Annotated in this window: 47 protein-coding genes, 1 tRNA gene and 1 riboswitch (1 of these 49 only partly in view); of the genes, 27 read left to right on the forward strand and 21 right to left on the reverse strand. The window is 53.3% G+C overall.

The window, feature by feature from the left end; genetic code table 11:
* The 3 genes from AACZ64_RS11810 to nhaA all read left to right on the forward strand — a co-directional run.
* A protein-coding gene (locus AACZ64_RS11810) for a transglutaminase family protein (RefSeq protein ID WP_293615444.1) crosses the window boundary here: on the forward strand, positions 1 to 335 show its end. The gene continues 523 nt to the left of window position 1, outside the view; only the last 335 of its 858 coding nucleotides appear in the window; its start codon lies beyond the left edge, outside the window; its stop codon occupies positions 333 to 335.
* A 33-nt stretch (positions 336 to 368) separates the two neighbouring features.
* Positions 369 to 914 (forward strand): lipocalin family protein, encoded by a 546-nt coding sequence (locus tag AACZ64_RS11815; RefSeq protein WP_293615491.1) that lies wholly within the window; start codon positions 369 to 371, stop codon positions 912 to 914.
* A gap of 137 nt (positions 915 to 1,051) precedes the next feature.
* On the forward strand, positions 1,052 to 2,266 hold the full coding sequence (gene nhaA / locus AACZ64_RS11820; RefSeq protein ID WP_293615443.1) for a Na+/H+ antiporter NhaA: 1,215 nt from the start codon (positions 1,052 to 1,054) through the stop codon (positions 2,264 to 2,266).
* Here the strand turns inward: nhaA and rlmJ are convergent.
* The 3 genes from rlmJ to AACZ64_RS11835 all read right to left on the reverse strand — a co-directional run bounded on the left by rlmJ (position 2,194) and on the right by AACZ64_RS11835 (position 5,460).
* Positions 2,194 to 3,081 (reverse strand): 23S rRNA (adenine(2030)-N(6))-methyltransferase RlmJ, encoded by an 888-nt coding sequence (gene rlmJ, locus AACZ64_RS11825; protein ID WP_293615442.1) that lies wholly within the window; start codon positions 3,079 to 3,081, stop codon positions 2,194 to 2,196. The genes nhaA and rlmJ overlap by 73 nt on opposite strands.
* Before the next feature lie 75 nt (positions 3,082 to 3,156).
* A complete protein-coding gene (locus AACZ64_RS11830; RefSeq protein WP_293615441.1) occupies positions 3,157 to 3,936 on the reverse strand; it encodes an alpha/beta fold hydrolase in 780 nt (259 codons plus the stop codon).
* 66 nt (positions 3,937 to 4,002) lie between these two features.
* Positions 4,003 to 5,460, reverse strand: coding sequence for an NAD-dependent succinate-semialdehyde dehydrogenase (locus AACZ64_RS11835; protein WP_293615440.1), 1,458 nt, complete (start codon positions 5,458 to 5,460; stop codon positions 4,003 to 4,005).
* 207 nt (positions 5,461 to 5,667) lie between these two features.
* On the opposite strand from AACZ64_RS11835, the gene AACZ64_RS11840 reads away from it, so the two are divergent.
* Positions 5,668 to 6,492 carry an SDR family NAD(P)-dependent oxidoreductase gene (locus AACZ64_RS11840; protein WP_293615439.1) on the forward strand — a complete coding sequence of 275 codons (825 nt, stop codon included), beginning with the start codon at positions 5,668 to 5,670 and terminating at the stop codon, positions 6,490 to 6,492.
* On the opposite strand, the gene AACZ64_RS11845 is transcribed toward AACZ64_RS11840, so the two are convergent.
* Complete coding sequence (locus tag AACZ64_RS11845; protein ID WP_293615438.1) at positions 6,489 to 7,481, reverse strand: AraC family transcriptional regulator; 993 nt, start codon at positions 7,479 to 7,481, stop codon at positions 6,489 to 6,491. The two genes, AACZ64_RS11840 and AACZ64_RS11845, sit on opposite strands and share 4 nt — an antisense overlap.
* Before the next feature lie 310 nt (positions 7,482 to 7,791).
* Here AACZ64_RS11845 and scpA point away from each other — a divergent pair, with 310 nt between their 5' ends.
* The 5 genes from scpA (at position 7,792) to mce (ending at position 15,171) form a co-directional block, all read left to right on the forward strand.
* A complete protein-coding gene (gene scpA, locus AACZ64_RS11850; RefSeq protein WP_293615437.1) occupies positions 7,792 to 9,933 on the forward strand; it encodes a methylmalonyl-CoA mutase in 2,142 nt (713 codons plus the stop codon).
* 120 nt (positions 9,934 to 10,053) lie between these two features.
* The gene (locus AACZ64_RS11855) at positions 10,054 to 11,586 is read left to right on the forward strand and encodes an acyl-CoA carboxylase subunit beta (protein ID WP_293615436.1); all 1,533 of its coding nucleotides are present in this window, start codon (positions 10,054 to 10,056) and stop codon (positions 11,584 to 11,586) included.
* 82 nt (positions 11,587 to 11,668) lie between these two features.
* On the forward strand, positions 11,669 to 13,657 hold the full coding sequence (locus AACZ64_RS11860) for an acetyl/propionyl/methylcrotonyl-CoA carboxylase subunit alpha (protein ID WP_293615435.1): 1,989 nt from the start codon (positions 11,669 to 11,671) through the stop codon (positions 13,655 to 13,657).
* A gap of 85 nt (positions 13,658 to 13,742) precedes the next feature.
* Positions 13,743 to 14,720 (forward strand): methylmalonyl Co-A mutase-associated GTPase MeaB, encoded by a 978-nt coding sequence (gene meaB, locus AACZ64_RS11865; protein WP_293615434.1) that lies wholly within the window; start codon positions 13,743 to 13,745, stop codon positions 14,718 to 14,720.
* 46 nt (positions 14,721 to 14,766) lie between these two features.
* Positions 14,767 to 15,171 (forward strand): methylmalonyl-CoA epimerase, encoded by a 405-nt coding sequence (gene mce, locus AACZ64_RS11870; protein WP_293615433.1) that lies wholly within the window; start codon positions 14,767 to 14,769, stop codon positions 15,169 to 15,171.
* 78 nt (positions 15,172 to 15,249) lie between these two features.
* Here the strand turns inward: mce and AACZ64_RS11875 are convergent, their stop codons facing one another.
* The 6 genes from AACZ64_RS11875 to AACZ64_RS11900 form a co-directional block, all read right to left on the reverse strand.
* A complete protein-coding gene (locus AACZ64_RS11875; RefSeq protein WP_293615432.1) occupies positions 15,250 to 16,728 on the reverse strand; it encodes a potassium/proton antiporter in 1,479 nt (492 codons plus the stop codon).
* A 126-nt stretch (positions 16,729 to 16,854) separates the two neighbouring features.
* A complete protein-coding gene (locus AACZ64_RS11880) occupies positions 16,855 to 17,817 on the reverse strand; it encodes a DHH family phosphoesterase (protein WP_293615431.1) in 963 nt (320 codons plus the stop codon).
* Between the two features lie 70 nt (positions 17,818 to 17,887).
* Positions 17,888 to 19,078, reverse strand: coding sequence for a sulfate adenylyltransferase (gene sat / locus AACZ64_RS11885; protein WP_293615430.1), 1,191 nt, complete (start codon positions 19,076 to 19,078; stop codon positions 17,888 to 17,890).
* A 69-nt stretch (positions 19,079 to 19,147) separates the two neighbouring features.
* Positions 19,148 to 19,768 carry an adenylyl-sulfate kinase gene (gene cysC, locus AACZ64_RS11890; protein ID WP_293615429.1) on the reverse strand — a complete coding sequence of 207 codons (621 nt, stop codon included), beginning with the start codon at positions 19,766 to 19,768 and terminating at the stop codon, positions 19,148 to 19,150.
* A gap of 10 nt (positions 19,769 to 19,778) precedes the next feature.
* Positions 19,779 to 20,429: a TetR/AcrR family transcriptional regulator gene (locus tag AACZ64_RS11895; protein ID WP_293615428.1), complete on the reverse strand. Its 651-nt coding sequence runs from the start codon at positions 20,427 to 20,429 to the stop codon at positions 19,779 to 19,781.
* A 443-nt stretch (positions 20,430 to 20,872) separates the two neighbouring features.
* A tRNA-Arg gene (locus AACZ64_RS11900) sits at positions 20,873 to 20,949 on the reverse strand.
* Between the two features lie 243 nt (positions 20,950 to 21,192).
* Between AACZ64_RS11900 and AACZ64_RS11905 the strand changes: the two genes are divergently transcribed.
* The 8 genes from AACZ64_RS11905 to AACZ64_RS11940 all read left to right on the forward strand — a co-directional run bounded on the left by AACZ64_RS11905 (position 21,193) and on the right by AACZ64_RS11940 (position 28,208).
* Positions 21,193 to 21,855: an ATP-dependent zinc protease gene (locus AACZ64_RS11905; protein WP_293615427.1), complete on the forward strand. Its 663-nt coding sequence runs from the start codon at positions 21,193 to 21,195 to the stop codon at positions 21,853 to 21,855.
* A 4-nt stretch (positions 21,856 to 21,859) separates the two neighbouring features.
* Positions 21,860 to 23,386, forward strand: a complete 1,527-nt coding sequence (locus tag AACZ64_RS11910) for an inactive transglutaminase family protein (protein WP_293615426.1) — start codon at positions 21,860 to 21,862, stop codon at positions 23,384 to 23,386.
* Positions 23,383 to 24,342 carry an alpha-L-glutamate ligase-like protein gene (locus AACZ64_RS11915; RefSeq protein ID WP_293615425.1) on the forward strand — a complete coding sequence of 320 codons (960 nt, stop codon included), beginning with the start codon at positions 23,383 to 23,385 and terminating at the stop codon, positions 24,340 to 24,342. Before AACZ64_RS11910 ends, AACZ64_RS11915 begins: the two co-directional genes overlap by 4 nt.
* Before the next feature lie 107 nt (positions 24,343 to 24,449).
* Positions 24,450 to 24,890: a c-type cytochrome gene (locus AACZ64_RS11920; protein ID WP_293615424.1), complete on the forward strand. Its 441-nt coding sequence runs from the start codon at positions 24,450 to 24,452 to the stop codon at positions 24,888 to 24,890.
* A 127-nt stretch (positions 24,891 to 25,017) separates the two neighbouring features.
* A complete protein-coding gene (locus AACZ64_RS11925) occupies positions 25,018 to 25,572 on the forward strand; it encodes a molybdenum cofactor guanylyltransferase (RefSeq protein WP_293615423.1) in 555 nt (184 codons plus the stop codon).
* A gap of 190 nt (positions 25,573 to 25,762) precedes the next feature.
* Entirely contained in the window at positions 25,763 to 26,776 is a 1,014-nt protein-coding gene (gene moaA / locus AACZ64_RS11930) for a GTP 3',8-cyclase MoaA (RefSeq protein WP_293615422.1), read from the forward strand.
* Positions 26,777 to 26,843: 67 nt separating this feature from the next.
* Positions 26,844 to 27,431: a TetR/AcrR family transcriptional regulator gene (locus tag AACZ64_RS11935; RefSeq protein WP_293615421.1), complete on the forward strand. Its 588-nt coding sequence runs from the start codon at positions 26,844 to 26,846 to the stop codon at positions 27,429 to 27,431.
* Between the two features lie 207 nt (positions 27,432 to 27,638).
* Positions 27,639 to 28,208 (forward strand): carboxymuconolactone decarboxylase family protein, encoded by a 570-nt coding sequence (locus AACZ64_RS11940; RefSeq protein WP_293615420.1) that lies wholly within the window; start codon positions 27,639 to 27,641, stop codon positions 28,206 to 28,208.
* Positions 28,209 to 28,353: 145 nt separating this feature from the next.
* On the opposite strand, the gene AACZ64_RS11945 is transcribed toward AACZ64_RS11940, so the two are convergent.
* Positions 28,354 to 29,040 (reverse strand): S24 family peptidase, encoded by a 687-nt coding sequence (locus AACZ64_RS11945; protein WP_293615419.1) that lies wholly within the window; start codon positions 29,038 to 29,040, stop codon positions 28,354 to 28,356.
* A gap of 180 nt (positions 29,041 to 29,220) precedes the next feature.
* Between AACZ64_RS11945 and AACZ64_RS11950 the strand changes: the two genes are divergently transcribed.
* The 7 genes from AACZ64_RS11950 to AACZ64_RS11980 all read left to right on the forward strand — a co-directional run bounded on the left by AACZ64_RS11950 (position 29,221) and on the right by AACZ64_RS11980 (position 36,940).
* Positions 29,221 to 29,487 (forward strand): hypothetical protein, encoded by a 267-nt coding sequence (locus tag AACZ64_RS11950; RefSeq protein WP_293615418.1) that lies wholly within the window; start codon positions 29,221 to 29,223, stop codon positions 29,485 to 29,487.
* 36 nt (positions 29,488 to 29,523) lie between these two features.
* Positions 29,524 to 30,879, forward strand: a complete 1,356-nt coding sequence (locus AACZ64_RS11955) for a porin (protein ID WP_293615417.1) — start codon at positions 29,524 to 29,526, stop codon at positions 30,877 to 30,879.
* Between the two features lie 57 nt (positions 30,880 to 30,936).
* Positions 30,937 to 33,093: a PQQ-dependent dehydrogenase, methanol/ethanol family gene (locus AACZ64_RS11960; RefSeq protein WP_293615416.1), complete on the forward strand. Its 2,157-nt coding sequence runs from the start codon at positions 30,937 to 30,939 to the stop codon at positions 33,091 to 33,093.
* Between the two features lie 154 nt (positions 33,094 to 33,247).
* Positions 33,248 to 33,541, forward strand: coding sequence for a nickel-binding protein (locus tag AACZ64_RS11965; RefSeq protein WP_339640192.1), 294 nt, complete (start codon positions 33,248 to 33,250; stop codon positions 33,539 to 33,541).
* 49 nt (positions 33,542 to 33,590) lie between these two features.
* Positions 33,591 to 35,693 carry a TonB-dependent receptor gene (locus AACZ64_RS11970; protein ID WP_293615414.1) on the forward strand — a complete coding sequence of 701 codons (2,103 nt, stop codon included), beginning with the start codon at positions 33,591 to 33,593 and terminating at the stop codon, positions 35,691 to 35,693.
* Between the two features lie 34 nt (positions 35,694 to 35,727).
* On the forward strand, positions 35,728 to 36,024 hold the full coding sequence (locus AACZ64_RS11975) for a hypothetical protein (protein ID WP_293615413.1): 297 nt from the start codon (positions 35,728 to 35,730) through the stop codon (positions 36,022 to 36,024).
* 46 nt (positions 36,025 to 36,070) lie between these two features.
* Positions 36,071 to 36,940 (forward strand): hypothetical protein, encoded by an 870-nt coding sequence (locus AACZ64_RS11980; protein ID WP_339640179.1) that lies wholly within the window; start codon positions 36,071 to 36,073, stop codon positions 36,938 to 36,940.
* Positions 36,941 to 37,014: 74 nt separating this feature from the next.
* On the opposite strand, the gene AACZ64_RS11985 is transcribed toward AACZ64_RS11980, so the two are convergent.
* The 7 genes from AACZ64_RS11985 to AACZ64_RS12015 all read right to left on the reverse strand — a co-directional run bounded on the left by AACZ64_RS11985 (position 37,015) and on the right by AACZ64_RS12015 (position 45,316).
* A complete protein-coding gene (locus tag AACZ64_RS11985) occupies positions 37,015 to 38,151 on the reverse strand; it encodes a HesA/MoeB/ThiF family protein (RefSeq protein WP_293615411.1) in 1,137 nt (378 codons plus the stop codon).
* Positions 38,152 to 38,159: 8 nt separating this feature from the next.
* Positions 38,160 to 39,644, reverse strand: a complete 1,485-nt coding sequence (gene thiE / locus AACZ64_RS11990; RefSeq protein ID WP_293615410.1) for a thiamine phosphate synthase — start codon at positions 39,642 to 39,644, stop codon at positions 38,160 to 38,162.
* Between the two features lie 2 nt (positions 39,645 to 39,646).
* Positions 39,647 to 40,423: a thiazole synthase gene (locus AACZ64_RS11995; RefSeq protein WP_293615409.1), complete on the reverse strand. Its 777-nt coding sequence runs from the start codon at positions 40,421 to 40,423 to the stop codon at positions 39,647 to 39,649.
* A gap of 3 nt (positions 40,424 to 40,426) precedes the next feature.
* Positions 40,427 to 40,630 (reverse strand): sulfur carrier protein ThiS, encoded by a 204-nt coding sequence (gene thiS, locus AACZ64_RS12000; protein ID WP_293615408.1) that lies wholly within the window; start codon positions 40,628 to 40,630, stop codon positions 40,427 to 40,429.
* 27 nt (positions 40,631 to 40,657) lie between these two features.
* A complete protein-coding gene (thiO, locus tag AACZ64_RS12005) occupies positions 40,658 to 41,812 on the reverse strand; it encodes a glycine oxidase ThiO (protein WP_293615407.1) in 1,155 nt (384 codons plus the stop codon).
* A gap of 52 nt (positions 41,813 to 41,864) precedes the next feature.
* A complete protein-coding gene (gene thiC / locus AACZ64_RS12010; protein ID WP_293615406.1) occupies positions 41,865 to 43,706 on the reverse strand; it encodes a phosphomethylpyrimidine synthase ThiC in 1,842 nt (613 codons plus the stop codon).
* A 53-nt stretch (positions 43,707 to 43,759) separates the two neighbouring features.
* A riboswitch (TPP riboswitch) is annotated at positions 43,760 to 43,874 on the reverse strand.
* A gap of 197 nt (positions 43,875 to 44,071) precedes the next feature.
* A complete protein-coding gene (locus tag AACZ64_RS12015; RefSeq protein WP_293615405.1) occupies positions 44,072 to 45,316 on the reverse strand; it encodes an alginate export family protein in 1,245 nt (414 codons plus the stop codon).
* Between the two features lie 237 nt (positions 45,317 to 45,553).
* Here AACZ64_RS12015 and moaA (AACZ64_RS12020) point away from each other — a divergent pair, with 237 nt between their 5' ends.
* Both moaA (AACZ64_RS12020) and AACZ64_RS12025 read left to right on the forward strand, forming a co-directional pair.
* On the forward strand, positions 45,554 to 46,558 hold the full coding sequence (moaA, locus tag AACZ64_RS12020) for a GTP 3',8-cyclase MoaA (protein WP_293615404.1): 1,005 nt from the start codon (positions 45,554 to 45,556) through the stop codon (positions 46,556 to 46,558).
* Between the two features lie 11 nt (positions 46,559 to 46,569).
* Positions 46,570 to 47,766, forward strand: a complete 1,197-nt coding sequence (locus AACZ64_RS12025; RefSeq protein WP_293615403.1) for an NnrS family protein — start codon at positions 46,570 to 46,572, stop codon at positions 47,764 to 47,766.
* Positions 47,767 to 47,983: 217 nt separating this feature from the next.
* Here the strand turns inward: AACZ64_RS12025 and AACZ64_RS12030 are convergent, their stop codons facing one another.
* A complete protein-coding gene (locus AACZ64_RS12030; RefSeq protein WP_293615402.1) occupies positions 47,984 to 48,508 on the reverse strand; it encodes a cytochrome b in 525 nt (174 codons plus the stop codon).
* A gap of 384 nt (positions 48,509 to 48,892) precedes the next feature.
* On the opposite strand from AACZ64_RS12030, the gene AACZ64_RS12035 reads away from it, so the two are divergent.
* Complete coding sequence (locus AACZ64_RS12035; protein WP_339640184.1) at positions 48,893 to 49,099, forward strand: hypothetical protein; 207 nt, start codon at positions 48,893 to 48,895, stop codon at positions 49,097 to 49,099.
* 31 nt (positions 49,100 to 49,130) lie between these two features.
* Here AACZ64_RS12035 and AACZ64_RS12040 read toward each other — a convergent pair whose 3' ends face one another.
* Together AACZ64_RS12040 and AACZ64_RS12045 are read right to left on the reverse strand one after the other, a co-directional pair.
* Positions 49,131 to 49,541, reverse strand: a complete 411-nt coding sequence (locus AACZ64_RS12040) for a hypothetical protein (RefSeq protein ID WP_293615400.1) — start codon at positions 49,539 to 49,541, stop codon at positions 49,131 to 49,133.
* Between the two features lie 99 nt (positions 49,542 to 49,640).
* Positions 49,641 to 50,093, reverse strand: a 453-nt coding sequence (locus AACZ64_RS12045; RefSeq protein WP_339640186.1) for an Imm26 family immunity protein, incomplete at its 5' end; no start/stop codon positions are given.

Genomic DNA, 50,093 nt, shown 5'->3' on the forward strand with positions numbered 1-50,093 from the left:
TCGCTCTAAAGGCCGGTTCCTGCCGTGATTTTGCGCAACTGTTCATGTCAGCGGCCCGTCATCTTGGACTCGCAGCCCGTTTTGTCAGTGGTTACCTGCATGCCCCGCCGACCATCGATAATTTCGGCGCCACTCACGCCTGGGCGGAAATTTACGTACCAGGTGCTGGTTGGGTAGGTTTTGATCCGACCATTGGTCAACTGGTCGGCGCTGACCATATCGCAGTTGCTGTGGCACGGTTGCCTGAATCTGTACCACCTGTTTCCGGTACATTCTCCGGGGCGGCGTCTTCAGTGCTGGACGTGGGTGTCTGGATCAACGAGTGCCATGACTGAGTCGGCGGCTATATATCAGGTGGTTAGGAGGTGATGAAAATACTCCGCAGATTCACTTGTTTTCTGTTTTTTCCCTTTATGCTGGCGGGGTGCCTCGGCACGCCCGACGGCGTGGAGTCGGTCAGCAATTTTGACGCCGATGCGTATCTCGGCACCTGGTACGAAATTGCACGATTGGATCATTCGTTTGAGCGAGGCTTAAGCCGGGTAACCGCAGAATACAGCCGGCGTGAGGATGGTGGTATACGCGTCATCAATCAGGGTTTTTCCGAAGAGAAGGCGGAGTGGAAATCTGCCGAAGGCCGTGCCTATTTTGTCGGGGATGACCATACTGGCCACCTGAAAGTCTCCTTTTTTGGCCCATTTTTCAGCACCTACGCAGTATTTGGTCTCGATCACGAACAGTATCAGTACGCGTTTGTGTCGGGTTTCAACCATTCCTATTTATGGTTGCTGGCCCGCACCCCTACGGTGGATGAGAAGTTGATTCAGCGGTTTGAAGAACGAGCTGGAGAACTGGGTTTTGATACTGACCAGTTGATATATGTATCCCAGCAACCCATGCCGACATCGCGGTGAATAGGCGGTTGATTGTATAAGGCGGATTGTCTGCCAGGATGGGTCAAAAGCGACACGGTTTCTAAATTTGCAGAGGCTGTTTCTCCGTCCGGATTGATGGGGTTGCAGGCCAAAAGAGCAGGCCAAAAAAGACTGTTATGAAGAACCAACTCGAATCCTATATCAGCCGGTTTTTCAGGCTCGAGTCGGCGGGCGGCATTGTGATGATGCTGGCTGCCATCGCTGCGTTGATCTGTGCCAACTCGCCCCTGCGGGCCTACTATGGACTGCTGCTGGATACCCCGGTAGCGGTGATGATCGGCGAATTTGTGGTGGCCAAGCCACTGCTGATGTGGATCAACGACGGGTTAATGGCTGTGTTCTTTTTCCTTGTGGGGCTCGAACTAAAACGCGAGCTGATTGAGGGGGAGTTGTCCGAGAAGCGAAAAATCATTCTGCCAGGGGTGGGGGCACTGGGCGGTATGCTGGTTCCGGCGATGATTTATCTGAGCTTCAATAGTGGCGACGGTCTTGCCCGTCAGGGTTGGGCCATTCCGGCTGCCACCGATATTGCCTTTGCGCTGGGGGTTCTGTCGTTGTTGGGTTCCAGGGTCCCGGTCTCTCTGAAAGTTTTCCTTACTTCCCTGGCGGTTTTTGATGATATCGGGGCAATTATCATTATCGCCATCTTTTACACATCGAATATTTCCCCTGCGGCTTTGTTGCTGGTCTGCAGCTGTTTGCCGGTACTGGCGCTATTGAATCGCTACAACGTCGAGTCCAAAAGCCTCTATATCGCAGTGGGTACGATTATGTGGCTTGCCATGCTGAAGTCCGGTGTCCACGCCACCCTGGCGGGGGTGATCATGGCCATGTTCATTCCCCTCCGAACCGACAATCCGGGTGTTTCTCCGCTTAAAATCATGGAGCATGACCTGCAGGCGCTGGTAGCTTTCTTTGTATTGCCGGTATTTGCGTTTGCCAATGCCGGTATCAGTTTTTCCGGTCTCGGTGCGACGCAGGTTTTCCACCCGGTTCCGATGGGCATTGCGCTGGGACTATTCATCGGCAAACAAGTCGGTGTGTTCGGCAGTTGCTGGATTGCCGTCAAGCTGGGTGCGGCCAAGCTGCCTCAAGACATGTCCTGGGGCGGTCTTTACGGTGTTGCGGCACTCTGTGGCATTGGTTTTACCATGAGTCTGTTTATCAGTTCTCTGGCTTTCGAGGGCACCGATATCAAACTGATTTTTGATGAGCGTCTGGGCATCCTTGCCGGGTCGATCATGTCCGGTGTCATTGGCTACCTGGTGTTGCGACGCTGTCTCGGGCGAGGCGACGCAGTGTCCTCCCCAGCCAATACTTCAAGTCGATAAACGCCGGTTTCTGGTGCCAGTTTTTCCGCCAGTTTTGGCAGCAACGGTTGCATCTTGTCGAACAGTGTCCAGGGGGGGTTGATAACGATCATGCCCGCCGATGTCATGCCCCGCTCTGTGGTATCGGATTGCAGGCCAAGCTCAAAAAGTTGCATTCGCTTGATTCCTGCGCCGATCAGCTGGCGCTCCAGGCGGTTGATACGATCCCGGTCTACCACCGGGTACCAGAGCGCATAAATGCCAGTGGCGAATTTATGGTAGGCCTTGATCAGCTGTTCCGTAACCCGTTGATAATCCGATTTGATTTCGTAGGAGGGATCAATCAGCACCAGTCCGCGTTTCGAGGGGGGCGGCAGCCGGCCCATCATGCCCTGTAGCCCATCCTCTCCAAAGGTCCGCATTTGCGTGTCCCCAGCCATCAGTTTATGCAGTGCCGCATAATCTGTCGGATGAATTTCGAATAACCAGCCTCGATCTCTATGGCGCAGATAATGTTTTGCAATGGCGGGAGAACCCGGGTAGCGGGACAGCCTCTGTGGCTTGCCGGTAGCCTTTCCGTCCGGGTAGAGCAGAGAGAAATATTGTTGTAGCTCAGGAAAATCATCAGCGTTCAGGCGGCCTATGCCGGCGGTATATTCCAATGTTTTATTGGCCTGCTCGGAGTTGAGTTTATGCCAGCCAGCCCCGGCGTGACTGTCGACATAGTCAAAGGGTTTTTCCTTGAGGGTCAGATAGTCGAGCAGCTCAACCAGGATGATGTGTTTCAGTACATCGGCAAAATTGCCGGCATGATAGCCGTGTCGGTAGCTCAACATGATTTTTCCGGGAGCGAATTACAAGTGTTGGTCGGCCAATATGCCACTGGCTGGCAGTCCAGCTGGCCTGTTGGGTCAGTTCCCGGTTTCTTCCGCCAGAAAATCCATCACGATTTTATTAAAAGTGGCGGGTTTCTCAGCATGCAACCAGTGACCACTATTATCCACCACCTTGAGCTGGGCGTGGGGAAATAATCGCAGTATTTCAGCCCTGTGTTTTTCTTGGATGTAAGCGGAATCGGCGCCCTTGATGAACAGGGTCGGTCCCTTGAAGGGTGTCCCGGTGGGAGCCAGGGTCAGGGTTTCGTGATAGTTGGTGAGAATACCATCCAGGTACAGTAGCAGATCAAAACGTCCATCCTCAGCCCGACGCAGATTTTTCAGCAGGAATGCGCGAACACCCGGTTCACTGACGTGCCGGGCCAATAGCTGATCGGCCTGCTGACGGCTGACTGGTCTGGCTTCGGCCAGTGCGGTGAGTCCAGCCAGTACTCCTCCATGTCGGTCCGGCTCGTAAGTGACAGGGGCAATGTCCGCGGCGATCAGGCTGGCAACGCGGTCCGGCTGGTTCAGTGCCACTTGCATGGCCACTTTGCCGCCCATTGAGTGACCCAGCAAATGCGCTTGGGGGAACGCCAAATCGTCCAGCAGTTCCACAATATCTGCTGCCATGGCGGGATAATCCATGGTCATACTGTGGGGTGACTCGCCGTGGTTGCGCATATCGACGGCTATCACCTGATACCGATCGGCCAAAGCCCTGCCCACCCCACCGAGGTTGCTCAGCGAACCGAACATCCCGTGCATCAGCACTACCGGTTGCCCGCTGCCCTGATTGTCATAGTTCAGTTTCATGAGCCGGGGCTCCCGGTCATGGGCATTGGTCTGCAGGTGACTGCTGACCCATATGGCGAGCCCGAATTAAGCATCGATACCACCCAGACAGAGGTACTTCAGTTCAAGGTAATCATCGAGGCCGTAGCGGGATCCCTCCCGACCCTGACCGGAGTATTTGATACCGCCAAAAGGTGCCATTTCGTTTGAAACAAGACCTTCATTAATCCCTACAATGCCATATTCCAGCTGTTCTGCCACTCGCCAGATCCGGCTAAGGTCCCGGGAGTAGAAATAGGCAGCGAGACCAAATTCTGTATCATTGGCCAACTGAATCGCCTCGGCTTCGGTCTCGAACCTGAACAGTGGTGCGACCGGTCCGAAAATTTCTTCCGTGAACACTCGCATATCAGTTGTGGCATTGCTCAATACCGTGGGTTGAATGAAGCTCCCGGTTCCCCGGTTACCGCCGGTCAGTACATTGGCTCCTTTATGCGTGGCATCCTCGATCAGATCATATACGTCATCAGCGGCCTGGCTGCTGATCAGCGGGCCGAGGTCGACATCGTCTGCTGTGCCGCAGCCCATATTCAGTTCGGTCACCGCATGGGTAAACTTTTCTGCAAAACGATCGTAAATGCCCGCCTGAACCAGCAATCGGTTGGCACAGATACAGGTTTGTCCGGCATTGCGATACTTGGCGGCTAGCGCACCGGCCACGGCCGCGTCCAGATCAGCATCGTCAAACACAATGAACGGGGCGTTGCCACCCAATTCCATGGAGGTGCGTTTGACGGTATCGGTACAGTCGGCCATTAACTGTTTGCCCACCGCCGTAGACCCGGTGAAGGTAAGTTTTCGAACCAGCGGGTTGCGGGTGAGCTCTGCACCGATGGTTTTGCTATCGCCTGCAGCGATATTGATCAATCCTGCCGGAGCCCCGGCCCGTTCGGCCAGTGCCACCAGTGCCAGTGCCGACAGCGGGGTGGCACTGGCGGGCTTGCATACCACGGCGCAGCCAGCCGCTATGGCCGGTGCAATTTTGCGGGCCAGCATGGCACAGGGGAAATTCCACGGAGTAATACAGGCCACCACGCCGACCGGCTGCTTTAATACCATTAGCCGCTTGTCGCTGGCGGGTGCCGGAATCAGATCGCCGTAGAGGCGTTTCGCCTCTTCAGCAAACCACTCGAGATAGCTGGCGCCATAGAGGATTTCGCCGCGGGCCTCGGCGAGGGGTTTGCCCTGCTCGGCGGTGAGAATTCTGGCCAGGTCTTCCTGGTGGTCAATGATCAGGTTATACCAGTCGCGCAACAGGGTCGCACGCTGTTTGGCTGTCGCCGCCGCCCAACCTGGCTGGGCGCGGTTGGCGGCCTCGATCATCCGGCGGGTTTCCTCGGTGCCACAGCTGGCCACCTCGGCCAGTGGGGAATCGTCGACGGGGTTGGTCACCGTCAGGGTCTTGCCGTTGTCGGCGGACACCCAGTGCCCGTCGATATAGGCCTGGTATTTCAGCAAAGAAGCATCATTGAGTTGTAGTGTCATAGACGAAACCTGTTTGGATCAGCGGTGCCGGTGCGATCTGAGTTGTAGTGCTCAGGGTGAATCGCTATGCTTTTTCCGGCAAATCATTGGACAGTGTAGACGTCTATTCAGAGTACTGTGTAACGCCAATGCTCGTAAAGAGAGGGGGCGGTACACTGTCACGGGTCAGCTGGTTTATTTGATCAGCGTTGAAGTGGAAGTACGGCGATGAAAAAGTTGGCGGGAAAAGTGGCGCTGGTAACCGGTGCCGGTCGCGGCATAGGTCGTGAAATAGCATTGAAGCTGGCCAGTGAAGGTGCCCGGCTGGTGATCAATGATCTGGATGCTGAACCGCTTGAAAAGTTGGTCAGTGACATTCAGGGGTTGGGCTCCGAAGCGGTAGTCTGTCCCGGCAGTGTTACCGCCGAAGACTTTGGTGTGCGGTTTGTGAAAGCAGCGGTGGATGCGTTTGATGACCTGGACATCATCATCAACAATGCCGGGTACACTTGGGACAATGTGATTCAGAAAATTGATGACGAGCAGTGGTATGCCATGCTGGATGTGCATATGACGGCCCCCTACCGTATCCTCAAGGCAGCCCAGCCCTTCATCAAAGCCTTCCATACGCTGGAGGTGGAGGGGGGCGAGCATGTTCATCGCAAGATTGTCAATGTGTCTTCGATCTCCGGGCTGGGCGGCAATGCTGGGCAGCTGGCCTACTCGGCGGCCAAGGCGGGCGTGGTCGGTATGACCAAAACCCTGTGCAAGGAGTGGGGGCGCTACAATGTGAATGTCAATGCGGTGGCTTTCGGATTTATCGAGACCCGGCTCACCAGTCCCGCCAGCGAGAATCCGACCATTAACATAGCGGGTAAAGACATTCGGGTCGGTGTCAGTGAACAGATGACTTCGCTGCTCAAGACGCTGGTTCCATTGGGTCGCACCGGTACTGCAAAAGAGGCCGCCGATGCGGTATACCTGCTCTGCATACCGGAATCCAATTACATCAGTGGTCAAACACTGGTGGTGGGTGGCGGCTTGGAAATCTAACTCGGCAGGCCACCCCGGTGGTATTTACAGTAATTTCTCGGGCTCAGGCCGGTCCACTGCTTGAAGGCGCGCGTGAAAGAGCGCGGTTCCTCAAAACCGACCAGTTCCGACACCTCGTCCACAGACAGTTGCTTATTCACCAGCTTGTCGATCGCTATCTCCCGGCGAATATTGTCCTTGATTTTCTGATAACTGGTGCCTTCCTGCAGCAGCCTTCGGTAGAGGGTGAGTGGACTTATACGCAGCTGTTCGGCCAGGGCTTCCGCTTTTGGAAAAGTGGGGCGCCCGTGACTGTTTTTCAGAAAGACCCGTTCTATCTGTGCCTCGAGGCTGTTGTCTTCGCCCGGGATCGTCATGATGTCGGCGGGGTGAACGGCAAGAAACGCATCCAGTTCGCGGCTGGTTCGAACCAGGGGCTTGTCCAGATATTGTGCATCGAAATAAAGGCTGTTGCTGGACTGCTCAAACAATAGCTGACCCGGAAACATCACACGCAGCTCGTTTTTGTGATCAGGTGCGGGGTGAATGAAATGCGTTGCCCTGAGACGGATGGCCTCGCCGATAAACCAGCTCGGAAAACGGTGCCAGATCACCATCTGGAACTCGGTGATGAAATGCCCGACATCCAACTCGGGCTGTTGCAGGGCGACACTGAAACGCGCTGAGCTGTCCTGAATGTCCAATGTCATGACCATCGCGTCGGTGATCAGGTTATAGAATTCGACCACTTTTTCCAGCAGTTCCCCCAGGGTGCGGCAGTACCTGACCAAATCGCAGGCGGTGGCAAAGATGCCGTATTTGCAGGCCTGAGAAGTGAAACCCATGAACTCGTCGTCCAGTGCTTGCTGTACCAGTCGAAACAGGCGGGCCACCTGGTCGGTGTGTACCCGGTCTTTTGAATTTTGCACACTGGCAGGGTTAATCCCGGCCCTTGCCAGCAATACCTGCTCATTTTGCTGGCGTTCAAGAATGCCGTGCAGGCAGGTCACAACATGGTGGTGCGAGATGGTGGCGATAAGGGCGGCCTGCTATGAAATGTGAGTTTATGTACTATTGTAGCTATGAAATGGTTTCAAAGCACAATTATCTGAAATAATCGGTGAGTTTTGGCGAATAAATTTGCCCTTGTTTCAACTGGGCTGCTCCGCCATAGTGCGCCCACATTGGAAATCCTGTTATTGCCTGCAGCTGATGGTGACCACAAGGGTAACGCCAACGCTATATACCCGCTATATTGAAAGTACAGATAACAGCAGAGCGCAATTTGCGCGGGATTGAGTTGATTAGAGGTAGTGTTCGATGACCGATAGCGCCAAACCTTCATACCGTGAATGGGCTGCCCTTGCGGCCAAGGAGACCAAGGGTAAAACACCCGAGGATCTTGTCTGGAATACCCCAGAAGGTATTGCGGTAAAACCGCTCTACACTGCCGAGGACCTGGCGGACTTGGCGCATTTGGACAACTTGCCCGGGTTCTCACCGTTCAAACGGGGTCCCAAGGCCACCATGTATGCAGGGCGTCCATGGACCGTACGGCAGTACGCCGGGTTCTCCACCGCTGAGGCGTCCAATGCCTTTTATCGTCGAAATCTGGCGGCCGGACAACAGGGTCTGTCAGTGGCGTTCGATCTGCCCACTCACCGCGGTTACGACTCGGATCATGAACGGGTCGTGGGGGATGTGGGCAAGGCCGGAGTCGCCATCGATTCGGTTGAGGATATGAAGGTGCTGTTTGACAGCATTCCGCTCGATCAGGTTTCGGTATCCATGACCATGAATGGTGCCGTACTGCCGGTCATGGCCAATTACATTGTCGCAGCCGAAGAGCAGGGTGTGACCCCGGACAAGCTGGCGGGAACCCTGCAGAATGACATTCTCAAGGAATTCATGGTGCGCAATACCTATATCTATCCACCGGCGCCCTCAATGCGGATTGTCTCCGATATTATTGGCTATACCGCCCAGCACATGCCCAGATTCAACTCCATTTCCATTTCCGGTTATCACATGCAGGAAGCCGGAGCCACCAATGTGCAGGAGCTGGCCTATACCATCGCCGATGGTATCGAGTACGTGCGCACTGCAATTGCCAGCGGTCTGGACGTTGATAAATTTGCACCACGCCTGTCGTTCTTCTTTGCCATCGGTATGAATTTCTTTATGGAAATTGCCAAGCTGCGGGCTGCGCGGATTCTCTGGGCGACGCTGATGAAGGAGAAATTCGACCCCCGGGACAACAAATCGCTGATGCTGCGCACCCACTGCCAGACATCCGGTGTCAGCCTGACCAGCAAGGACCCATATAACAACGTTATTCGAACCACGATCGAAGCCATGTCCGCCGTACTGGGCGGTACCCAATCCCTGCACACCAACGCACTGGACGAGGCTTTGGCATTGCCAACCGAGTTCTCAGCTCGAATTGCCCGCAATACGCAATTGGTGATTCAGGAGGAAACCGGCATCACTAACGTGGTGGACCCGCTGGCCGGTTCCTACTACGTGGAGAGCCTCACTGACCAGCTCGTCAAGGAAGCCCGCATCCTGATTGAGGAAGTGGAGGAAATGGGTGGTATGACCAAGGCGGTGGAGTCCGGTATGCCGAAACTCCGCATTGAGCAGGCGGCGGCAGAGCGGCAGGCCAGAATTGACCGCGGGGAAGAGGTCATTGTCGGTGTCAATAAGTACCAGCAGGCCGAGGAATCCCCGGTGGATATCCTCAATATTGATAACAGTGCTGTACGCGAATCACAGGTAGAGAGATTGCAGGCTCTGCGTGACAATCGCGACAACAATGCCTGCCAGCAGGCGCTGGATGCTCTCACCGCAGCGGCGGAGTCGGGGGAGGGCAACCTGCTGGAACTGGCAGTAGATGCCGCCAGGGCCAGGGCCACTGTGGGAGAAATCTCATTTGCACTGGAAAAAATCTGGGGTCGCCACAAGGCGATAACCCGTACCATCAGCGGCGTTTACGGTTCAGCCTATGAAGGTGATGAGGCCTTTGCTGCCATTCAGGCGAGCGTCTCGGCCTTTGCCGAACGGGCTGGTCGCCGTCCCAGGATGTTGGTGGCAAAAATGGGGCAGGATGGTCACGATCGTGGTGCCAAGGTCATTGCCACGGCTTTTGCCGACATCGGTTTTGATGTGGATATCAGCCCGATGTTTCAAACCCCGGAAGAGGCGGCCCGCATGGCGATCGAAAATGACGTCCATGTGGTGGGGGTGTCTTCCCAGGCCGCTGGCCATAAAACCCTGGTGCCCCAGTTGATTGCTGCACTGCGCGCCGAGGGTGGCAGCGATATCAAGGTGGTTTGTGGCGGTGTTATCCCGACCCAGGATTACCAGGAGCTTTTTGATGCGGGAGTGGCCGCTATTTATGGGCCGGGTACCAATATTCCCCAAGCGGCTGCCGAGGTGATTGCGCTGCTGAGTGAACAATAAGGTCCTTTTTTGAAAGGACCATCGCCAGGCCAGACATCTGGCAGGCGTGTGTACATTATTAGAACAACAGAATGACGTGTTGCCGGCTTGTGGTTCGGTAGCCAGGATTGGGAGAACCCTATGTACGAAATTATGGAACAGTTGGAAACCATGCGTGAAAAAGCCCGCATGGGCGGTGGGCAGAAGCGTATCGATGCTCAGCATAGCAAAGGTAAACTGACCGCTCGTGAGCGTATTGACTTGCTACTGGATCCCGGCTCATTTGAGGAGTGGGACATGTTTGTCGAGCACCGCTGTACCGATTTTGGCATGGAGCAGGAGCATATTCCCGGCGACGGCGTGGTCATTGGCTACGGTACCGTCAATGGTCGGCTGGTGTTTGTCTTTAGCCAGGACTTCACGGTGTTTGGTGGTTCCCTGTCGGAAACCCATGCAGAAAAAATCTGTAAGCTGATGGACCACGCCATGAAAGTGGGTGCGCCGGTTATAGGGCTGAATGATTCCGGTGGTGCACGTATTCAGGAGGGTGTGGCCTCCCTGGGTGGCTATGCCGACGTGTTTCAACGCAATGTTATGGCGTCCGGTGTCATTCCACAAATTTCCATGATCATGGGCCCTTGTGCGGGTGGGGCGGTGTATTCCCCCGCCATCACAGACTTTATTTTCATGGTGAAAGACAGTTCCTATATGTTTGTGACCGGTCCCGAGGTGGTGAAAACCGTGACCCATGAGACGGTCACCGCGGAGCAGCTCGGAGGGGCAGTCACCCATTCGTCCAAATCCGGTGTGGCGGACCTGGCATTTGAAAATGATGTCGAGGCCCTGGTCAAGTTGCGCCGTTTCATCACATTCCTGCCAGCCAACAATCAGGAGAAACCACCTGTCTGGCCAACGGAAGACCCGGCAGATCGAGCCGAAGCATCGCTGGATACGCTGATTCCCGATGATCCGAATCAGCCCTACGACATGAAAGAGTTGATTGTAAAAGTGGCGGACGAGGGTGACTTTTTTGAGTTGCAGCCCGACTATGCAGCCAACCTGGTGATTGGTTTTATCCGCATCGAAGGGTCTACCGTGGGTGTGGTTGCCAACCAGCCGATGGTGCTGGCCGGTTGTCTGGATATTGATGCATCGAAAAAGGGTGCCCGCTTTATCCGTTTCTGTGATGCCTTCAATATCCCGGTGCTGACGTTCGTCGATGTGCCCGGCTTTATGCCCGGTACGACACAGGAATACGGCGGCATCATCAAGCACGGTGCCAAGTTGTTATACGCCTATGCGGAATGTACCGTCCCCAAAGTGACCGTGATCACTCGCAAGGCCTATGGTGGTGCCTACGATGTGATGTCGTCGAAACATCTGCGCGGTGATGTCAATCTCGCCTGGCCAACGGCGGAAATCGCAGTGATGGGGCCAAAAGGCGCCGTGGAGATTATTTTCCGCAAGGATATCGGCAACCAGGAAAAAATTGCTGCCCGTGAGCAGGAATACCGGGAGAAATTTGCCAATCCTTTCATCGCTGGTAAACGCGGGTTTATCGATGATGTGATCTTGCCCAGTCTGACTCGCAAGCGGGTGGCTAGATCGCTTTCCATGTTGCGCGACAAGCAACTGGAGAATCCCTGGCGGAAGCACGGCAATATTCCGTTGTAAGTGGGGATTGTGCCAGGGCCTGTAGTTACAAAATCAGGAAAACGCCTGCAATCTGTAGGCAGACAATAAAGAAGAGACAGTAATGTTTAAAAAAATTCTTGTTGCTAATAGAGGTGAAATCGCCTGTCGAGTGTTCCGTACGGCCAAGGCAATGGGTATCGGAACAGTTGCCGTTTACTCCGATGCAGACCGGGATGCCCTGCATGTGGCTCTGGCAGATGAAGCCGTTCACATCGGTCCCTCAGCTTCCGCTGAAAGCTATCTGGTGATTGATAAAATTATTGCTGCCTGTCAGCAGACCGGTGCTGATGCCGTGCACCCCGGTTACGGTTTTCTCTCGGAAAACAAACTGTTTTGTCAGGCGCTAGATGCTGCGGGTATTGCCTTCATCGGGCCCGGGGTGAGGGCGATTGAATCCATGGGTGACAAGATCACCTCCAAGCGGATTGCCGCCGAAGCAGGCGTCAGTACGATTCCCGGTTATACCGATGTGGTGAAGGATGCCGAGCAGGCAGTGGAGATTTCCAATGACATCGGCTATCCGGTGATGCTCAAGGCCTCTGCCGGTGGTGGCGGCAAAGGCATGCGTGTGGCCTGGAACGATGAAGAATGTCGCGACGGTTTTGAGCGCGCCACCAACGAAGCCCGATCCAGCTTTGGCGACGACCGTGTTTTTATTGAAAAGTTTATTCAGGAGCCACGGCACATCGAAATCCAGGTGATGGCCGACAGCTACGGCAACACCATCTACCTGGGCGAGCGTGAATGCTCCATCCAGCGCCGCCACCAGAAAGTCATTGAAGAGGCCCCGTCGCCCTTCCTGACCCCGGAAGTGCGGCGCAAAATGGGTGAACAGGCCATAGCGTTGGCCAAAGCGGTGGACTACAAGTCGGCCGGTACGGTGGAGTTTATCGCCGATGCCGAGATGAACTTTTACTTCCTGGAAATGAATACCCGCCTGCAGGTGGAACATCCGGTGACAGAGCTGGTCACCGGTCAGGATTTGGTGGAACTGATGATTCGCGTCGCCGCCGGTGAAAAACTGCCGCTGGCTCAGGAGGATGTAACACTGACTGGCTGGGCGATTGAAACCCGCGTGTATGCCGAGGATCCGTTCCGCAATTTTATGCCCTCTGTGGGTAGGCTGATTCGCTACCGCCCACCAACGGGCGAGGGTGTTCGAGTGGATACCGGTGTTTTCGAGGGTGGCGAAGTCTCGATGTTTTACGATCCGATGATCGCCAAGCTGATTACTTACGGTACAGACCGCAAGGAGGCCACTCAACGGATGGTGGAAGCACTGGACGCCTATTATATCCGGGGCGTTAATCACAATATCAGCTTCCTCAATGCGCTGATGGTTCACCCGCGTTTTGTGGCCGGTAAATTGACCACCAATTTTATTGCCGAGGAATACCCCGAGGGCTTCAGCCCCGATCTGGTACCCCAGGAGGATCCCGCGCTCTGCGTGGTGGCCGCCGCCGTGATCAATAAGAAATTCCGCGATCGCAGCGCCCTGATTACCGGCCAGTTACCCAGCCTGGAATACTGCCCCTCCAACGATTGGGTAGTGATGATGGAGGGGGATGATGCTCGCTATCCCATTTCGGTGGATACTTCTGTGGAGCCGATCGTGGCGACCATGGATGGCGATGAATATCGGGTGGAGACGGACTGGAAGCTCGGTGAGCCGCTGTTCAAGGCAGTTATCAACGGGCAGACCGTGTGCATACAGGTGGATCGCGATGGTTGGCTGTTCAGAATGTTTCATCGCGGTGCAGAAAAGCACGCCTACGTGGTTACCCCGCGCACTGCCGAATTGAGTCAGCATATGCTGGTCAAAGAACCCGCTGACTTGTCCAAATTCCTGCTGTCCCCCATGCCCGGTTTACTGGTGAAACTGAATGTGAAGGAAGGTGATCAGGTGAAGGCCGGTGAGGAAGTGGCTGTTGTTGAGGCCATGAAAATGGAAAACAGCTTGAGAGCAATATCCGACGGGGTGGTGAAAACTGTTTCTGCAGCGGCCGGTGACAGCCTCAAGGTAGACCAACCGATTATTGAATTTGAGTAATCACCGCTCTCTGCCCGCAACCGGGTTGGCAGCCTGTATTGGCCGGGTAAAATGGACGCTGGTCTGACGAGCTTGGAGATGGTCATTGCAGATTAATCCACAGGAGCTTGCCGAGGGTATCCGCAGCGGCGATCGCCGTGCCCTTGCCAAGGGAATTACACTGGTCGAATCGACCCGTGCAGATCACCGGGAGGCGGCTGCCCGTTTGCTTGAGCTGATCATGCCCTACACGGGCATCTCAATTCGGCTTGGTATTTCCGGCGTGCCCGGCGTGGGCAAATCGACGTTTATTGAGTCCTTTGGCAATCATGTGATCAGCCAGGGGCATCGGTTGGCCGTGCTGGCGGTAGATCCCACCTCAGCACTCAGTGGCGGCTCGATTCTGGGGGATAAAACCCGTATGGAAACCCTCGCCCGCCACCCCGATGCCTATATTCGGCCCTCCCCAGCTGGACAAACTTTGGGCGGAGTAACCCGCCGTACCCGCGAAACCCTGTTGCTCTGTGAAGCGGCGGGATTTGATGTGATCATTGTGGAAACCGTGGGTGTGGGTCAGTCGGAAACCGCCGTGGCACAGATGACCGACATGTTTTTACTGCTGCTGCTGCCCGGTGGCGGTGATGAGCTGCAGGGTATCAAGCGCGGTATTATGGAGCTGGCGGATTTGATTCTGGTGAACAAGGCGGATGGCGACCAGCAGGCGGCCGCCAACCGGACTGTAGCGGACTATCGCATGGCAGTTCACTTCCTGCACCCCCGCAGTCGACATTGGCAGGTTCAGGTTGAACCGCTTTCGGCGCTGCAGGGAGAAGGTGTGCAGAAAATATGGCAGACCGTTGAAGAATATCGGCAGGTGCTGGGCGATGCGGGCGAAATCGAGTCCCGCCGCGCTGCGCAGGCTCGGGCCTGGATGTGGAGCGAAACAGCCGACAGTCTGCTGGGCGAACTGAAAGAAAATGAGGTGGTAAAAGCCCTGGTGGATCAGCTGGAAGCTGATGTGACGGCCGGCCGAATCCCGGCCACTGTGGCGGCAAAACAACTGGTGGAAGCCTTTCTTGGCTAGTGCCGTCACCTATTTTTGAATGTAACCGGACGCAAAAGGTAACCCTATGATTGGCAAACTGAATCATGTCGCTATTGTGGTCCCTGATCTCGACAGGGCAATGACCACCTATCGGGATGCGCTGGGCGCAACCGTCTCCGAACCCATTGATCTGCCCGAACACGGTGTCCGGGTCGCCTTTGTGGAATTGCCGAATACCAAGATCGAATTATTGTTACCCCTCGGGGAAAATTCGCCCGTGGCGAAATTCCTTGAGCGCAATGTGGATGGTGGTATGCACCACCTGTGTTACGAGGTGGATGATATTATTACTGCCCGCGACAAACTGGTCGCGGCGGGTGCCCGGGTACTGGGCAACGGCGAGCCGAAAATCGGCGCCCATGGCAAGCCGGTGCTGTTTCTTCATCCCAAGGATTTCTGCGGTACGCTGGTGGAAATTGAGCAGGTCTGAAGTTGGCGGGAAAAGTATTCCTGTTAAAAACAGTTGTCCCCGCCATCAACCCTTTCATTTCGGCAACAGGCTGGATAGCTAGGACGGCAACTTCATACCAACTACTGTGATCTCGCGATTATCGAGTTGTCGCACCACGAAGATAGCCGTGCCAATGTTCACCTTGTCGCCGATAATGGGTGGTCGACGCAATTGTCCGGCAATCCAACTGCCAAGATTCTGGTCGGCATCCGATGGTTCCGGCAAGTCATAGAACTGACAGATTTCCCCCAGGGGAATTCTGCCATCCAGCACAAAATCCCCAAATACCCTGCGGAAGTTTTTTCTGTCATCCTTTTCCGGTAGAACCAGTCCCAGTCGTCGCGCCACCCAGGCGAGGCTGCCACCCTGCAATAGCAGGGAGGTCACCACGACCACAAAAGCCACATTGAAAAGGGTTTTTGCCCCCTCCAGGTCCACCATCATGGGAAAAATAGCCAACACGACCGGCACTGCACCGCGCAGACCTACCCAGGCAATAAAAAATGTTTCCCGGCGTGTGAAGTGAAATGGCAGCAGGCACAGCGACACGGCCAGCGGACGCGCAACCAGGATCAGTAACAGCGCGATACCCAGTGCCGGAAGCAGTTCGTCTGCCACTTCGCTGGGAGTAACCAGCAAGCCCAGCAGCAGGAACATCAGGGCCTGGGACAGCCAGGCAAAACCATCCATTGCTGACAGGGCCTGGCGGACGCTCCGGCGGGCCCGATTGCCCACCATCAGGCCGAACAGATAGATTGCGAGAAATCCCGAACCACCCACCCAGGTTGCAAAGGCAAACACGCCGATACCGGCTGACATTAATAGCAGGGCGAGTATGCCGGCGCCACTGTCCAGCATACCCCGAATGCGGTTGACGGCACTGGCCATGGCGATGCCGGCCAGGTAGCCGATCAACCCGCCTATACCAAACTGCGTGGTCAGGCTGAGCAGGGTGGTCCAGCCATCGAAAGCCAGCGCCTCGCCGGCGTTATAAATCAGGGCGATACTGATAAACGTCAGGGTTAGGTAGACCGCCATTGGGTCATTCATGCCGGACTCGATTTCCAGCGTGGCGGCAACCCGCTCGTTGAGCCGCACGCCGCAGGATTTGAGCAGTGAAAACACGGCGGCGGCATCGGTGGAGCCGACGATCGCGCCCAGCAACATGGCCATTGGCCAGCTGAGCCCCAGCAGCCACATGGCGGCGAGACCCGTAAGGCCGGCAGACAGCAATACACCCAGTGTCGCCAGTATCAGGGACGGTTTGAGTCCGGTGCGAAAAGTGGCAAAGTCGGTGCGCAGCCCACCATCCACCAGAATGACGGCAAGGGCGATGTTGCCAACCCAGAAGCTCAGCGCAAAATTGTCAAAACTGATGCCACCGATACCGTCCTCGCCACTGAGCATACCGACAATGAGAAAAACCAGTAGAAAAGGAAAGCCGACCCGCGATGAGATGATACCGGCAAACACTGCCACAAAAATCAGTGCTGCTGCGGCCATTAAGGGTAGGGCAAGGAAGTCGAGTGATAGCATGTGCTTCCTCGGGGGTTAATCGATATTCTCAGGGTCGTCGCGTGACGACCAATAACAGTTTAATCGGTGAAGGCAATTGGACGCTAGTGAGAAGCGGGCCGGTCCAATCGAATGCCGGGGTGGAGGTCAGGCATAACTGGCTTCGAACGCATCGATAAAGTCAGCCAGCATCCCGGCGGGCAGGTTATTGATCCCTGCCGCAGCTGCACGGCCGCCGCCGGTGGGGAAGCGCCGGCATAAATCCGCAGCACCCTGGCGGTTGTTCAGTGGCGCCCGCACGCTCACCAAATAGTCGCCCTGGGAGGTTGCCGTGAGAACAGCATGGGCCCGGCCGGGATGATCATTGGTCAGTTGATTGCTGAAGACACCGCTGACCCGTCTGGCCCAGGCTTCGTTCGGCAGAATGAATACCGCGGTGGTGTCTGACTTTTTCTCGGCGGCAATGTCTGCGGCCGCCGCCATATCGTTGTGGTAGCCATTCTCCAGTTTATCGAAGTGTTCACTGTCGTGGCGGACGAAATCCAGAGGGTCTGTATAAAGACTGGTCTGTCGAAAGAGCTCGGCAGGCAGGATGTGTAAATCATCTACGGAAGCACCGTAACCGTTATAGTTGATATAAATGCCGAGCTTTTGCAGCTGTCTGAGGTCGGTATCACTGTACTGTAATGCCGCGTCGGCCAGCGTCTGTGCCTGTTGATTGAGGTTGTCGCCAAATGCGCCGACCACCGCCCAGGCGGCGAAGGCATTCTCAAGATACCGGTTAACCAGCAGACTGGTACAGGTATCGGGCGCTTCGTTGATCAGAGCAGTGAGTTTTTCTGTGTCCGGAATAGTGCCGGAAAAGTGGTGATCTACGTAAAATACCGTTGCCCCGACCGCCAGTAACCGCTCCAGATCGGGACGGTTCTTGTCCATTGAGATATCCAGTACGGTGATCCGGTCATCGGGTCGGGCCGTGACAGTTTTCAGCAGGCTGATGTTGCGTTTTACCCCGGTAATCAGGTTGCTCTGGCGGGGTTCTGCCAACCGCAGTTGTGTCAGCGCACAGATACCGTCGGCATCACCATTGAATACATCAAAATCGGCCATGAAAAGTCCTTGTCTGGAGGATGGCATATAGCGGGGTAGACACGCCCCGCTATTCACTAACAGGTATTATTTATTGGTGCTCGGACTGGTAGTAATCCATCAATATTTTGGCGACTTCAGGGCGGGAAAACTCGGGTGGTGGCGCGATGCCGTCTCCCAGCATTTGCCGTACTTTGGTGCCGGACAGCAGGATAAAGTCCTCTTTCTGGTGATCTTCCGCCTCATTCATCATTACCACTCGGCCCAGCTTGGAGGAGAAGGCGGTGTGATCCGCCCGGAAGATCTCGATCTCCAGTGCATCGTCCGGTACTTTTTCATCGAAGATGGTCTGGGCATCGAAGGCCCCGTAGTAATCGCCGACGCCCGCGTGATCGCGGCCCACGATCAGGTGAGTTGCCCCCATGTTCTGGCGGAACAGGGCATGCAGCACGGCCTCGCGCGGGCCGGCATAGAGCATGTCGAAACCGTAGCCAGTGACCATGACAGTATTTTTCGGAAAGTAGTGCTCTACCATGGTACGGATACAGGCATCGCGAACCGGCGCCGGGATATCGCCTTTTTTCAGTCGTCCCAACAGCATATGGATAACCACGCCGTCGGCATCGAGGCGTTCCATCGCCATACGACAGAGTTCTTCGTGAGCGCGGTGCATCGGATTGCGGGTCTGGAAAGCGATTACTTTTTCCCAGCCACGCTCGGTGATCTCATTGCGTATTTCCACGGCGGTGCGGAAGGTGTCGGGAAAATCACTCTGAAAATAACTGAAGCTCAGTACCTGCAGTTTTCCCGAGATCAAATAGTTACCCAGATGGGTGAAGGTGGATACGCCAGGGTGGTCCGGATCAAGATTGCCAAAAATCTGTTCGGCCATGATTTCAATGTCTTCATCCGAGACGGTTTCAATCTGATCGACTTCCATGATCGCCATCACTGGATTGCCTTCAGTGTTCGGGTCGCGCAGGGCGATGCGTTTGGCACCTCTGATAGCACTGACATCTTTTGCCAGATTGATGACCGGTACCGGCCAGAACAGACCCTCAACAGTCTGCATTTTTTCCGCCACACTCATGGCGTCAGCCAGGCCCATGTAACCCTCCAGCGGATTGAAGTAGCCGGCACCGAGCATGACGGCGTTGGCAGCGGCCGCCGAGTTCAACAGCAGTGAAGGCAGTTCTTCGGCTTCCTTAAGCAGTTGATGGTGTTGCTCTGTATCGTAAACAAAGAGGGGGTTCAAGGTGTCTGAGCCGTGGGGCCTGATCAAAATACTATCTCCTGTTGTCGTATTGCTGAACGAGTTTGGCAAGTGCTTTTTTGTGGGGTCGTCCGAGGCCTAGATGCCGGCAAGGAACTGGTGTGATTTCAGGTAATTGATTATCGTATCAACTTCCTCTTCCAGAGTTGTCTGGTCGGTCTGCAAATGGATTTCGGGATTTTCCGGGGCTTCATAGGGGTCGTCAATACCCGTGAAGTTTTTAATCTCACCGGCGCGAGCCTTTTTGTAAAGACCTTTGGGGTCGCGTTTTTCCGCTTCCTGCAGTGGGCAGTCGACAAAAACCTCGATAAAGTCCAATCCGGCTGCTTTGTGTAGCTGTCGAACGGCATCCCGATCGGCTCGGTAGGGACTGATAAAACTGGATAGGGAGATAATACCGGCATCGGCAAACAGTTTGGCAATTTCACCGATGCGGCGAATATTTTCGGTGCGGTCCGCCGCGCTGAAGCCGAGATTCTTGTTGATGCCCAGTCGGACATTGTCGCCATCCAGTCGGTAGGCCAGTTTGCCGAACTCGTAGAGCCGGCTCTCGAGGGCGACGGCCACGGTGCTTTTGCCGCTGCCGGACAGCCCGGTAAACCAGAGTGTGGTGCCGCGCTGTCCCATCAGTTGAAAACGATCATCGCGGGTTACTTCGCCATGGTGCCATTGCACATTGGTTGCTTTTTGCTGAGTCATGGTGGGTGTCCTAATTGACCTGGGTATCAGTTTGGGGCTCTATGTCAGAGGTTGCGGCTTTCCTGGCGAGGCAGCCGTGCAATAGTATATCGGCACAATTTTCTGTTACGTCCTCAGGCCTCAGGGTGGGATTTCGCAGTAATTGTGCACCCCAATAATTGCACAGGCCGATCAGTGACAGTGCCGTGAAATGGCAGTCGATATCCTCGCGCAACTGACCACTTGAGACCCCTTCACAGAAAATCCCCTCAAGTTGTTGGCGATAGCGTGACCCCAGCATATTGAGCTGTTTACGACGCTCTTTGGGGAGATACAGACGCTGTTCATTGTGTACCTTCATGGCTTCATTATTGTGTTCGTAGGTTGCCAGGTGAGCGGCGATGGCGGTTTTCAACTTGCTCTCAACTTCGCCGGGTTGATGAGCAATCGACTCGATATCTGAAACGTAGCCCCTCAGGGCCGTCAGGCAGACTTCTTCCAGCGCCGCTTCCTTCGATTTGAAATAGTAGTAGAGGCTGCCCTGTTGAATACCGAGTTTTTCGGCGATGTCCCGGGTGCTGGCACCATGATAACCCTTGTTGGCAAATATCGCTGCCGCGGCGGCCACGGCCCGTTCATGTCGGTGGGTATAGCGGGTTGTAGGTTTGTCAGTTGTCTGCATCGGGAACCGGCTGTAGTTCTATAGCCCTATAGAATCTATAGGTTTATAGAAAAATGCAAGCGGTGATTCGGTTTTTAGTGTATGGAGAGGGGTGTGTGGTGAGGGAAAGAGAAAACGGCTATCGCTACCGTGATAGGTGCCACAGGCAATCGATGGGTGAGAGTGTCTCGCTGGCAAGCAGATAGAGGTTAAAAAGATTACTGATCTTGCGGGACTGTCTGAGTACCTGAAAACTTCCGAAATAAGTGTAGGGTTTGGAGAAAATGGCGCACCCGAGAGGGTTGACTCAAAACGGCTGGTGGCCGTTTTGCTCCCTGCGGGACTGCGCCGCACTGCGGCTTGGTCCAACTTCCTGACGGAAGTTGTCGAACCTCTTATCGGTTCGAACACTTACCGGTGTGCCAAACAAAAATCCCGGCACAGGGCCGGGATGTTCGTATGGATGGCGCACCCGAGAGGATTCGAACCTCTGACCTCTGCCTCCGGAGGGCAGCGCTCTATCCAGCTGAGCTACGGGTGCGTTACTGACTATCTGAATTGTAGACCCATTACGCTTCTGGGTTAGTCGATACGATACCGCTATACTGTACGACAATTTTGATATGGGTAAGGTTACCTGAGCGGGCGCAATGATATAGCGTCACTGTCCGTTAGTCCATTTTTCTGGCGGTCATCGCTCATCTGAAAAAATGAACGATATCTGGAAAAATGATTCCTGCAGGGTATCGTTTAGTGGTTTGTCTGTTCAAGGAGTGTGGTATCCGTGAGAGTTGTGTTATTTGTCAGTGTGGTTGGATTGCTGGTTCTTGCAGGCTGCACACAGGTGCAACCACAGACTGAGTCAACGACGAATGTGGGCGAAGATCCGCCCAAAACGGATTCGCCTCTTGCGGAGCCAGTGTGCCCCACCCCGCCCCCCTGTCCAGTTTGCAAAGCGCCGGCGATTATGTGTCCCGAGCCAAAAGTCGTTGAAAAAATTGTGGTTAAGACGGTGCCCGCCACTGCTGGTGAGTTGAACCTGCCCATTATTGGGGAAATCGAAAATGTTTTTGTTGACCCCCCCGGCATCAAGATGGAGGCCAGGGTTGATAGCGGGGCTGAAACCTCTTCCATCCACGCGGAAAATATCCAGATGATAGAGCGGGATGGTATTCGATTTGTCCGGTTTGTCATTCCCGATCCTAAAACAGGTGAGCCTATTGATATGGAGCAAAAACTGGCGCGCACGGTATTGATCAAACGAAAGGTCGGCGAACCGGAACGTCGTTATGTGGTGAAGCTCTGGATAACCATGGGAGAAATTAAAGAAAATATTGAAGTGACCCTTTCTGATCGTGAAGACTTTGAGTTTTCTTTTCTGGTTGGCCGTAACCTGTTGACGGATACCGCTATCATTGATGTCAGTCGCAAACATACACGGAAGTGATTATATGATGTCTTCCAAGTTGCAAATTTCACTGGTGGCAGGTTTATTGATCGCTGTCGGTCTGGGATTAACGTTGTATAAAACGATTGAGTTGGACTTCCCACTGTTGCCGGGTGAAAAGCAGGATGTCTGGACACTGGAGTCCAAGATCACCTTCAATCCGGGTGATGGTCCTGTGGAAATTGCACTGGCACTGCCGGAAACCCAGGCGGGCTGGGTGATGCTCGACGAATATTTTGCTTCCTCCGGGTTTGGTTTCTCGGTAGAGGATGATGCGGGAAAGCGGCAGGCAAAGTGGACGCGCCAATCCCAGGAACACCCAACGACGCTCTATTACAAGTTGCAGGTTTATCGTGCGGATATCTCAGAGCTGGGGACCAGCCCGGTGCCCTCGGTGGTATCTCCCGAGCTCAGCGACGACCGGCGGACCGCTATGGAGCGCGTGGTATCCAGTTTGCGGGAACGCTCCTCCGGTCCGGTCAGCTTTACGGCACTACTGCTGCAGCAGCTGGCCCAGGGGGGAATGGATCAGGATGCAGCGTTTTTGTTTGGTACCCGAGAGGCAACCGATCTGACCGTGGCCATGGATGTGCTCTCTTTTGCCGGGATCCCCTCCCAACGAGTGCGAGGAGTGTATCTGGAAGACGGCCGCCGTCGCCAGCAGATGTCGACGCTGTTGGAGGTGTTTGATAACGGTAGTTGGTATCTGTTCGATCCCACTACAGCAAAGCCCGGTTTGCCCGAAAACTTTTTTGTCTGGCAGCGGGGTGAGCGGTTCGTGCTCGACGTGATCGGTGGCACCAGCTCGCAGCTGGAATTTGCCATCGTTAAAAATACCCTGCCCGTCAAAACCGTGTTGTCCATGGAGCAGCAGGCAGGGGACAAGCTGATGCTGGATTTCTCAATTTATGCCCTACCGGTGGAACAGCAGGGCATGTTCAAGGGTTTGCTGCTGTTGCCCGTCGGTGCACTGGTGGTGGTATTGCTCAGGGTGATGGTGGGAATTCGCACATCGGGCACCTTCATGCCGATTCTTATTGCGCTGGCATTTATTCAGACTTCACTGATTACCGGATTGGTGATCTTTCTCACTGTTGTCAGCGCCGGGTTGTGGATTCGATCCTACCTCTCCCATCTCAATCTCTTGTTGGTGGCGAGGATCACCGCCGTGGTCATACTGGTGATCCTGATCATGGCCACTCTGAGCATCGTTACCTACAAACTGGGCTTCGAACAGGCGCTTACGGTGACATTCCTGCCGACGATCATTCTCTCCTGGACTATTGAGCGGATGTCGATTCTCTGGGAAGAGGAGGGCGCACACGAAGTATTAGTTCAGGGTGGTGGCAGTCTGCTGGCGGCGATTCTCGCCTATCTGTTGATGACCATGGAGTTGGTGGCACACCTGACGTTTAATTTCCCCGAGTTGATGATCAGTCTGCTGGGTGTGGTGTTATTGCTCGGTAAATATACGGGCTACCGGTTGTCAGAATTGTATCGTTTCCGTTATCTGAGAAAGGACTGGCAGTGAAATTCATTTCTCCGGGTGAGTTGCGTCGGTTGGGCGTGCTGGGCATGAACAGCCGCAACGTCAACTACATTGGTGCAACCAATGAACGCCACCGGTTTCCGTTGGTAGATGACAAGCTGAAAACCAAGCGCCTTGCGCAGGACCATGGTATGCGTGTCCCGAAGTTATTCGGGGTCCTCAGTATTCAACACGAAATACAAAGTTTGGAAAAGACCCTTGAAGGGTTGGAGCGTTTCGTCATCAAACCTGCTCATGGCAGCGGTGGCAAGGGGATACTGGTGGTCTGTGAACGCCGAGCTCAGGAGTTCGTCAAGTCATCCGGTACGGTGATTAGTCTGCGCGACGTGAAGCGCCATACCTCCAATATTCTCAGTGGTCTTTACAGTCTTGGTGGGCGAACGGATGTGGCAATGATTGAAGATATGATTATCTTTGATCCTCTGCTCAGTGATTTCAGCTACGAGGGCGTTCCGGATATCCGGGTGATCGTGTATCGGGGATTTCCGGTGATGGCCATGATGCGTTGTGCGACCCATGCCTCAGATGGTAAAGCCAACCTCCATCAGGGTGCCGTGGGCGTTGGGCTGGATATCAAAACCGGTTGTAGTGTTTGTGCGGTTCAGAACAACGCCAGGGTCGACAAGCACCCCGATACAGGTATTGGCTTTGAAAACCTGCAGTTGCCCCATTGGCAGGAAATTCTCGATTTGGCCTGTGGTTGTTACGAAATGACTGGCTTGGGTTATTTCGGTGCGGATATTGTGCTCGACAAGTACCGAGGGCCGATGATTCTTGAGCTCAACGCCAGACCAGGCCTTGCTATCCAGATTGCCAATCAGGCCGGGTTGGCAAAACGCTTGCAAGCCATAGATCGGCTTGAGACTGTTGATCGGTCCATCGCTGAGCGGACGGAACTGGCGAGAACAATGTTCGCTCAGAAACCGGATCAGGTATAACCCTTCCCGGCTTTGAACTTTAACCCCAAACAACATTCACCCCGGAAGTTTATGCGTTATAATAACGCACTGAATCTGGTCGTTAATACGCAAAAATGGAGACGAAAATGAACCAATTGAAAAAGCTGAGTGTGTTTGGCGCTGCTTTGCTGCTGGTCGCCGGTATGGCCGGTTGCGGTTCTGAGGAGCAGGAAGTGCAGCTGACTGCCCAGCAAGAGAAGGACATGTCCGAGCGTCTCGCACCTGCCGGTGAAGTGGTTTTGGCGGGTAATGTACCTGAACCGACCAAAGTTGCCTCAGCTGGGCCTCGCTCCGGAGAAGATATTTACAACAGCAAGTGCGTTGCCTGTCACTCCAGTGGAGCAGGTGGTGCGCCAAAAACCGGTGTGGCCAGTGACTGGTCGCCCCGTATTGATCAGGGTATGGATGTACTCTATGCCAATGCCATCAGCGGGATTCGCGGTATGCCGGCGAAAGGCCTGTGTATGGATTGCTCCGAGGACGAGGTTAAAGCAGCTGTGGACTATATCCTGGAGAAGAGTAAATAATCGGCTCTTTTATGATAAAAACCGCGCTATTGGCGCGGTTTTTTTATGGCTGCGGGCTTTGTGCCCGAGTGCTAGTATCTCAAAGAACCTGTTTTGGTTCATTTTCATAACCTGAATGTCGAGTGCCATGCATACCTGTAGTGGTTTAATTCTGGCTGGAGGACTGTCAACGCGAATGGGCTCAGATAAGGCCTCTTTGCAGCGCAACCACCAGACGATGGAAAATTTCAACAGGGGGTTGCTTGCCGCGCTTGGCCTTGATGTGGTCGTGGCGGGCGGTTCTTCAGGCATACCCGACCTGATTCCCAGGGCCGGCCCCCTGGCAGCTATCTATTCTGTCCTGCACACCATAAAACCCTCTGCACTGCTGGTCCTTCCCGTGGATATGCCCCTGTTGACCACAACAGTGTTGGGGGCATTGTTGGAAGAGGGCGAGAAAACTGGTTTACCTGTCTGTTATGAGGGTTGTTACCTGCCGCTATACCTGCCAGTTACACAATCCCTGCAAGACTATCTCGATATAGCTTTTACGGAAGGCAGCGATCAACCGCGTTCGTTGAAGCGAATGCTTGCCGCACTGAACGGTCGGCAATTGCCCATCACGGATGCCGATGCGCTACTTAATGCCAATACGCCCGAGGAGTGGCAGCAAGTGCTGCAGATGATGGATGACGTCGATTGAGGGCCCAGAAGGCATGTCAATGTGACCGGGCAGGCTAGTTGGTTGCCGGTATCTTCCGAAGGGCCGTGCGTTTTGCTGACCGAAAAATAACCGATGAGCTAACCAGTCAAGGGCCTGGTAAAGGTATTCTGGACTTGACCTGATGCTTTGATCGGGTACGCTCCAGACTACCCCCTTTTTGGCTGTACTTATGTCATTTATGCCTGACAGCAAATCAACTGTACTGACTGATCGCTTTGGCCGGGTCGTCAACTATCTGCGCCTGTCGGTAACAGATCGCTGTGATTTTCGCTGTGTCTACTGCATGGCGGAGGACATGGTGTTCGTGCCGCGTCAGCAGTTGCTGACTCTGGAAGAACTGGCATTTGTTGGTCAGGCGTTTGTCGAGTTGGGTGTGAGTCGTATCCGCCTCACCGGTGGAGAACCGCTGGTGCGGCGCAATCTGATGTCGCTGGTACACAGCCTGGGTAAATTGCCGGGGCTGGACGAATTGCTGCTGACCACTAACGGCGCAAGGCTTGAGTCGGTGGCGGGGGAGCTGGTTGATGCCGGCGTCAAACGCATCAATATCAGCCTCGATTCCCTGCAACCGCTGCGCTTTGCGGCGATTACCCGCACAGGCGAGTTACATCGGGTCCTGAGTGGCATCGCGGCTGCCAAGCGGGCCGGTATCGAGCGGGTCAAGATCAATGCGGTAATCATGCGTGGCCAGAACGATGACGAAGTTATAGCACTGCTGGATTTTGCTCTGGAGCACGGCCTGGATATCAGCTTTATTGAGGAGATGCCTCTCGGGGTGACAAGTCGGTCTGATCGTCAGAAGGAGCTTGTCAGCAGTCAGGAAATTCGGGCCAGAATTGGCCGTTTCTACCCCTTAATGGCCAGCGCGGAAACATCTCCCGGGCCGTCACGGTATTACCGAATACCCGGTAGCAACAGCCGGATTGGCTTTATTTCCCCAAACTCTCACAATTTTTGTGAAAGTTGTAACCGTGTGCGGGTGACCTGTGAGGGGCAATTGTTGCTGTGCCTGGGCAACGAGCACTCGGTGGACCTGCGGGCCGTGATTCGCGCTCACCCCGGCGACATGGCTGCCCTCAAAACCACCATTGTCGAAGCCATGGCCATCAAGCCGGAGAGGCACCATTTTTATGATCCGGACCAGCCACAGGTGGTGCGTTTTATGAATGCCACCGGTGGTTGAGAACCTTGGCATGCTGCAATAATTCCAGATAGTTGACAAATAGAACTGATCGGTCCATAATTTATCCATGAATCTGGGCAGGCCAAGAGAGTTCGATATTGACCGTACACTGGAATCTGCGACCCAGCAGTTCTGGGCCGTGGGTTATGAAGCGACATCTCTCCAGGACTTGCTGCGGGTGATGTGCCTGTCCAAAAGCAGCCTCTATCAGACCTTTGGCAACAAGCAGCAACTTTTTATTCAATGCCTGGATCATTACCGGAAAAGCATGGTTGTTCAATTGGAGGAAAAACTGGCTGCGAACAATTCCGCCAGGGAGTTTCTTCGGGGATTTCTTGAGGACATCGTTGCGGAAGCTCAACAGAAAACGGGCCGCAGGGGATGTCTGCTGGTTAATACCGCCAATGAGCTATCCCAGCGGATTCCCGAGGTGCAGTTGGCCGTAGCAGCGGGTGCCGGAGCAGTATTGAACGTTTTTCGCCGCGCAATGGAACTCGCCGTGGAACAGGGAGAGATTTCTTCGTCTGCGTCCCTGGATAGTTTGGTGAATTTCTATTTTTCCGGAGTCAGTGGCTTGCGAACCATGGTCAAGGCCGGTATTGATAAACGTGAACTGGAGCCTGTGGTGGCGTTGATCATGGATTCCATCAAATAATTTTTTTGCCGATTAAAGGACCGTTGAGTCCTAAAATGTTTTAGTAAAAAAGCCCTTGGACGAGCATCGGTAGCTCACCTGGTTTGTTTATCAAAACCATTTCGCGAAGGGGTGCTATCAATTGCCGTATTTTTGAGTAACTGGCAAATAAACGTAAAAATTTTTGCCCTATTTTGAACCGTAAAGTCCATATCAGGAGTAAATACCATGAAATCTGAATACAAAATGTCACAACCGGCAGTGGAGCTGAATTCAGCGCCAGAGGAAATAAAAAATATTTTAACCGAACAAAAAAATAACTTTGGTTTTCTTCCCAACATGTACGCCACGATGGCCAATGCGCCTTCCATGCTGAAGATGTACCTGAATGGTTATCAGTTATTCCGGCAGGAAGCCACCTTTTCGCCAGCAGAACAGGAAGTGGTTTTTCTGACCATAAGCCGTGAAAACGGTTGCGACTACTGCATGGGTGCGCACAGCATGATTGCGGACAAAATGTCGGGGGTTCCCGCTGACGTGACGGAGTCCATACGCAACAACGCACCAATTGATGACCCGAAATTGCAGGTATTGCACGACTTTGTGGTCACCATGTTGAACAAACGGGGTGCTCCTTCACGTGCAGAAGTGGAGTGTTTTCTGGCCGCAGGTTATACCGAACAGCAAGTGCTGGAATTGATTGTGGCGATAGCGGTGAAAACGCTGAGCAACTACAGCAATCACCTGTTTCATACTGAGCTGGATGATGTGTTTGCGGACTATCGTTGGGTGGGGTAAGCCTGTAGCTGGCAGAGGAGGCCCTCTCCTCTGCCTTGTTCTCCTTTTGTGTCAACGCTAGCTTGGGGAGGAGATGACCCAAAGTAGGTGCAAGTTAGAGACGAGTTTAATAGGCTGGACACCAATAAATCGGTTGAAAGTTAACTTACATCGGAATTAAGTATCGTCCTTTAAAAATAACAACACCATGAATAGTTGTGGTCTTATTCAGCTCGAAAATTCTGTTTGGCCAGTCGTGGTTTAATGCCATCAGATATAAACGACCACTGTCTTGAATGAGTTGTCTGCATTTGAAACGTTTGGCCGATGGGTCAAAAAAAATGACAAAGTTGCCTGGTTCGGCATCGACAGCTGGATCCACAAAGAGTATTTCCCCCTCGTAAAGTGCTGGCTCCATGCTGCAGCTATCCATAGATAGAACGAAAGATTGTTCGCTGCAGGGGCAAGGGCATGGTAGGCGGTTGGCGTCAGGGTGGTCGTACTCTTCCCGTGATGGGGCGAGGCTTTCCCATGAAAACACGGGTAAAAATCTTAGTTGGAAGTCCTCGTAAGCGGTTTGCTCTCTATGGTTGATTGCGTGAAACGTATGCGGTTCATCCATCCATCCCATGGGTTTGTTCATACCCTTTTCGAGTTTCTCCGCCAAATTGATTCCTACCTGCCTGGGTGTGCCATTCTGGGTCGGCGTTTGGTTTCGAATTTGGCTTAGGTAGGAGCTGTTCGTGCCGGTTAACTTGGCGAGCGTGACCGCTGATCCGGCTTCTGAAATCAGGGCTTCAAGATTCTGCCGCCGTATATATGGCAGCTTTCTATTTATGGGTGTTGTCGACATGACTTTGCTACTGAGTGTGCTGGTACATGTTTTTTTAGTTGTTGACAATTCTAACAGTGTTTGGGCAGTGCTTGGGCGGCAGTTTAGCATTCTGATAAACAAATTGTGCTAAAACAATATTGAATTGTTTTGGACTTAAAGCTAATGTTATTGAGCATGGAGCTAAAGGTAGTGTTGCGCATGGAGCTAAGTGAGTTCTTGAAGAGAGCCAGTAAAAGGGAGAGGGCTGAATTGGCGGAGGTATGCAACAACTCAGTTTCATACCTTTATCAGCTGGCAGGGAAGCATCGTTTTGCCAGCGCTTTGTTAGCAATAAAAATAGAAATAGTGTCTGGGCGAATAGCAAAAAAATCTGATGGAAGGCTTGATCTGGTTCCCAGGGAAAGCCTTGTCAGGTATCCGGAAATATTTATGGATATAAATAAAATAATTTCAGAAGTGTTTTAAAAATAATAAGTTATCAATTATAAGGATATTGTAAATATGATTATTTTAAATAATAAAAAATTATCTATTAATTTTATTCTAATATGCTTTTTTGTTCATTTTCCGCTAATTGCCTTTTCTGATGAAGGTATCAATCCATCATGGAATATATCCGGGTGGATTAATGAGAGCATATCTTATTACGATGATGGTGAAGGTAGTGATGCGGTTCAGATCTCCGATAATGGTACTACGTTAGGTAGTCGGATTACCTTTTCTGGCTCGGCAACTCTGCCGGGAGAATTGAATGCGGGTTTTGATGTAACTATCGAACCCTTCTCCGGTAATCCAAACTTTCTGGATGGCATTGAAAGTGGCCAGATTACACCGCTTGTCTTTTCCAACCAGGATAATCTGGATTCTTTTAATGGTGGTGATATCGGATTGCTTGGAAGCAGTATTTTCATTGGAGGTAGCTGGGGCAAGGTTACCATTGGTTTGCAGAGCATGCCGACAGATAACATAGGTGTGTTGGGTGATCCCTCAATGACTATTTGGTCAGGTGTCGGAGCCTTGTTTCGTGGCTCCGGTTTTTTTATCCGCGGCGCGGAGGGTGCTGGCCTGTTAGAAGGCGGAGCAACTTGGGGTAGCTTTGCTCAATGCATGACGCTAAATGGTTTGGGTATTGGAATCGACTGTAATGGGGTTTACCGCAATGGTGTTCGGTATGACCTTCCAGCTTTTGGTCCCGTTAGTATTGCCGTCGGTTATGCAAACGATGACATCTATGACATTGCTGCTAAATACAGTGACAAAGTTGGTGATATGGAACTGAGGTTTCATGTCGGTTATGCCTATAACGCCGATGGCGGTGCAAATGTTGCTGAGCGAACAGTAACCACAGTTGCTGGTGTAGATACCGGGATGACGGCCGGTGGAGATCCTGTTTTGGTAGATGTTACTTCTGTGTCATTGGGTGATACAGAAACAGAAATGCTGACCATGCAGATGGGTTTGATGGATACAGCAACAGGCTTGTTTGGTTCATTTACCTGGCAGCATGAAGAGGCCAGTGGTGATGTCTCTGAGTTCGCAGAGGATGAGAATAATGCCTATTACACCAAGCTGGGCATCCGTAAGCGTTGGAACAAGCTGGGTGATACGGCCTTTTATGCCGAGTATGGACAATATGATGATCAATACAGTGCACTGCTTGGAGAGCAAGGTGTGACAGGTTCTAAATTGACTCGTACCGGTATGGCGTTAGAGCAATATTTCGGTAGCAAGATGATTGTGTATATGAAATATGAGCAGCTGGATGTCGATGTTGAGGGAACCGATGCTGTAGAAGAAATCTATGACGATGTCGATGAGCTTAATCTGTTTTCAATGGGCGTCACTTACTTCTTCTAAGCCCCATGCGGACCTCGTCAATAAAAATAATCCTATACAAGGAAGGGAGTTAAACAAATGAATATTTCTCGTGTTAAAAAGACCAGGAAGCTGGCCACGGTTTGTGTGATGGGGACATTGCTGTCCATGACGCTATCCACAGTAACAGTAGCGGCCGACCATGCCAGAAATATAACTGACAAAGAAATTAACGAAACATCCAATACAGCCGATTGGCTTGCCTATGGGCGGACACACTCGGAACAGAGGTTTAGTCCGCTTAAAGATATCAACGTAAAGAATGTCGGCAAACTCAAACCGGAGTGGTATTTCGACATCCCAGACAAAACCGATATGGCGAGCACACCACTGGTTGTTGATGGTGTTATGTACCATATTGGTCATTTGAATGTCGTTAGGGCCATTGATGCTCGTACAGGTAAGAAGCTCTGGGAATACGACCCTAAAGTTGCTAAAGAGGTTTTAGGCAAGAGTATGCGTCGTGTGTTTTGGGGCAACAGCCGAGGTCTTTCAACCTATGGTGACAAGCTCTATATCGCTACTTGGGATGGTCGTATTGTGGCCATCACGAGAAAGGACGGTAAGGAGGTCTGGCAAACCAGAACCTTTCCTGCAGATTCACAATTGAACATTACCGGTCATGTCAAAGCATTTGATGGCAAGTTGTTTGTTGGCAATGGCGGCACGGAAATAGGTCCCACGCGTGGTTTTGTAACGGCTTATGATACTGAGACCGGTGAGAAGCTCTGGCGCTGGTACCTTGTTCCTGGTAACCCTGCTGATGGTTTTGAAAACGAAGCGATGGAAATGGCGGCTAAAACCTGGACCGGGAAATGGTGGGAGCACGGTGGTGGTGGTAACGCCTGGCACGCATGGACATATGATGAGGAATTTGACCAAATCATATTTGGTACCGGTAATGGATCTCCCTGGAATAGAAAAATTCGTAGCCCTGAAGGCGGTGACAACCTGTTTCTGAGTTCTGTTGTGGCGCTTGATGCTGACACTGGTAAGTATAAGTGGCATGTCCAGACAGCCCCCGGCGATACTTGGGACTATAACTCGAATATGGATATCGTTCTTGCCGATCTTAATATTGATGGTAAAGATGTAAAGGCTGCGATACATGCACCCAAAAATGGGTTCTTCTATGTGATCGATCGTACGAATGGCAAGGTGTTGTCTGCTGAAAAGTACGTGGAAGCCAATTGGTCCACCAAGTTCGATCTCGAAAAGCAGCGGCACGTGATACCAGAAAGCTCTTTTTACCCTGATGGAAAGAAAAATATCTACCCATCTTTCTGGGGTGGGCATAACTGGCACGCCATGTCCTTCAATCCGGAATTGGGATTGGCCTTTATCCCGTCTATGCATTTATCAGTGGATTTCACAGATGCGGGTAAGGATACAGATACGAACTTTCGCGCCACTAAATTTAGGTTTGGGCTTGGCGTAGGGGCCGCTCTGAAGACCATGCCGGGTAAGCCTCTTGGATCGCTCCAGGCCTGGGATCCAGTGACCCAGAAGCGTGTCTGGGAAGTAGAGCAGCCATTTGCTTGGGCTGGCGGCACACTGACCACGGCCGGTAACCTTGTCTTTCAGGGGCACCCTGATGGAAAATTTAAGGCTTACGATGCTCGAAATGGTGAAGTGGTTTGGGAATATGATGCCGGCTTAGGTATCTCCTCACCGCCTATCACCTATAAGCTCGATGGAAAACAAATGGTTGCCATAATGATTGGTCCCGGTGGTGGCTATACCTCTAACTTCCAAGGGTCTGGAGACGTGGGCTTTGAAAGCCATGGTTGGAAATATGGGCTTCATCAGCGCCGTATGATTACGTTCGCACTGGATGGCAAGGCTAATGTTCCAGCGCAACCTGCCCCTGAAGTTGCCAAGCCAATCGTTGATATGAACTTCAAGGTTGATGAAGAAAAAGCTGCAGCCGGTGCTGGTGTTTATGCGCTTGATCTTTGTATTGCCTGTCACGGTGCTGGCGCCGTATCAGGTGGCGTAAAAGGGCCAGATCTCCGTGCCTCCACAATCCCTCTGGACAAGAAAGCGTTCGAGTCGGTTGTTCGTGATGGCGCACTTCTTGGGAATGGGATGCCTAAGTACCACACCCTCAGTGATGAGGATCTTGAGAACTTGCGGCACTATATCCGTCAGCAGGCGCATGGAGGGGCGGCACATGCCGATGCCGCTGGTCACTAACCTCTCTAGGGGAGGGTTTCAAGTGGTAAAGCAACAGTGTGAATTATTGACCAGGTAATAGGTGAGGGCGGGATCCAGGCTCGATCGGGTAAGGATTCCGCCTGTTTAAAACATATCAAGCTGGCTTCTTAATATGGGCGATAAGGTGAAAAAAATGCTGTCAAGATATTTTATTGAAAGAAATATAAAAGATATTGCCTCAATGGATGGGGATGGTCGGAAAAAAACATCCTGTCACTCGAATAACGTATTGTTTGAAATGCAGCAAGAAGGTAAGCATATACAATGGGAATATTCATATATCGCCGAAGATAAAACATTTTGTTTTTATCTTTCGGATTCTGTTGATTTGATTTATGAGCATTCTCAAAGAAGTGGCTTCCCTGTTGATAGAGTTTGCGAAGTATTTGATTCGATTGATCCAACCACATCCGGTGATAGGCTTTAGTCGTTTTTTATCATTAAATTGATTTGTTTTTTCGATAAAGGGATGTGTCGTGGTAGCTATAAATAAATCGATGCTTGCACTTCTACTGTGCATGCTTTCCGCGAATAGCTTTTCAGAAAAAATGGTTGAGACGGGTGATTCAGACAAACCTGAACAAATTCTGGATACCGTGGTAGTGACGGGAGTACGTGAGGAACAGGCGCTAAAAAAAATGGCTGGCAACACGTCAGTGGTGCCGCTTCAGGCTTTAAACCTTACTGCTCATACTCATTTTCAGGAAGTATTGGTCAGGGTGCCCGGTGCGAATTTTGCTCGGGGTAACGGACAGGAATACCTGCCCTCTATACGTTCTCCCGTGCTCACGGGTGCAGGGGGCTGCGGTAGTGTGCTTTCCGCAGTAGATGGTATACCAGTAAGGGCTTCAGGTTTTTGTAATATTAATGAGTTGTTTGATGCGCATACGGAAATGGCAGAGCGTGTTGAAGTGATCCGAGGCCCAGGCAGTGCTCTGTATGGAGCGAATGCGATGAATGGTATTGTGAATATCATTACCCCGAATCCAACATTGCATCCTGAATATAGGATGAGTCTTGAAGGCGGACCTCATGATTACTTGAGGACGAAATATTCCGCATCAGGTACTCAGGGTGCTCACGGTTTTCGAGCGGATGTGTCACTGAGTCACGATGGCGGATACCGTGATGATTCAGGATTCGCTCAGCAGAAATTCACGTTCAAACACGCTTATAGTAAAAAGGCGTTGACGATGACCACATCCTTGTCAATGACCAACCTGAACCAGGAAACTGCTGGTTATATAGTAGGCAAGGATGCCTACAAAATTACCCATCTAAGGAATGATAATCCTAACCCCGAGGCTTACCGGGACACACAGAGTGCACGCTTTTCCAGCCGGATAGATTATCAGTTGACTGATCGCGCGTTGATTACTGTGACACCTTATCTTCGTTATACAGATATGAATTTTCTTCAGCATTTCCTGCCGGGTACTCCCCTGGAAGAAAATGGTCAGAAGAGTTTCGGCCTACAAAGTGCCTACCACAATAGGCTCAGGAATGATCTGACTATCGTCACTGGTGTTGACGTGGAATACACCTCGGCGTTTCTGAAGCAGAGCCAGGATACCCCGACAGAGGGTTCGGTATTCCTGATGGCGACGATTCCAGAGGGTAAGCACTATGATTATGAAGTCGATACTGTAGTGGTGGCACCCTTTATTCATACCAATTGGCAGCTGACAGAGCGACTGGCGCTGACAGCCGGGTTGCGTTACGAAATGCTCAGGTATAACTACGATAATCGTATGCTTAGTGGTAGAACCGATGAAAATGGTATTCCCTGCGGGTTTGGGGGATGCCGGTATAGTCGTCCTGCGGATCGAACCGACAGGTTTGAGAATTGGTCGCCGAAATTGGGACTACTCTATGACCTTACGGACAATCACCAGATCTACCTGAATCTTGCCCAGGGTTTCCGTGCTCCCCAGGCTGTTGAGTTGTACCGCCTCCAAAGAGAGCAAGTAGAGGCCGAGCTGGATTCGGAGGAGCTACTGAGTGCCGAGCTTGGGTTCAGGGGGCAGGCAGAAAATCTATCTTATGAGCTGGCGTTGTTTGCGATGAAGAAACGAAATGAGATTTTTCGCGACTCTGACTTTTTTAACGTTGCAGATGGGGAGATTCGCTCCAGAGGTGTGGAACTCGCTTTCGCTTATCAGTTTAATAACCAGTTTGATCTTGCTCTGGCAGCCAGTTACGTGAAGCACGAGTACAGCGATGACCGCCTTTCCGGCGGTATAGACATTGATGGTAATGAGGTGGATACCGCGCCTAAACATTTTGGCAGTGCCAGGCTGGGTTGGGATTTTCGCTCTTCTGGCAGGGTAGAACTAGAGTGGCTGAACCAAGGGAAATACTATACCGATCCTGAAAATGAACACCGCTACGATGGCCATAATTTGTTTAATCTCTATGGTTACTGGCAAGTGACTCCACATTGGAAACTGAATCTACGTGTAACCAATCTGGCAGATCGAAAATATGCCGAACGAGCAGACTATACCAGCTTTAGTGGGAATCGCTATTTTCCAGGTGAACCTAGGTCAATTTATTTTGGAGTAGCGAGAAAGTGGTAAAAAAAATAATTAAATAAAAGGTGGGGATTGATGTATGAAAAGCGCTGAGAACAAGATTTTTGAAATTGATGGAGCAAGCTTTAATCCCGAGAGTAGCAAGGAGGATTTATCCTGGCGTGAAAACTTTTCCATGTTGAAGGATGTTAGTCATATTTCGAGTTGTATAGAAGGGTTGGCATTTATTAGAAGAGAGTTTGAAAAAAATAAAGAGTCCTGTGAATGGTTCGATATTTATCATGCTGCAATTTTGGTTGAGTCTATCGAATATCTGGCAGAGTATCAGAAGTTATTATTGAGTAATCTTTGTGATTATGTCGATGGTATTCAGTAAAATTTAAGCAAGGTTATTTATGAATTATTTTAGAAGATATTTATTGATGATTCCGATTATTTTCTACTATTCAAATGTGGTGGCGTTGAATATCTTTAATTTTGAGGATTCAGATTCGGAAATTTGGAAGCATGATAAAAATCAGTATATTAGATATGAAGATTTTAATTTTGATGAGCATGGTTTGAATGATCACCCGATTGTTTTGGATGCCAATGTTGTCAAGGTCGGAATCTCTTCTTTGAAGTGGATGGATGATTTATCCGATAATTTTTTTAACTCTAAAACAATTTTTGATGAGGGTCACATCTCCATATTAAGCCAGTTTCTGGTAGAAGGCCTTAAAAAATCATCCGCTAGAAAAGATATTATTTTTTCATTTGAAAAAGTAAAAGAAAGATTTTACGGATTAAAGAAATCTTCATATTTCATTTCTGGAAGAGCTTTTTATAAGAATGGAAAACTGAATATTATATTGGGTGAGTATGAGAAGCCGAGAAATATCGGTTATGAGGCAGCATACGATCCTTCTAATGTCGGTATAGTAGGTTACCATTTAAGCCATGGCAGTAGAGAAATAGGTAGAAGCGAAGCATTGTGGTCTGAAAAAAAACTTTTTTTGGTTGATGGTTTAAGCCAGGGAGGAATTAATAATGACCATTTTGGCTGGATTTCTATCGATCTTGATAAGGTGATTAAATCGGTTGCGTATCTGAAAGATACGGAAAGAAAAAAAGAACTATTAAAAAATCGCAAAGAGATAGAAGAGGTGATGTCTTTATCGAATTATAAACACAATAATACGGTAGGAGGCGTGGAAGAAAGATTGGTGGTTTTGAATTCCCTTAGAGAGAAAAACCTTATTTCAGAGGATGAATATCTGTCAAAAAGGAAGGAAATTTTAGGTGACCTATAATCCTGTGTCGCATTCTATGTCTGGGGTGTTCAAGCGTTGTGTCAGCCCAATAATGTCTTAATCACTTCGTTGTTCTATTTCATTTCCTGTGCCTCAATAAAACGTAGCCAGGCCAGTAGCCCGCCATCCAGGCTGGCCCCGTTGAAGCCCAGCTCTTTCAAAAGCGCCAGTGCTTTGCCACTGCGAACGCCACTCTGGCAGTAGCAGAGCACAGTTTCCACACCCTCCAGTTCCGTCAGTCGTTGCGGTAGTTCATCGAGCGGAATGTGTTGTCCGCCGATATGGAATGCCTGACGCTCGGTCGGGCTGCGCACATCCAGTAACACACAATCACCCTGGCGGTGGCGATTCCGGAAGTCCTCAGGATTTAATCGAGTGCCTTCTCTGGTGTCGATATCTCTTGTGTCGAGAGTGCACTGGGGCGGAGTTTCTCGTGGCAAGTTGGGAGCGCCAGCCAGATTGGCGCAGGCGGCGCAGTTGTCGCTACGGGTCAATTGTATGGAGCGAAATTCCAGATTTAGGGCGTCCACCAGCAACAGATGATTTTGCAGCGGTGTCGGCAGTCCCAGCAGGTATTTGATGGCTTCATTAGCCTGTAATACCCCTAGCAGCCCCGGCAATACGCCGATTACCCCGGCGCTGTTGCAGTCCTCCACATTGATGGGGGGCTCTGGAAACAGGCAGCGGAAACAGGCATTGCCGGGGGTAAACAGGGCGCACTGGCCAAAGAATTTCTGGATGCTGGCGAACAGCCAGGGTTTGCCGAGAGCGCAGCAATAGTCGTTGATCAGGTAGCGGGCACTGAAGTTGTCGGTACAGTCCACTACCAGATCGGCAGAGCCCACCAGCTCAGCAGCGTTGTCAGAACCGAGAAAAGCCTCGACGGCATCGACGCGGATATCCGGATTGAGTCGCAGCAGGCGATCTTTGGCGGCACGGGCCTTGGACTGTCCCACCTGGTTGTGCTCGAAGATGATCTGCCGCTGCAGGTTGCTGGTGTCCACGACATCACCGTCTACCAGCGTGAGGTGACCGATTCCGGCGGCGGCCAGATAAAGCGCCACCGGCGAACCCAGTCCACCGGCACCAATCACCAGAATATGGGACTGTTTCAATTTCAGTTGTCCGGCAGCGCCCACTTCCGGCAGCTGGATGTGCCGGGTATAGCGCAGCCATTCGCTGGCACTGAAGCTGGTTATGTTTTCATTCATGGCTCACCCTACTCCGGTTTAATGGCAGCTGCCAATAAAGAGTGGAACTCCCTGCAGGTCTGTTCAGGATCATCTGCCCGGGTGATAGCGGTAATCATAGCCACACCACTGACTCCGGTCGCGGCGACGCTTGGCATTCGCTCCTGATTGATACCGCCGATGGCCACCAGCGGATAATCCAGCATGTTCTGCCAGTAGCTCAGTCCGGTGGGTCCCTGGGGTGTCCAGGGCATGTCCTTGGTGGTGGTGTGGTAGATCGGGCCGCAGGCGATATAGGAGGGGTTGAAGCTGTGGGCCCGGGCAACCTCGTAGTGACAGTGGCTGCTGATGCCCAGTCGCAGGCCGGCGCGGTGAATGGCCTCGATATCGGCGTCATCCAGATCTTCCTGGCCCAGGTGCACGCCATAGGCGCCCAGCTCCACGGCCAGTTGCCAGTGATCGTTGATAAACAGGCGGCAGTTGTAGTGGCGGGCGGTCTCGACGGCCATGCTGACTTCCCGCTTCAAGGCATCCCCCTCCAAGTCCTTGACTCGTAACTGCACGGTAGTGATGCCGGTGGGCAACAGGCGCGCCAGCCAGGCCGCCCGGTCGACGATGGGATACAGTCCCAGTGGGGTATTGGCGCAGGGCGGGAAGGCCCGCGCTTCAGGATCGATATTTGCGGAGCGGGTCAGCAGGGGCAAGTCATACTGCTGATTGGGGAAATGGCTGATGGCCACCGGACCACCGTCGTCGGCAATGCCATAGCCCTGCCTGAGCCCCTGATTGATGTCCATCTTGCCGATCACTACCGCGTCCGCCAGGGCATAACCGAGTGCCAGGGCTGCGGCGATGGCGGAGGAGAGGGCGCAACCGGTGCCTCGGCTGTGGTCAGTTGTCAGCCGCGGACTGGTGAGCCAGAAGGTCTGCTCTTCGGAACAAAAAAAGTCCTGGCTTAACGGCCCCTTGCCGTGGCCCCCTTTTAGCAGCACGGCTTTGACGCCGGTAGCCAGCAGGGCGCGGGCGGCGATCTCTACGTCGTCGCTGTTGCCAATGGTCAGTCCGCTGAGCTTTTCCGCCTCCTGCCGGTTGGGGGTGAGCAGAGTGCACAGCGGCAGCAGTTTAGACTTGAGTGCGACCGTCAGGTCTGATTCCGTCAGGGCGTCGCCGCAACTGCCGGCCAGCACCGGGTCATACACCAGCGGCACACTGCTGTTTTCCACAAAGGCGCGGATAGTGGCAAGTTGTGCTCCACCGGGAATCAGCCCCACCTTGATGGCGGCGATCGGTAAGCTTTCCACGGCGCGCAGTTGTTCTGCCAGCACTGCGCTGTCCACAGGCTGGATGGCCAGTACCTCGCGGTTGTTCTGGGCCGTATTGGCGGTGATCGCCGCCGCACCGTGTACGCCCATGGCGGCCAGGGTGCGGATATCCATCTGCACCCCGGCCATGCCGGCGCAATCGCTGCCGGCGATGGTGAGGACTACAGGCTTGGTCCGATGTGTCGCTGACATGTTCAGGGCTTCCAGAACGGTGTGCCCAGTACCGGGGTACTGGGCTGGGCCATATCCCGGGCAGGCATGACACCGGCTTCGTAGGCCAGACGGCCGGCGCTGACAGCGTGCTTAAAGGCCCTGGCCATGGCCACCGGATCGCTGGCCTGGGCCACGGCGGTATTGAGCAGTACGCCGTCGTAACCCATCTCCAGCGCTTGGGCCGCGTGGGACGGTGCGCCGATGCCGGCGTCGACAATCAGGGTGATATCGGGCATTCGCTGGCGCAACGTATTCAGTGCGTAGGGGTTGATCAGCCCCTTGCCGGTACCAATCGGGGCGCCCCAGGGCATCAGAATACGGCAGCCGGCATCCACCAGCTTCTCGCACAGCACCAAATCGTCGGTGCAGTAGGGTAATACCTCGAAGCCCTGTGAAATCAGCTCCCGGGTCGCCTCCAGCAACCCGAACGGGTCCGGCTGCAGGTTGTATTCGTCGCCGATGACTTCCAGTTTGATCCAGCGGGTATCGAACAGCTCCCGGGCCATCTGCGCGGTGGTAATGGCCTCCTTCACCGAATGACAGCCGGCAGTGTTGGGCAGCAAGTGCAGATCCAGTTCTCGCAACAGCGCCCAGAAATCATTGCCCCCTCCGGCGGATGGATTCTGGCGGCGCAGGGACAGGGTGACCACCCCGGCGCCGGAAGCGCGGATGGCATCCTGCATGATGCTTGGTGAGGGATACAGCGCCGAGCCGATCAGCAGTCGGCTCTCCAGGGATTGATCGGCCAGTTGCCACATGCTTCAGCCCCCCTGCATCGGTACGAGCAGTTCGATCTGGTCGCCGTCCCGGAGCTGCGTGGCAGCGTAATTTGCCCGGGGGACGAACACGTCATTGATGGCGATGGCAAAGCCTTCGCCGGGTGGCTGCCACCGGGCCAAGGCCTCGGCCAGGCAGGTCGGGTCTTCCAGTTGTTTCTGTTCGCTGTTCAGCCAGACGGTAATCAAGGTTGCACCTTTGTGTTGTCCAGAGTTTCAGGCGGGAACCGCCAGGGGTTGAATCAGTTCGGCATAGGGAGAGCGGTAGCTTTCCCCGCTTTCCAGCCAGTTCACCACTTCCCGGGCCACTACCGGTGCCAGCAAAAAGCCGTGTCGGAACAGGCCGTTGGCGCGGATCAGTCCGTCCTGCCAACGGATGGCCGGTAAATTGTCCGGCAGCGCCGGGCGGCAGTTGACCCGGGTGGAAACGATCTCCGCCTCGCCGAAGCCGGGGTGCAGGCTGTAGGCGGCGGACAGCAGTTCCAGGCTGGAGCGCACGGTAATCGGCTCCATGCTATCGCTTTCGATCTGGGTGGCGCCGATGATGTAGATATCATCGGGTCGCGGCACCACGTAGATGCGGTAGCGTGGGTGCATCAATCGCACCAGGTGCTTGAGCTTCACCTCCGGCGCCCGCAGCCACATCAGTTCGCCGCGCACGCCGCGCAATTGTGGCCAGTCGGCTTTGGCAGCGAGACCGCGGCAGTCGATCACCCAGTCGAAGCGGTAGCTCTCACTCCCGGCGCGCAGACTGTGTGGGGCGAGTTGTTCCACCGGGGTTTCCGGGAACCAGCTGACGTGGGGATTGGCCAACAGGGCGTCCGCCAGACAGGCCATGGCCTGTTCGTTGTCCACCCAGGATTCCTCCGGTAGGTAGGTGGCCTCACTGAAGCGGTCCGCCAGTTCCGGTTCCAGGTCCGCCAGTTGCGCGGCATTTAACTGCTGGAACTGCTCGGCTGTCGGATGCAGTTTGTTCTGCACTTGTTGGTTGAAGTGGCGGTGGTCGGCGCGATCGCCGGGATGGGCCACAATCAGGCTGCCCAGTTGGCGCAAGCAGAGGTCGCAGTCCGGTTCATGGGACTGGTCGCAGGGACTGTCGCACTGGGTGTGGCAGCGGCCACTGCCGGCGACTGACAACGCATCGGCCATGGCCGACCACAGGGGCAGGGAAGCCATGCCCATGGCGTGGATGGCGAGCTCCGCCGAGGCCACTTCCGAGTAGGGGGTAAGCATGCCGGCGGCGGTGTAGGCCGCAGCATCGCCGCTGTGAATGGGGTCGCGGTCGAAGATGCTGAGCCGGTGCCCGCGCTGGCTTAACTGCCAGGCGAGTACCCGACCCATAATGCCGGCGCCGACAATGGCTATCTGCATGGGTTATTTCCCCTGGGGGGCAAGAAAAGGGCGGTTGTGTCTTGCACCGGCCTCAGTCCTCCCGCACCTGGATGTAGATGTCGCCGCCTTTCGCACGAAATTCCTCGGATTTCTCCCGCATACCCTGTTCAGCCGCTGCGTAGTCGCGCACGTCCTGACTGATCTTCATGGAGCAGAATTTGGGTCCGCACATGGAACAGAAGTGGGCCACCTTGGCGGAGTCCTTGGGCAGGGTTTCGTCGTGAAACGCCAGTGCCCGCTCCGGATCGAGGCTGAGGTTGAACTGGTCCTCCCAGCGAAATTCGAAACGTGCCTTGGAGATCATGTCGTCCCGGTAGCGGGCGCCGGGATGGCCCTTGGCGATGTCGGCGGCGTGGGCGGCGATCTTGTAGGTGATGATGCCTTCCTTGACGTCTTCCCGGTTGGGTAGGCCCAAATGTTCCTTGGGGGTCACGTAGCAGAGCATGGCGCAGCCGAACCAGCCGATCATGGCGGCGCCGATACCGCTGGAGAAGTGGTCGTAGCCGGGGGAGATGTCCACGGTCAGTGGCCCCAGGGTGTAGAACGGCGCCTCGTGGCAGTGTTCCAACTGCATGTCCATGTTTTCCTTGATCATGTGCATGGGCACGTGACCGGGCCCCTCGATCATCACCTGCACATCGTGCTTCCAGGCGATCTGGGTCAGCTCGCCGAGGGTTTTCAGTTCGCCGAACTGGGCCTCGTCGTTGGCGTCCGCCAGGCATCCGGGGCGCAGCCCGTCACCCAGGGAGAAGCTGACATCGTAGGCCTTCATGATCTCGCAGATGTCCTCGAAATGGGTGTAGAGGAAACTCTCCTGGTGGTGGGCGATACACCACTTGGCCATGATGGAGCCGCCGCGGGAGACGATGCCGGTAACCCGATCGGCGGTCAGTGGCACGTAGCGCAGCAGCACCCCGGCGTGGATGGTGAAGTAGTCCACCCCCTGTTCCGCCTGCTCGATCAGGGTGTCCCGAAATACCTCCCAGGTGAGGTCTTCGGCGACGCCGTTGACCTTTTCCAGGGCCTGGTAAATCGGCACGGTACCGATGGGTACCGGCGAGTTGCGGACGATGTAGTCGCGGGTGGCGTGGATGTGCTTGCCGGTGGACAGGTCCATCACCGTGTCGCCGCCCCAGCGGGTGGACCACACCAGCTTTTCCACTTCCTCTTCGATATTCGAGGTGAGGGCGGAGTTGCCGATATTGGCGTTGATCTTCACCAGGAAGTTGCGACCGATAATCATCGGCTCCAACTCCGGGTGGTTGATATTGGCGGGGATGATGGCCCGGCCCTCGGCCACTTCTTTTCTGACGAATTCCGGGGTAATGGGCTGCAGGTTGGCGCCCATGGCGTTGCCGGCGAGGCGCTTGTTGCGTTCCTCGGTGGTGAATTCGTTGTTCAGCGCCTCCCGGGCCTGATTCTCGCGCAGGGCGATATATTCCATCTCCGGGGTGACGATGCCCTGTCGCGCATAGTGTATCTGGGTGACGTTGCCTCCGGCTTTGGCGCGGCGGGGCTGACGCTGCAGCGCTTCATTATAGAATTTGAAGGCTTTGTCCTGTCCCTCGTGGCCGTTGTCGATGGGCGTGATCTCGCGCCCTTCATAGAACTCGGTATCGCCGCGGGCCTCGATCCAGGCGCTGCGCAGGTCCGGCAGACCCTTGTGGACGTCGATATCCACGTCCGGGTCAGTGTAGGGGCCGGAGGTGTCGTAGACCGTTACCGCAGTACCATCGGTGAGGCCGATTTCCCGAACGGGTACCTTTACGTCGGGGTGGCCCTCGGGACTCAGATAGATTTTTCGGCTGGCGGGCAGCGGTTCACGGGTAATGAAGTTCCTGGCGGCAGGTTGCACAGGTGTTTTTGAATTCATGGTTGCTCCTCACAGGAATGAATGAATTGTGAGGCATAGAGAGATTGGCATTGCTGTAATTGAGAGCCCATCCCTACGCCGATACTAACCGGATCAGGTTCAATGGGTTCGCTGTCTCCCTTCCGGGAAAAACAGCATCTCAGCCTTGCGGCACCCCAAGAGCATGTAATGGATCATTATACGCAATCTGAGGACACTTTGAACAAGCGTATTCCCGGCTGTGGCGGTGAGCAGCGGAGTAGTTTTCCCTTGGGGAAAGTCGCTGTCAGTAAAGATAACCCGGGGTCGACGCTGATACCTCGACCCCGGGGCACTTTCCGGTCAAATACTCGCCAGTCCAACGTGTCGTTCAGGCTGACATTCGATCAGAATGTGTAGTTGACGGTAAACCAGACTTTCTCGGTATCCACCGCAAACTCGTCAGCATTGTACATGGCGTATTTCAGCTCCACCGACAGGTTCCTGTTGATCGGGTAGGTGGCGACGATGTCAAATTCTTCACCGTAATCAGCGCTGCCCTCGTCGGCATTGAAGTCGTGGTAGAAAGCGGCGAGGGACACGCCTGCCACACTGCTGGTCACCTTGAAATACAGATCTTCAATACCGTCGTTGGGGGTGACCAGGAACATGTCCGCCCAGCCCTGGAATTTGTGCAGGGTGGCCAGCGGGGTGCTGAAGGCTTTCTTACCGTCATCGCTGCCCAGCAGTTCGTAACCTATACCCAGGCCAACACCCTTGACTTTGGTGCCCAGTTCCACCAGGTAGTACTCGGCGTCGTAGTCGGTGGCATTGTCACCGTAATCGGTCTGGGATGCAGCCGCTGCGGCGACGGTGATCGGACCAAAGGCGCCGTTATATTCCACACCGTAGGTCTGGGAAGAGTTGCCGGTGACGTTTTCCACCCGGTTGTCAAAGTCCAGCAGGTAGGCGTAGACGCCGATGTTGTGTCCCGCCGCGGGCGAGTAGGACAGGTACAGGGCGTGGGAGTCGGAGTCAAAACGACGGGGCTGAGCGCCGCCAGTATCAGGTCCGAACACCCGGTTGACGTCCCAGATGTAGCTGTAGTCCAACTTGATCGGTCCGACGGGTAGTTCCAGGCGCAAGGCGTCGTAGGTCTGTTCATTCTGGCGCCAGCCCACCCCGCCGACAAAACGCTGGCCGGCATGGTTGATGCGTTGGCGACCGGCGGTACCGGCAAAGTAGTCATTCTTGTATTTCAGGAAAGCCTGGTTGATATCGGTGCCGTCCGGGTCGGCGACGATGGGATATTGTGAGGCCTTGCCATTGGACGGCGTGGCATAGCTTTCGCTGCCAATCTGGGCGACGTCATCGACCTCGAGCAGCCCCGAAAAGCCATGAAAGCTGGCGGAGGTCAGGGTCAGGCGGGATTTCAGGGTGGACGCCTTGGCGACATTCAGGGTATCGACATCCTGATCCACGTACTCATAGCGGTAGCGGAAGGACAGGTTGATATCACCCTTGGTAAAGATTTCGGACAAACTGGTGACTTCTTCGGCAGTGGCAGATGCCGTGCCAGCCATTCCCACTGCCACCATCATAATGGCGGTGGCGAAGGCCACTTTTGATTTTGTTGCAACAGCTTTTTTCATGATCTAATCCCCAATTCAGGTCGTTTCCTGAAGCCGCTACCAAAGTGGTATGGTGAATGATACCTTGGTATTAACTTAATGAATTTGAAGGAATTTTTTTCCTTCCTGTGGCAAGTTAACAGCTAATTACATGGGTAAGTTTGACTTCGATCAACGAATCGAGGCTGTCGATTCCTAAACTAGAGATCACCGGAAGAAAACACGTATTTACACTGAAGCAGTTGTGGAGCACCAGCTATGCAGAGTGAACCCCAGGCCGTTCTGGAGGATCGTTTTGGTCGCGTTGTTGACTACCTGCGTCTGTCGGTGACCGATCGCTGTGATTTTCGTTGCGTCTATTGTATGGCGGAGGACATGCGGTTTCTGCCGCGCCAGCAACTGCTCACGCTGGAAGAGATGGCTTTCCTGGGACAGGCTTTTGTATCCCTGGGAGTCAAGCGTATCCGTCTGACCGGGGGAGAGCCGCTGGTGCGCAAAAACGTCATGTCGTTGATCGGCAACCTGGGCTCGCTGCGCGGGTTGGATGAATTGACGCTCACCACCAATGGCTCCCAGTTGCGCAACACCGCCCCGGCACTGGCAGCCGCCGGTGTGCGGCGTATAAATATCAGTCTTGATTCGTTGCATCCTGAGCGTTTCAGTGCCATTACCCGCACCGGTAAACTGCCGCAAGTATTGTCTAGCATTGAGGCGGCGCAGCAGGCCGGTATCGAGCGCATCAAATTGAACAGCGTGATCGTGCGCGGTCAGAACGATGACGAGGTGGTCGCGCTGGTGGAGTTTGCCCTGGCGCGGAGTCTGGATATCAGCTTTATTGAGGAAATGCCGCTGGGCGATGTCGGCTGTCGCGATCGGCAGGGCGGGCTGGTCACCAGTGAGGAAATCCGGCAGCGAATCGGTGATTATTATCCACTGTTGGCCAGCACCGAGAGCACTGCCGGGCCGTCCCGTTACTACCGCATTGCCGGCAGCACCAGTCGCATTGGTTTTATTTCTCCCCACAGCCACAATTTTTGCGACAGTTGCAACCGGGTTCGGGTTACCTGCGAAGGCCGGTTATTACTGTGTCTCGGTAATGAACACTCGGTGGATCTGCGTGCGGTGATACGCCGTTATCCCCAAGACATGCCCGCTTTGCAGAATGCTATTGTCAATGCAATGGCATTGAAGCCGGAACGACACTATTTTTACCATGATGACAAACCGCAAGTATTGCGTTTTATGAATGCCACAGGTGGTTAACGGGAATCAGGATGACCGAAATACAAGAGCCTCAATCAAGTCATTCGCCGGCATGGCTTAACCTGGGTTTCCGGCCTTTCTTTATGGGTGCGGCCCTGTTTGCGGTGCTGTCCATGTCGATCTGGGCGGCGATTTTTCCGTTGCAAATACTCTCTCCCTTGAATGAATTGGCCCCGATCACCTGGCATGCTCATGAGATGATCTATGGCTACGCCATGGCGGTGATAGCCGGGTTCCTGCTGACAGCGGTAAAAAACTGGACCGGTTTGCAAATGCCCCGTGGACTGCCATTGTTGCTCTTGTTTTTACTGTGGCTGGTGGCGAGATTGTTGCCACTGGCGGGGCAGAGGGTGCCTCTGTTGTGGACGGCTGCCGCCGATTTGTTGTTTATGGCACTGCTGATTCCTGCCGTAGCGGTACCGGTGATCCGGGCCAGATCCCAGCGTAATTTCGTGGTGATTGCCGTGTTATCGCTATTGTTTATCGGCAACTGCCTCTTTTACCTGGGGATTTACGGGGTTGTGGCCGATGGTATCCGGCTGGGGCTGTACCTGGGTTTTTACACCATCATTGCCCTGGTGCTGATGATGGGGCGGCGGGTCATTCCCTTCTTCACCGAGCGTGGTGTCGGCTATTCGGTCACCCTGACCAACTACCTCTGGCTGGACAGGGCCGTGCCGTTCCTGATGGTCGCCTTTATTGCCGCTGAGCTGCTCGCGCCGGGAAGCCTGCCGACAATAGTCGTGGCTGCCGTTCTGACCGTACTACTGGGACTTCGCCTGTTCGGTTGGCACACCAAAGGTATCTGGCGTAAGCCATTACTGTGGGTGCTGCATGTTGCCTACGGCTTGGTGGTGGTGGGCTTTGCCCTGAACGTGGCGGCAGCCCTGACTGGCATTTCCCCGTTCCTGGCGGTGCACGCCTTTGCCCTCGGGGGCATTGGCCTGATGACCCTCGGCATGATGGCCAGGGTGTCCCTGGGGCACACCGGACGCGATATCTCTGCACCGCCCTCGGCAGTAATCTGGATGTTCCTGCTGCTTACTGGTGCTGCAATGCTGCGGGTCTTTGTCCCGCTATTGGTGCCTGCCTATTACACTCTTTGGGTTGGTCTATCCCAGTTGAGCTGGATATTGGCATTTGCGCTGTTCACTCTGTTCTACATCCCGATGCTGGTGACGCCCCGGGTGGATGGCCAGCCGGGGTAGTGTAAGAAGTGTAAGTGGGGTCAGATCAGACTTTCCATCGGATTGCAGGAATGCCATATATGACCCCATTTGTCGATCCTTAACACCCGCCATGAGGAAAGCATTGGAGTGAAGCGGCATAGTGAAACATGAGCCCCTCTCCATAGCGTTGTGAGTTTTCAACTGCTACGACAGGTTTCTGCGGCACATCTGCCTCTGAGCACCAACCACAGCCACGTCAGAGCATCCGACGCAGTAACCCGTCTTTTCGAACAAAGTGGTGCCAGAACCCCATCAGGATGTGCCCTGCTACCGTTGCCAGCAGCAGCAAGGCGATCGGCGAGTGCAACGCCCCGATGGCTGCAAGCCATGGGATTTCTTTGCCGCGAGCTAGCAGCTCCATGCCGAAGACAGTCAACCCGTAACCCTCGCCAATCATGAAACTGATGCCGGTGACCGGCAATAGCACCAGCAAGACATACATGGTGAGGTGACCGGCCTTGGCCAAGAAGCCCAGCAATGCTGGTGGCGCCGATGGGCGGTTGCCCCGGTTGCGCAAAGCCCAAACGATACGCAACACCATCAGCAACAGTATCAGCACACCAATTGAGATGTGCCACGGCACCAGTACCTGACCGACCCAGTGCTCGCCATCATTTATACGGTCGAAAATCTTCATGGCCTGCCACAAGACGAGTAGAGCAATCACCCAATGAAAAAGGCGCGAAATGGTACCGTATCGTGCTTTTGAATCACTTTTCATAAATATCTCCTTCAGACAAACCCGAATCACAAATAAATCTTTTATGCAGGGTAAGCAGTACACAGGTCTGCTTCAATTATGTTCATTTGCTGTTAACACCAAAAACCGATGGCGCGTTATCAGCCATGATGCAGGCGCTGGGACGGCGTTACGTTCGTTACTTCAATCATCAACCAGCGTAGCGGCACATTGTGGGAAGGACGCTTTAAATCGAGTGTAGTGCAGTCAGAAACCTACCTTTTACAGTGTTACCGGTATATCGAGTTGAACCCGGTGAGGGCGTCAATGGTAGGGGCCCCGGCAGAATATCCATGGTCCAGCTACCGATCAAATGGCCTTGGTGTTGATACAGGCTTATGTACACCGCACCATGAATACCTGAAGTTGGGTAGAAATAAACAGGAGCGGATGGCGGTATACCGTGCCTTATTCAAGGCCCATGTGGATGGAAAACTGATAGAAGACATCCGCAGGGCAGTGAATAAGGGGCTGGAGCTAGGGAATGAAAGCTTTAAGGATGAGGTGGAAGTGTTGTACGGCAGGCGAGTTAGGCAGGCCCGGATGGGCAGGCCGGTGAAAAGTCTGATCTGACCCCACTTATCCCTTATCTTTGTTAAATTTCTCACCCAACAACAGAGCAGCCAACAAGAATAATCATCAATACAATGTGCGGAAACGCTACAGTTGGCCGTATAGCTTGTTTAGCATATTCTAGGATTTTTGATAGACTACTGGTTTCGACTAATTGATATTCTTTGTTGAACTGAAACTCATTTCCTTCAGTTTTTTCTCTAATGTTCTTTTCAATTTTTAATAATCTGGGCTCTATTCGTGATTGAAAGGTTTTCCAGATTGCATCTTGTAGCCATAAAACCAATAAGATTAAGAATGTTGATGTCATACTGACACTAAATATTTCTGATAAAAATAACATCAGGATGCTGCTTAGCTTTATATACAATGAGTGCTTTTCGTAGCTTTCAAATTGATTTTGAAGCAAACACCACTCTGCTTCGTATTTCTTTTTTTCCATATTATTTGCTCGGAGCTAGAATGATCTTAACGCCCACATAAAAGGCGGAGCGTTAGCGACGTCCAGCGCAACGAAGTGGAGCGGTTTTTGATGTGCTTGTTAACTGTTGGTGACATACTTCTTTTCTGCCAAGTTCTTTAAAACCGAATAGCCCATTGTAACTATGTCGTCAGTTTTGGTTCGTGGGCTATCACCGAGGAAGCTAAATGATGACTTACCCAATATGCTTCCTCCTGTTGTTTGAATAGCCTTTAGATGAGCTTCTCCTAATTTCAAGATTTCTGCCTCTCTAATGCTGTCCTCCGTAGGCAGTTGCTCCCCAGTCCAATCAATTAATGCAGCCAGAAATGAACTCGTGCTCACTTTGTTATCGTGAAGGTCCGTTAGCTTCGCTACAACAACACCGCTCGCATAGCTTCCGTTGCTTAATGGAATTGCCCAGAACTGTCCAGGTTCAATATATGAAGTAGATTTAGGTTCAAATGGATATTTCATACAGTGGTCATACCCAAAAAAAGTAGACACTCTAACTATGCGGCTACTGCCGCAATC

This window comes from uncultured Porticoccus sp. (assembly GCF_963975625.1).
Taxonomy (GTDB): domain Bacteria; phylum Pseudomonadota; class Gammaproteobacteria; order Pseudomonadales; family Porticoccaceae; genus Porticoccus.

Coding starts and splice junctions, on each gene's coding strand:
- AACZ64_RS11815 (WP_293615491.1), top strand. CDS start 369: ATGAAAATACTCCGCAGATTCACTTGTTTTCTGTTTTTTCCCTTTATG.
- nhaA (WP_293615443.1), top strand. CDS start 1,052: ATGAAGAACCAACTCGAATCCTATATCAGCCGGTTTTTCAGGCTCGAG.
- rlmJ (WP_293615442.1), bottom strand. CDS start 3,081: ATGTTGAGCTACCGACACGGCTATCATGCCGGCAATTTTGCCGATGTA.
- AACZ64_RS11830 (WP_293615441.1), bottom strand. CDS start 3,936: ATGAAACTGAACTATGACAATCAGGGCAGCGGGCAACCGGTAGTGCTG.
- AACZ64_RS11835 (WP_293615440.1), bottom strand. CDS start 5,460: ATGACACTACAACTCAATGATGCTTCTTTGCTGAAATACCAGGCCTAT.
- AACZ64_RS11840 (WP_293615439.1), top strand. CDS start 5,668: ATGAAAAAGTTGGCGGGAAAAGTGGCGCTGGTAACCGGTGCCGGTCGC.
- scpA (WP_293615437.1), top strand. CDS start 7,792: ATGACCGATAGCGCCAAACCTTCATACCGTGAATGGGCTGCCCTTGCG.
- AACZ64_RS11855 (WP_293615436.1), top strand. CDS start 10,054: ATGTACGAAATTATGGAACAGTTGGAAACCATGCGTGAAAAAGCCCGC.
- AACZ64_RS11860 (WP_293615435.1), top strand. CDS start 11,669: ATGTTTAAAAAAATTCTTGTTGCTAATAGAGGTGAAATCGCCTGTCGA.
- mce (WP_293615433.1), top strand. CDS start 14,767: ATGATTGGCAAACTGAATCATGTCGCTATTGTGGTCCCTGATCTCGAC.
- AACZ64_RS11875 (WP_293615432.1), bottom strand. CDS start 16,728: ATGCTATCACTCGACTTCCTTGCCCTACCCTTAATGGCCGCAGCAGCA.
- AACZ64_RS11880 (WP_293615431.1), bottom strand. CDS start 17,817: ATGGCCGATTTTGATGTATTCAATGGTGATGCCGACGGTATCTGTGCG.
- cysC (WP_293615429.1), bottom strand. CDS start 19,768: ATGACTCAGCAAAAAGCAACCAATGTGCAATGGCACCATGGCGAAGTA.
- AACZ64_RS11895 (WP_293615428.1), bottom strand. CDS start 20,429: ATGCAGACAACTGACAAACCTACAACCCGCTATACCCACCGACATGAA.
- AACZ64_RS11910 (WP_293615426.1), top strand. CDS start 21,860: ATGATGTCTTCCAAGTTGCAAATTTCACTGGTGGCAGGTTTATTGATC.
- AACZ64_RS11920 (WP_293615424.1), top strand. CDS start 24,450: ATGAACCAATTGAAAAAGCTGAGTGTGTTTGGCGCTGCTTTGCTGCTG.
- AACZ64_RS11925 (WP_293615423.1), top strand. CDS start 25,018: ATGCATACCTGTAGTGGTTTAATTCTGGCTGGAGGACTGTCAACGCGA.
- moaA (WP_293615422.1), top strand. CDS start 25,763: ATGTCATTTATGCCTGACAGCAAATCAACTGTACTGACTGATCGCTTT.
- AACZ64_RS11935 (WP_293615421.1), top strand. CDS start 26,844: ATGAATCTGGGCAGGCCAAGAGAGTTCGATATTGACCGTACACTGGAA.
- AACZ64_RS11940 (WP_293615420.1), top strand. CDS start 27,639: ATGAAATCTGAATACAAAATGTCACAACCGGCAGTGGAGCTGAATTCA.
- AACZ64_RS11945 (WP_293615419.1), bottom strand. CDS start 29,040: ATGTCGACAACACCCATAAATAGAAAGCTGCCATATATACGGCGGCAG.
- AACZ64_RS11950 (WP_293615418.1), top strand. CDS start 29,221: ATGGAGCTAAGTGAGTTCTTGAAGAGAGCCAGTAAAAGGGAGAGGGCT.
- AACZ64_RS11955 (WP_293615417.1), top strand. CDS start 29,524: ATGATTATTTTAAATAATAAAAAATTATCTATTAATTTTATTCTAATA.
- AACZ64_RS11960 (WP_293615416.1), top strand. CDS start 30,937: ATGAATATTTCTCGTGTTAAAAAGACCAGGAAGCTGGCCACGGTTTGT.
- AACZ64_RS11965 (WP_339640192.1), top strand. CDS start 33,248: ATGCTGTCAAGATATTTTATTGAAAGAAATATAAAAGATATTGCCTCA.
- AACZ64_RS11975 (WP_293615413.1), top strand. CDS start 35,728: ATGAAAAGCGCTGAGAACAAGATTTTTGAAATTGATGGAGCAAGCTTT.
- AACZ64_RS11980 (WP_339640179.1), top strand. CDS start 36,071: ATGATTCCGATTATTTTCTACTATTCAAATGTGGTGGCGTTGAATATC.
- AACZ64_RS11985 (WP_293615411.1), bottom strand. CDS start 38,151: ATGAATGAAAACATAACCAGCTTCAGTGCCAGCGAATGGCTGCGCTAT.
- thiE (WP_293615410.1), bottom strand. CDS start 39,644: ATGTCAGCGACACATCGGACCAAGCCTGTAGTCCTCACCATCGCCGGC.
- AACZ64_RS11995 (WP_293615409.1), bottom strand. CDS start 40,423: ATGTGGCAACTGGCCGATCAATCCCTGGAGAGCCGACTGCTGATCGGC.
- thiO (WP_293615407.1), bottom strand. CDS start 41,812: ATGCAGATAGCCATTGTCGGCGCCGGCATTATGGGTCGGGTACTCGCC.
- thiC (WP_293615406.1), bottom strand. CDS start 43,706: ATGAATTCAAAAACACCTGTGCAACCTGCCGCCAGGAACTTCATTACC.
- AACZ64_RS12015 (WP_293615405.1), bottom strand. CDS start 45,316: ATGAAAAAAGCTGTTGCAACAAAATCAAAAGTGGCCTTCGCCACCGCC.
- moaA (WP_293615404.1), top strand. CDS start 45,554: ATGCAGAGTGAACCCCAGGCCGTTCTGGAGGATCGTTTTGGTCGCGTT.
- AACZ64_RS12025 (WP_293615403.1), top strand. CDS start 46,570: ATGACCGAAATACAAGAGCCTCAATCAAGTCATTCGCCGGCATGGCTT.
- AACZ64_RS12030 (WP_293615402.1), bottom strand. CDS start 48,508: ATGAAAAGTGATTCAAAAGCACGATACGGTACCATTTCGCGCCTTTTT.
- AACZ64_RS12040 (WP_293615400.1), bottom strand. CDS start 49,541: ATGGAAAAAAAGAAATACGAAGCAGAGTGGTGTTTGCTTCAAAATCAA.